This is a genomic window from Pseudomonas sp. ICMP22404 (assembly GCF_006227205.1).
Lineage (GTDB): Bacteria > Pseudomonadota > Gammaproteobacteria > Pseudomonadales > Pseudomonadaceae > Aquipseudomonas.
The window spans coordinates 168327-225182 of sequence record NZ_VCNG01000010.1 but is presented as its reverse complement, the minus strand read 5'-3'; the positions used below and the strand labels follow the sequence as shown (position 1 = coordinate 225182).

Genomic DNA, 56856 nt, shown 5'->3' with positions numbered 1-56856 from the left:
CGATCGATGAGAACGAGGCCGGCGCATTCCTGGATCTGCTCAGCGTACTACTGCCTGCGCAAAGCCAGGTGTTTTTCGAATACCGCACGACCGACGATGCCGAACAGGAAAAGATCTTTGGCACCGACCACTACCGGCGTTACGTGGATCATCGGGTCATGGTGGCGGACATCGAGCGCGCCGGCTTTCATGTGACGTACCAGATCGAAGGCCGCGGCCTGGCGAAGTTTCGTGACGAAGATGCCAAGGTCGGCCGCTGCGTCGCACTGAAAAAATAGCATCGTTGAGGCGCATGGGCGCATCCGGGGAAGGCATCATGGATCTGCAAGGTAAGAAACTCATTCTGTTCGGTGCGGGCAAGAGTGGCGGGCTGTTCATCGAACAGAACCGCGATCTGGATATTCTGGCAATCGTCGACAATGATCCACAGAAGCAGGGGCAGGCATTTTTCGGTTATCCGGTGATTGCGGCCGATCAGATTGCCGCCAGTGGTTGCGATGCGATCGTCATCACCAGTGTCTGGTCGCAAAGCATCCTGGGCCAGCTCGAAACCCTGGGGCTGGGTGACATACCCACGGTCATTCCCGGCAAGCGCGAGATGAAGGGCATGCGCGATGTGCATCCGTTTTCCCATCCGCCGACCAAATCCATCGCCGAAGAATTGGTGGTGACCCTCGGCGCACTGACTGACGCCGCCGGCATCGATTTGTATCTGGATTTCGGCACGCTGTTGGGGGCGTTGCGCGAGGGTGATTTCATCGCCTGGGACGACGACATCGACTTTTCGGTCAACGATGTTCAGTTCGAGGCGCTGGTGACACTGGTGCGTGGCAATAAGCAGCGTCTGCCGCAGCGTGATGGCGTGGTATGGAACATCGAATTGATCGCCACCCACGGTTTTGATTTCGCCATCCGGATTACCTGTGACAATGCCGAAGGGGCCGACGAGATTATCCCGTTCGAAACCGACATTGCCCGGCGCGTGCGCCGCGACGGTTCGGCGGTAGTGATCGGTGCCATGCCCGAATGGTTCTGCCCGCAAGTGCATTTCGACGGCTTCGATGCCATCCAACTGTTCGGTGCTTCGTTGAAGGCCCCCAACGATGCCTTCGGTTACCTGGACTTTGTCTATGGTGACTGGCGCGTGCCGAAAAAGGACATGTCGTTTGCCGATTACAACCATTCCGGTGAAGTGGTGTTCGAGCATTACGATAATTCGATCAGACAACTCTGATCGGAACCGCTTCGCGACCCATTGGTAATAACTCCCCTCGCCACAAAGGGGAAATCACCTATCCAGATAATGACTTGTGGTTTCCATGTGGCTTCAGAACGTCAGGAGTGTTTGATGCATCGTTCGTTATTTGCCGAAAGGCCGAGCCCCTATTACATCCTGGCGCCCGATTACCGGCGCAACTCGGCTGGTATTCGTGTGCTGCACATGCTCTGCGATGCGTTGGTTCGTTCCGGCTATGAGGCCTACATTTCTGCGGCGGTCGGCAACCCCCGCCTGATGACGCCACGCCTGACCAATGATGTCACCGCTTTGCACAAAGCGCAGAAAATCGAGCCGATCATCATCTATCCTGAAGTCGTGGACGGCAATCCCATGGGCGGTAACGTAGTCGTACGCTACCTGCTCAACCAGCCCGGTTTTCTTCGGGCCGTCAGCCCCTACGACGATAACGACATCCTGTTTTCCTACACGCGTGAGTTGCTGCAACCGGGTATGGCACAGGATCGTGTGTTGTACATGCCGGCTGTCAACATCAGCATCTTCTGTCCACCGACGGACCCGGCCCAGCGTATTCCAGGCAAGATCTGCTACTACCAGGGCCGGCAGGGCACGGCACTCATCGACCCAGCATTGCTGGGCCCGGATTCGATAGAAATCACTCCGGGAAGCCCGGCCTCCTGGGAGGCGTTGGCGGCGGTTTTCCAGCAATGCGAATTTTTCTATTGTTCGGAACCCTCGGGGTTGGCCGCTGAAGCGGCGTTGTGCGGCTGTGTGGCAGTGGTGATCCCTAGCCAATACGCCCCCCGGCCGCTGTCCAATCATGAAAACAACAGCTACGGCGTAGCCTGGGGCAATACACCGCAGGCCATCGAAACGGCGCGCCAAACCCTGCCGCTGTTGCGACAGAGTCTGTTGCGACACCAGGAAAACTTTTGGGCTTCGCTCGATCACTTCATCGAGGTCACCCAGGACGCCGTGGTGGCCTATGCGCAGCGTCCCGACAAGAACCAGGACGCTCATTGGCTGGCAGCCCGCCAGCCAAACGCCGTGCAGCGACTGTTGATCGATGAATACCTGAAACGTAGCCAGGTGCCTGTTCTCGGAGTGGTCATCCTGGATCCGGACGGTGAGCTCCAGCGTCTGAACGATACCCTCGAAAGCCTGGCGCAACATGAAGGCCTGCCCGCCATATTGCAGCCGGCAGTATTGACCGCTGCCGACATTCCCTGCGACGACAAGCGGGTTTTCCGGCTCGACTCGCTCGACACGGTCGCCACCTTGAACCGAGTGATCAACGAACAGGCCTTTGATGTGTTCATCATTGTCCGGGCCGGTGAAACCTTCACGGCCGGTGGCCTGCTCAGTGCGGTGCTGGAGTTGACCGCTACGCCCGATTGCCGGGCGATCTGCGCCGACGAGGTCATGCGCTTCGAGGATGGCAACCTGAAGCTGGCGCTGCGTCCGGATATCAACCTTGACCTGCTGCTCAGTTTCCCAGCCTGCATGGCGAGGCATTGGCTGTTGCGTCGCGATGTCTGGCAGGCAATGGGAGGCTTTGCGACCGAGTTTCCTGCGGCCTTCGAGCTCGAATACATTCTGCGCATGATCGAGACGGCCGGGTTTGAAGGCTTGGGGCACATGAGCGAGCCGCTGGTCGTCGGCGACGTGCTGTTGCTTGAGGACAATCCTCAGGAGCGGGCAGTCATCGAGCGCCATTTACGTACTCGTGGATTTACGGCGCCCCAGGTCAACTCCAGGCTACCAGGGCGCTATGAGGTGGATTACGGCCATGCGGTCGCACCTGCGGTCAGCATTCTGATCCTGGCGGACGGACAACTGACGTATGTGCAGCGTTGCGTGGATAGCCTGCTGGAGAACACCGGCTACGGCAATTATGAGTTGCTGTTGCTGGACCGTGGCAATGAAGACGCGGCGATGTGCAGCTGGTTGTCAGGCATCGAACAGTTGGGGGTCGGCCATCTGCGGGTGCTGCGATTCCCTGCCGGGCTTTCACCCGAAGTGATTCGGAACCAGGCCGTGGAGGAAGCGCGTGGTGAGTTCCTGCTGTTCCTGGATGCCGGCATCGGCGTGCTTACCGGTGGCTGGCTGGAGCAGTTGCTCAACCATGCCATGCGTCCTGAAGTGGGTAGCGTCGGCGCCAAGCTGATCGCTGGCGATGGCACCGTTCGCCATGCCGGGCTGGTGCTGGGCTCAGGCGGGACGGTGGCCAGTCCTTTTGCCCGGATGCCCGGTGACGGGGATGGCTACATGCAACGTTTGCAAGTCGACCAGAACTACTCGGCGCTAAGCGGACAATGCCTGATGGTGCGACAGGAATTGTTTGCCGCCGTGGGCGGTTTCGACGAGGAGCTGGCACCCTGGGCGGATGTGGACCTGTGTCTGAAGCTTCAGCAGGCGGGTTATCTGAACGTGTGGACGCCGCGGGTAAAACTGTTGATCGGCGAATCCCCGGCAGTGGAGGCGACCCCGGTGCAACTGGACCGTCTCTACCAGCGCTGGCTGCCGACGCTGGCCCTGGATCGTGCCTACAACCCGAATTTTTCATTGGCGCCCGAGCGAGCGTTCCATGTCGTCGAGTCGTCGTTGTCCTGGCGTCCGTTATCGAGCTTTGCCTCGCTGCCTACGGTTCTAGCCCATGCAGCAGGCGAACCGGACAGCGCCCGGCAGCGGATTGTCCAACCGTTCAATGCCTTGCGTGAGGCGGGGATGCTGGATGGGGCGCTGTCCAGCCAGGCGCTGTCAGTGGTGGATATCGCGCGGTACAACCCGGACGTGCTCTTGGTTCAACAGTATGTAAATACCGAGCAGTTGGAAACCCTGCGCCAGGTAAAGGCATTTGCTCGTTGCTTCAAAGTCTTTGACCTGGATCTGTACCTGCCCAACTTGTCGCCCAAGAGTCCGCATTATCGACTGCTGCCGACGGACGTACTCGGGGCTCTGCGCCAAGGCCTTTCCCACATGGATCGGTTAGTGGTTTCCACCGATTTCATGGCCCAGGTTTTTGACGGTTTCAATGCGGACATCAGGATTGTGCCGACCCGGCTCGATCCCCGCGACTGGGAAGGTCTGCAAGGAGGGCGTCGTTGCGCGGATAAGCCACGAGTCGGTTGGGTCGGCAGTCTGCACAATATCGGTGAGCTGGAAATGCTTGCCAATGTCATCAAGGAACTGGCCGACGAAGTCGACTGGGTGATACTGGGAACCTGTCCAGCCCATCTGCGTCCTTTCATTCGTGAGCACCACGATGCGGTCGCGGTGGATGCATACCCGTCCAAGCTGGCTTCGCTGAACCTCGATCTGGCCTTGGCGCCGCTTGAGGATACCTTGTTCAATCGTTGCAAGGGCAACGGTCGGTTGCTGGAGTTCGGGGCGTGTGGCGTGCCAGTCATCTGCTCCGATATCGAAGCCTATCGCGGTGACTTGCCCGCCAAACGCGTGGAGAACCGCTTCGATACATGGGTCGATGCTATCCGCGCCCACGTCCAGGACCTCGATGCCGCAGCGGCGCTTGGTGATGCGCTACAGACTTGTATACGCCAGGATTGGATGCTCAATGGCGTCGCACTGGCGGCGTGGCGCGACAGCTGGCTGGGCCATTGATCATGCGGGTGAGTCTCGAATCGTCCGTCGTCGCTGCGGATATCCAGCGAGTCGCCCGTTATCTTGAACCTCGGGAGCTGCTGGTTGGTCAGCGCATTTTACTTACCGGCTGCACGGGGTTCTTCGGTAAATGGTTGCTCGCCACGCTTGCCCATCTGAATCAGGGCGGCGCGAGCATTGAAGTAACAGCGGTGTCCCGCTCGCCGCAGGCGTTTCTGTCCGAATATCCCGAGTATGTCGGTTCGGGTTGGATCAAATGGTTGCAGCATGACGTCCAGGCACCCCTGGATATCGCGCCGGGGGCACGGTTCGATCTGGTGATACATGCCGCCACCGATACCTTGGCCGGTGCCCATGCCGACCTTCTACGCATTTACGACACCATCCTGGGCGGCGCCCGTCATATCCTCGATCTGGCGGTACGAACGGGGACCCGGCGCATTCTTTTTACCGGGACCGGGGCGCAATACGGGCCTCTTGAATTTGGTCATCCGGTGACAGAAAGCAGCCCGTCGTCCTGCCCCAGCCATCTGGCCGGCAGCGCCTATGCCGAGGCCAAGCGCGCCCAGGAGACTCTGGCCGCCATCTATGCCCAAAAGCACGGGCTGGAGATCGTCCTGGCCCGTTGTTTTGCTTTTTCCGGGCCGGGAATAGCGCTGGATGCGCATTTCGCCATCGGTAACTTCGTTAGAGATGCCCTGTGGAAGGACGAGCTGCTGCTTCACTCCAGTGGGCGCGCCGTGCGAAGTTACCTTCATGGTGCTGATCTGGCGGTCTGGTTGCTGACGTTGCTGGTCCGAGGCGCCGCCTCTAATGCTTATAACGTAGGCTCTGACAAAGGACTGACAATCGCCGAGTTGGCCTGCAAGGTCGTCGACCGTATCTCACCGGGCAAACAGGTGAAGGTTCTGGGTGTCGACGAGGCGACGCAGGCACGTTCCTACTACGTACCCGACATTGAAAAAGCCAGGGGACTGGGTCTTGATGACTGGACCTCGCTGGATCAGTCCATCGACAGCACGGCCAGATGGATTCGGGAAAATCACTGAAATTCGCAGGTTTGTCTCTCGTCGAAATCCGGGCTCATGAGGCCAGATAAATCATTTCATGAGTAAAACGGCGTGACGCATAGGTCACAAAGTGCATCTTCAATGTATTGTGTTCCTCGGACTGAAGGCGCGTTCAGCTCATCGAGTGTCGTGTTCAGCTCCGCGGTTCAATCGTTATGACGCACCCCCGCCGCGTTTTTGGGGTACATATTCAGTAGCTATTTATGATCGGGAAGCCATGATGATTGGCATAAAAAGCATAGCGAGTTACGTGCCGACCGCTGGTGTGGATAACTACGCTCAGGGTGCCAAGTTCGAGAAGGATGAAGAATTCATCCTCGGAAAGATCGGTTCGGCGTTCCTGCCGCGCAAAAGCGCCGAGCAGGAAACCTCGGACCTGTGTGTTGAAGCGGTGAATGCGTTGTTCGCCAGCAATCCCGAGCTCAAGCGCGAATCGATCGATGCGCTGATCGTCGTCACTCAGAACGGTGACGAGGAAGGGTTGCCTCATACCGCCGCCATCGTGCAGGACAAGCTGGGCCTGCCGACCCATGTCGCGGCGTTCGACATCTCCCTGGGTTGCTCGGGCTATGTGTACGGCATTTATGCCTTGAAAGGCTTCATGGAGGCGGCAGGGCTGAAGAATGGCCTGCTGGTGACGGCCGATCCCTATTCGAAGATCGTCGACCCGGAAGATCGCAACACCACCATGTTGTTCGGTGACGCTGCCACTGCGACCTGGATGGGTGAGGAGGCACTCTGGCAACTGGGCAAGGCCAAGTTTGGCACCGACGGTTCCGGTGCGCCGCACCTGAAGGTCAGTGACGGTGTGTTTTTCATGAACGGACGCCAGGTGTTCAACTTTGCCTTGTTGAAAGTGCCGGCCCACTTGCATGAGTTGTTGAGCGAATCGTCACTGCAGCCCGATGACATCGACGCGTTCTGCATTCACCAGGGCAGCGCGGCGATTGTCGATGCCGTGGCGCGACGTTTTGAAGACAAGCCCGAGAAATTCATCAAGGACATGGTGGAGACCGGAAATACCGTGTCCTCGAGCATTCCACTGCTGTTGGAAAAACACGCCCTGGATGCCAGCTGGAAACGTGTGGCAATCAGTGGTTTCGGTGTCGGCCTGTCATGGGGCTCTGCGATTCTCTATCGCGACTGAATCACCTGAGATGTGATGTGGGAGCGGGCTTGCCCGCGAAGGCGTTGGTACATTCAGCACAGATACAAGCTGATCCGCCGCTTTCGTGAGCAAACCCGCTCCCACTTTTTTTTGCCTGAAATTTGCCAATGCAGATTTCTGGCGCCATTTTTTGAGCCTTTTCCCTGCGTTAAGCCCTTGTTTTTCAAGGGGTGGCCACCTGCTAGTAAATTTTTTAAAAAAAGCCCTCAAGCAAGTTCCCAAGCCGACGATAACTATTACGAAGGTTCTCTAGGCCAACCCGGCGGTTGCCAAGGCCGGAAGCCGCAGTACCCAACCAACGAGGAATTCGTCATGGCTTTAACAGTAAACACCAACGTCACATCCTTGGGCGTACAGAAGAACCTGAACAAGGCTTCCGATGCTCTGTCCACCTCGATGACCCGTCTGTCTTCCGGCCTGAAAATCAACAGCGCCAAAGACGACGCCGCCGGCCTGCAGATCGCTACCCGCATCAACTCGCAGATCCGTGGTCAGACCATGGCGATCAAAAACGCCAACGACGGTATCTCCATCGCTCAGACCGCTGAAGGCGCGATGCAGGAACAAACCAACATTCTGCAACGTATGCGTGAACTGGCTGTTCAGTCCCGCAACGACAGCAACAGCTCGACTGACCGTGACGCTCTGAACAAAGAGTTCACCCAGATGAGCGCTGAGCTGACCCGTATCGCCAACAGCACCAACCTGAACGGCAAGAACCTGCTCGACGGCACCGCCAGCACCATGACCTTCCAGGTCGGCTCCAACACTGGCGCCTCGAACCAGATCACTCTGACCCTGAGCGCCAGCTTCGACGCCAACACCCTGGGTGTCGGTTCGGCAATCACCATCGCCGGTTCGACCAGCGCTGCTGCTGAAACCGCTTTCTCGGCTGCTGTTGTTGCAATCGACGCTGCACTGGCAACGATCAACTCCTCGCGTGCTGATCTCGGTGCTGCACAAAACCGTTTCACCAGCACCATCGCCAACTTGAACAACATCAACGAAAACGCCAGTGCTGCACTGGGTCGTGTACAAGACACCGACTTCGCTGCTGAAACTGCCCAGCTGACCAAGCAGCAGACTCTGCAACAGGCTTCCACTTCGGTTCTGGCCCAGGCCAACCAACTGCCATCCGCTGTACTGAAGCTGCTTCAGTAATAGCTGGATGAGTTTTAGCGGGGGAGTGCGCTTGCGTACTCTCTCGCTTTTTCCGTTCAAGAGGTGATGGACATGGATATGAGCGTGAAGCTGAACTTGTCTTATCCAGCGGCGAAGCCGGCACCCACTGTGGTCGACAAGCCAGTGGAGAAGCCTCGAGCCGACGCTTTGGTTGTGGCGCCGGTCAAGGAAACCCCTAAAGACGCTGCTGCCGAGCAGGAAAAGCTCAAGAAAGCTGTCCAGGAGATCGAGAAGTTCGTTCAATCGGTCAAGCGTAACCTGGAGTTTTCCATTGATGAGCCTTCAGGCAAAGTAGTGGTCAAAGTGATTGCCAGCGGTTCCGGTGAAGTGATTCGCCAGATCCCGAACGAAGAAGTTCTGAAACTGGCCAACAGTTTGAATGATGCAAACAGCCTGTTGTTCAGCGCAGAAGCCTGACAACTGGCACGAATTTTGTTGCGATGTTCTTTTGGGCGTTGTAGTGGTCAAAAGGCCGGCGACATACTGAAGGGAGTTTCACATGGCAAGTCCAATTCTACCTGGCTTGGGTCTCGGTTCCGGCCTGGATACAACAGCCATCGTCAAAGTCCTGGTGGACTCTGACAAGGCGGCCAAGCAAGGCCAGATTACTCGCGCGACGACGGCCAACACCAACAGCATTTCCGGGGTAGGCACCCTGAAGTCCCTGCTGGCATCCTTCAAGGCCGCCATGACGTCTCTGTCCAGCACAACCACGCCGCAATTTGCCGGTTTTGCTGCGACATCTTCCGCAACCAGTTATGTTACCGCCACGGCCAGCAATACGGCTGTCGCCGGCAACTACACCGTCAAAGTCGATAACATCGCCACGTCGTCCAAGGTCACCAGTGCGGCTTTCGCCGGCGGTACCACCAGTGCCATTCCCACCGGCACGTTGACCATCGCGCAGAACGGCGTTAACTACAATCTCGATGTGGCGAGCGGAGCGACCCTGCAATCGGTTCGCGACTCGATCAACGCCGATACATCACTGAAATCCGCCGGCATCAGCGCCAACATCGTCACTGACTCTTTCGGTTCGCGCCTGGTACTGGGTTCGAGCACGACCGGTGCAGGCTCCGATATCTCGGTCAGCGGCATTGCCGGGCTGGAGATTGATGGGACCAACGTCGTGGGGGCGGGCGGTGCTGCGTTGACGGCGACTTCGGCCGGTGCCATCGGTGCCATCGCGACCGATGCCAAGTTCTCCATTGATGGCATGGCATTGACCAGCAAGAGCAATACGGTCGACAAGGCGATCTCGGGGTTGACGTTGAACCTGGTTGCCGGTGGAACGAACGCCATTTCAACCGTGACCGTTGCGCCCAACAACGATGGTCTGAAAGCTTCGATCCAGAAATTCGTGGACGCCTATAACGCAATCGCGACCAACATCACTGCGCTGACCAAGCCGTCGCTCGACGCGGATGGCAACCCTACCGTTGCGGCAAAAATGACCGGCGACGCATTGCCTCGTTCGATCCTGGCGACGATTCGGGGTCCGTTGTCGGAAACCGGGGCGGGGGACAAGCTTACGGTACTGGCCCAGTTGGGTATCACCACCAACCAGACGACCGGTGCCCTGGACTTCAACACCACCAAGTTCAACACGGCGATGAACGACAAAAAGCTCAGTGGTGAAGTCCAGACGATGTTTACCGGCACCAATGGTTTGCTGGAACGCATGACCAATGCCATCGACCCTTATACGAAGACGGGTGGAATCCTTGATCAGCGGACCACGGCGCTGAACAAGACCCAGACTCGACTGACGAACGATCAGGCCGCGCTTGACCGCCGGGTAGAGACCCTGACCGCCGTATTGACCAAGAAATATAACGACATGGATGCCTTGGTGGGCAAGCTGAAAGCTACCGCCAGCAACATTACCTCCATGTTCGAAGCCATCTCGGCGCAGCAGAAGAACAGCTGATTCCGAGTGATACAAGAAAGCCCGGTTGCGTCAATTGACGCTCCGGGCTTTCGGCTTTTTCGATCTAAAGTTTTTTGACGCGGCGTCGATAAACTGTTTATACGAACCGAAGATTTTTTGATGAGGTAGAACATGAATCCGATGTTAGCCCTTCGCCAATACCAGAAAATTGGCGCCCAGGCGCAAACCTCCGAAGCAAGTCCCCATCGTCTGGTGCAAATGCTGATGGAGGGCGGTCTTGATCGTATCGCTCAGGCAAAGGGGGCGATGGAGCGCAAGGACATCGCCAACAAGGGCATCCTGATCAGCAAGGCCATCGGCATCATTGGCGGCCTGCGCGAGGGGCTGGACATGGAGAACCAGGCCGAGTCGGTGACCGAGTTGGATAACCTCTATGCCTACATGATCAAGCGTCTGACCGACGCCAATATCCAGACCGACCCGAAGATCCTCGACGAAGTCGCCGGTCTGCTGCGCACGGTCAAAGAAGGCTGGGACGGTATCGCCGCGCCTGGTCCGCAATTCTAAGGAGTGCTCCCCATGAGTCTTGTCTTGCAGCGAATAGAGCAAACCCGTGACGCCCTGGTCGATGCACTGGCCGAGCGTAACTGGGAGGCGATCGGTCAGTTGGACATGACGTGCCGTTCCTGCATGGAAGACGTTCTGAGCGAGTCAGAGCTGGACGAGGCGGCGTTGCGCAATAATCTTGAGGAGTTGCTGGGGGTCTACAAGCAGCTTCTTGAGGCGGCGACTGGGGAGCGTCAGGCGATAGTCGACGAGATGTCGCAAGTCCATCAAGCACAAAACGCTGCAAAGGTTTACCATCTGTTCGGTTAATGCTCAGTTAATCCGAACAAAGTGCGCCATAAATTTGACTGTGCACCGTTTTTTGACTTAACTAGTAGCTGTTTACAGATTTCAGGCGTCTACAGGCATGACAAGTCTGCAAGCGTCTAGCTTGCCCCCTAATTTCGGGCACTGAGTTGACTAGGGAAGTTGCTATTGCATGTGGCGTGAAACCAAAATTCTCCTGATCGATGACGACAGCGTCCGCCGCCGTGACCTGGCGGTGATTTTAAATTTTCTTGGCGAAGAAAATTTACCTTGCGGAAGCCATGACTGGCAGCAGGCCGTCGGCTCGCTGGCGTCCAGTCGTGAAGTCATTTGCGTCCTCATCGGGACCGTAAATGCCCCCGCAACGCTTTTGGGCTTGCTAAAGACACTCTCAACCTGGGATGAGTTCCTTCCGGTTTTGTTAATGGGCGAAAATTCTTCCCTTGACTTGCCTGAAGACCAGCGTCGCCGAGTGCTTTCCACGCTCGAAATGCCGCCCAGCTACAGCAAATTGCTCGATTCGCTGCATCGCGCCCAGGTTTACCGCGAGATGTACGATCAGGCCCGTGAGCGCGGCAGGCATCGCGAACCCAACCTTTTCCGCAGCCTCGTCGGCACCAGCCGGGCGATCCAGCACGTGCGCCAGATGATGCAGCAGGTTGCCGATACGGATGCCAGCGTGCTGATCCTGGGCGAATCGGGTACCGGCAAGGAAGTGGTTGCGCGCAATCTGCACTACCACTCCAAGCGTCGCGAAGCGCCGTTCGTGCCGGTGAACTGCGGTGCAATTCCGGCCGAGTTGCTGGAAAGCGAGCTGTTCGGGCACGAGAAGGGTGCCTTCACCGGCGCGATCACCAGCCGGGCCGGGCGTTTCGAACTGGCCAACGGCGGCACGCTGTTTCTCGACGAGATCGGCGACATGCCGTTGCCGATGCAGGTCAAGCTGCTGCGGGTCCTGCAGGAGCGCACATTCGAGCGCGTGGGCAGCAACAAGACCCAGAGCGTCGACGTGCGGATCATCGCTGCGACCCACAAGAACCTCGAGAGCATGATCGAGGTCGGCAGTTTCCGCGAAGACCTCTACTACCGCCTCAATGTATTTCCGATCGAAATGGCCCCGCTGCGTGAGCGCGTCGAGGACATTCCGCTGCTGATGAACGAGCTGATTTCGCGCATGGAGCACGAAAAGCGCGGTTCGATCCGCTTCAATTCGGCGGCGATCATGTCCCTGTGCCGTCATGGCTGGCCGGGCAACGTTCGCGAATTGGCCAACCTGGTGGAGCGCATGGCGATCATGCACCCCTATGGCGTGATCGGTGTGGCTGAGCTGCCGAAGAAATTCCGCTACGTCGACGACGAAGATGAACAAATGGTCGATACCCTGCGTAGCGACCTGGAAGAGCGCGTGGCGATCAACGGCCACACACCGGACTTCACCAGTAGTGCCTTGCTGCCGCCGGAAGGTCTGGACCTCAAGGATTACCTGGGTGGCCTGGAGCAGGGGCTTATCCAGCAGGCCCTGGACGACGCCAACGGTATCGTGGCCCGTGCAGCGGAGCGCCTGCGTATCCGTCGCACCACTCTGGTGGAGAAGATGCGCAAGTACGGCATGAGCCGTCGTGAGGGTGATGAGCAGGCGGATGATTGACGCCTGCATCATGACCGCCTGATTTTTTGTGGCGAGGGGATTTATCTCCGTCGGGGCGCAAAGCGGCCCTGTTTTTGGGGCCGCTACGACGTTTCGCTAAATCCCCTCACCACAAAATCCCCGCGACAGCTCGGCTCCTGTTTGCCACCTTCCGGCACGGCTATTGCTAAAGCTCTCTCAACAGGCCGTTTAACTGACGGTCAGCCAAGCGAGAGAGTTCGATGAGCCAAGCCGCCCACGTCCAGATGTCTCCTGTCCCTGAGTCGGGGCTCATGCCGTCCGCCGAGCAGGCAAGCCGCGCTGGACTTGAGCAGGCGTTTTCGCTGTTCAACCAGATGTCCAGCCAGTTGACCGATTCCTACAGCCTGCTCGAAGCTCGGGTCACCGAACTCAAGGGCGAATTGGCGGTGGTCAGCGCCCAGCGCATGCAGGAGCTGGCGGAAAAAGAGCGCCTGGCCAACCGGCTGCAGAACCTGCTCGACCTGTTGCCTGGCGGCGTCATCGTCATCGATGCCCATGGTTTCGTCCGCGAAGCCAACCCGGCGGCCTGCGAGCTGCTTGGGTTGCCGCTCGAAGGTGAGCTGTGGCGACACGTCATCGCGCGTTGTTTTGCTCCCCGCGAGGACGATGGTCACGAAGTATCCCTCAAGGACGGCAGGCGCCTGTCCATTTCGACGCGTTCTCTGGATGCCGAACCCGGTCAGTTGGTGCTGCTCAACGACCTGACTGAAACCCGTCACTTGCAGGACCAGTTGGCTCGCCACGAACGCCTGTCCTCCCTGGGGCGCATGGTGGCATCCCTGGCTCACCAGATTCGCACGCCGCTATCCGCCGCGCTGCTGTACGCCAGTCATCTGACCGAGCAGCAGTTGCCGATGGACACCCAGCAGCGCTTCGCCGGACGCCTGAAGGAGCGCCTGCACGAACTCGAGCATCAAGTGCGGGACATGCTGGTGTTCGCCCGTGGCGAGCTGCCATTGACTGACCGCGTCACCCCGAAAGCTCTTTTGCAGTCCCTGCAGGCCGCGGCATCGACCCATGTGCAGGGGCTGCCGATCCGCTGGCAGTGCGACAGCCATGCCGGGGAAATCCTCTGCAACCGCGACACCTTGGTGGGCGCGGTATTGAACCTTATCGAGAATGCCATCCAGGCCAGCGGCGAGGATGTGCGGTTGAAGGTCCATCTGTACAGCCGCGACAACAGCTTGCGCTTGTGTGTTAGCGACAATGGTGGCGGTATCGAGCCGGCAGTGCTGGTGCGTCTCGGCGAGCCGTTCTTCACGACCAAGACCACCGGGACCGGTCTCGGCCTGACCGTGGTCAAGGCTGTGGCCCGTGCCCATCAGGGAGAATTGCAACTACGTTCGCGGCTGGGGCGTGGCACTTGTGCGTTGGTGCTCTTGCCGCTGTTTTCCGGCGCGCCGGAGGTGGAGTGAAGTCGATGGCGATCAAGGTGTTGCTGGTTGAGGATGACCGCGCCCTGCGCGAAGCGTTGGCCGACACGCTGGTGCTGGCCGGGCACGATTACGCTGCGGTCGGCTCGGCGGAGGATGCGTTGCTGGCCGTGGGCCGGGAAACCTTCAGCCTGGTGGTCAGCGATGTGAATATGCCGGGCATGGACGGCCATCAACTGCTTGGACTGTTGCGTGCGCGTCAACCTCAGTTGCCGGTCTTGCTGATGACGGCCCACGGGGCGGTCGAGCGAGCGGTGGATGCCATGCGCCAGGGCGCTGCGGACTACCTGGTCAAACCGTTCGAGCCCAAGGCGTTGCTTGATCTGGTGGCCCGTCATGCGCTGGGCGTTCCTGCGGTCGAGGGGGAGGGGCCGGTGGCGCTCGAACCGGCTAGCGCACAGTTGCTCGAATTGGCCGCGCGGGTGGCACGCAGCGATTCCACGGTGTTGATTTCCGGTGAGTCAGGTACCGGCAAGGAAGTGCTGGCGCGCTACATCCACCAGCAATCCCGTCGCGCCAACCAACCGTTCATTGCAATCAACTGTGCGGCGATTCCCGACAACATGCTCGAGGCGACGCTGTTCGGTCACGAAAAAGGCTCGTTTACCGGCGCCATTGCGGCCCAGGCCGGCAAGTTCGAGCAGGCCGACGGCGGCACCATTCTGCTCGATGAGATTTCCGAAATGCCTCTGGGTCTGCAAGCCAAGCTGCTGAGGGTGTTGCAGGAGCGGGAAGTGGAACGGGTCGGGGGACGTAAGCCCATCAGCCTGGATATTCGCGTGGTGGCGACCACCAACCGGGATCTGGCCGGTGAGGTGGCGGCAGGACGTTTTCGGGAGGACCTTTACTACCGTCTGTCGGTATTCCCCCTCGCCTGGCGTCCATTACGCGAGCGCACTGCCGATATCCTGCCGCTGGCCGAGCGTCTGCTGGCCCGGCACGTCAATAAAATGAAGCATGCGGCGGCAAGACTTTCGCCCCAGGCACAAGCCTGTCTGATTGCCTATCCCTGGCCCGGAAACGTGCGGGAGTTGGACAACGCCATTCAGCGTGCGTTGATCCTGCAACAGGGTGGTTTGATTCAGCCGGAGGATTTCTGTCTCGCAGGGCCCGTGGCGTGCGCGCCATTGCCGACGCTGGCACCAGTCCCGCTGAGGGTGGAGGTGGAAAGCGAGTCGGCTGGAGCGCTGGAAGACGACCTGCGTCGGCGCGAATTCCAGATGATCATCGATACCCTGCGCGCCGAACGCGGCCGTCGCAAGGAGGCGGCCGAGCGGCTGGGGATCAGTCCACGCACCCTGCGCTACAAACTGGCGCAGATGCGTGACGCGGGGATGGATGTCGAGGCGTATCTGTTCGCCAGTTGAGTTGTGTAAATCAGGAATGCTCCTGTGGGAGCATTTGTTTCATGTCGCCATGGAGCTGGCACCCTTGTTGCTAACACCTATGTACCCATCGAGTCAGCGTCAAAAAAACGCGGGCCGCCAGAGAGAGTAGACCATGAGCCAAGGTATTGAATTTAATCGGTTGATGCTGGATATGCGGGCCATGCAGATGGACGCGATGTCGCAGCCTAAATCGGTCGCGGTCCCCCAGGTGGGCGGCAGCAGTTTTTCCGACATGCTTGGTCAGGCCGTCAATAAAGTGAACGATACCCAGCAGGCGTCGAACCAATTAGCCAGTGCTTTTGAAATTGGCAAAAGTGGCGTCGACCTGACCGACGTAATGATCTCTTCGCAGAAAGCCACTGTCTCGTTCCAGGCGCTGACCCAGGTTCGCAACAAACTGGTCCAGGCCTACCAAGACATCATGCAGATGCCGGTCTAAGGAAACTATTGAGTCATGGCAGAAGCAGCCGTAGATAACGTTCCAGCCAAGGCCACCCCACCAGACGGCAAACCGCCGCTGTTCGGGCTGTCTTTCCTGGAAAACCTCTCCGAGATGACCATGTTGCGTCAGGTGGGCCTGTTGGTCGGCCTGGCTGCCAGCGTGGCGATTGGTTTCGCCGTGGTGCTGTGGTCCCAGCAGCCAGACTACCGTCCCCTGTACGGCAGCCTGGCGGGCATGGACGCCAAGCAAGTCATGGAAACCCTGGCTTCCGCCGACATTCCCTATACCGTCGAGCCGAACTCCGGCGCGTTGCTGGTCAAGGCCGACGACGTGTCGCGTGCGCGCCTGAAGTTGGCCGCCGCCGGCGTGACGCCGACCGATGGCAACATCGGTTTCGAAATCCTCGACAAGGACCAGGGCCTGGGCACCAGCCAGTTCATGGAAGCGACCCGTTATCGTCGCGGCCTGGAAGGCGAGCTGGCACGTACGATCTCCAGCCTGAACAACGTCAAGGGCGCCCGTGTGCACCTGGCGATTCCGAAAAGCTCGGTGTTCGTGCGCGACGAGCGCAAGCCAAGCGCGTCGGTCCTGGTTGAACTGTACCCAGGCCGCTCCCTGGAGCCAGGCCAGGTCCTCGCCATCGTCAATCTGGTGGCGACCAGCGTTCCCGAGTTGAGCAAGTCCCAGATCACCGTGGTCGACCAGAAGGGCACCTTGCTGTCTGACCAGGCGGAAAACTCCGAACTGACGATGGCCGGCAAGCAGTTCGATTACAGCCGTCGCATGGAAGGCATGCTGACCCAACGGGTGCACAACATCCTGCAACCGATCCTGGGTAACGACCGCTACAAGGCTGAAGTTTCGGCAGACGTGGATTTCAGCGCGGTCGAGTCGACGTCCGAGCAGTTCAACCCCGATCAACCGGCGTTGCGCAGCGAGCAGTCGGTGAACGAGCAGCGCACCGCCAGCAACGGCCCGCAAGGCGTGCCCGGCGCCCTGAGCAACCAGCCGCCGTCGCCGGCCAGCGCGCCGCAAACCACCGGTGGTTCCACTGCTGCCGCCGGCATGATACAGCCAGGCCAGCCGCTGGTGGACGCCAACGGCCAGCAGATCATGGACCCGGCCACCGGCCAACCGATGCTGGCGCCGTACCCGGCCGACAAGCGTCAACAATCGACCAAGAACTTCGAGCTCGACCGCTCCATCAGCCACACCAAGCAACAGCAGGGCCGTTTGACACGCCTGTCGGTTGCGGTGGTGGTGGACGACCAGGTCAAGGTCAACCCGGCCAACGGCGAAACCAGTCGTGCGCCATGGAGCGCCGACGAATTGGCGCGCTTCACTCGCCTGGTCCAGGACGCCGTCGGTTTCGACGCCAGCCGTGGCGACAGCGTCAGTGTGATCAACGTGCCGTTCTCCTCGGAGCGTGGTGAAGTCATCGCCGATATTCCGTTTTATTCGCAACCCTGGTTCTGGGATGTGGTCAAGCAGGTATTGGGCGTAGTGTTCATCCTGGTGCTGGTATTCGGCGTGCTGCGTCCGGTGCTCAACAACATTACCAATGGCGGCAAGAACAGGCAGTTGGCCGGCTTGGGCGATGTTGAGTTGGGAGGCATGGGCGGCCTGGATGGCGAATTGGCTAACGATCGCGTCAGCCTCGGCGGGCCGCAGAGCATTCTGCTGCCAAGCCCGAGCGAAGGCTATGACGCTCAGTTGAACGCCATCAAGAGTCTGGTGGCAGAAGACCCGGGTCGTGTGGCCCAGGTCGTGAAAGAGTGGATCAACGCAGATGAGTGATAATCGAGCCGCTGTTGTCAAATTGTCCCGGGTCGACAAAGCCGCGATTCTGCTGCTGTCCCTGGGCTCGACCGACGCTGCCCAGGTGCTGCGCCACATGGGGCCCAAGGAGGTCCAGCGTGTGGGCGTGGCCATGGCCCAGATGGGGAACGTGCACCGCGAACAGGTCGAACAGGTGATGAGCGAGTTCGTCGACATCGTTGGCGATCAGACCAGCCTGGGCGTGGGTTCCGACGACTACGTGCGCAAGATGCTCACCCAGGCCCTGGGCGAGGACAAGGCCAACGGCCTGATCGACCGGATCCTGTTGGGTGGCAACACCAGCGGCCTGGACAGCCTCAAGTGGATGGAGCCGCGGGCGGTAGCCGACGTGATCCGTTACGAGCACCCGCAGATCCAGGCAATCGTGGTGGCTTACCTCGACCCGGACCAGGCCGGTGAAGTGCTGGGCAACTTCGACCACAAGGTGCGCTTGGACATCATCTTGCGGGTGTCTTCGCTCAACACCGTGCAGCCGGCGGCCCTGAAAGAATTGAACCAGATTCTCGAGAAGCAGTTCTCGGGCAACTCCAACGCCTCGCGTACCACCCTGGGTGGCATCAAGCGCGCGGCGGACATCATGAACTTCCTCGACAGTTCGATCGAAGGTCAATTGATGGACTCGATCCGCGAGTTCGACGAAGACCTGTCCGGTCAGATCGAAGACCTCATGTTCGTGTTCAACAACCTGGCCGATGTCGACGACCGTGGCATCCAGGCGCTGTTGCGCGAAGTGTCCTCCGACGTACTGGTCCTGGCACTCAAGGGATCGGACGAAGGCGTCAAGGAGAAGATCTTCAAGAACATGTCCAAACGGGCGGCCGAACTGTTGCGCGACGACCTCGAGGCCAAGGGCCCGGTGCGCGTCAGCGACGTGGAAACCGCGCAGAAGGAAATCCTCACCATCGCCCGCCGCATGGCCGAAGCCGGAGAGATCGTGCTCGGTGGCAAGGGCGGCGAAGAGATGATCTAAGGTCGTTATGTCTGCCAAGAGTGATGATTCACCCAGCGACCTGATCCGCGCCCGGGATGTCGGTGGCTTCGACGTCTGGTCGCTGCCCAGTTTCGATCCCCACGTGCCCGAGCCTGAGCCGGAGCCCGTGGAAGAACTGCCGGAGATGGAAGAGGTGCCGCTGGAGGAAGTCCAGCCACTGACCCTCGAGGAAGTCGAAGGTATTCGCCAGGAGGCCTACAACGAAGGCTTTGCCATCGGCGAAAAGGAAGGCTTCCATAGCACCATGCTCAAGGTCCGTCAGGAAGCTGACGTGGCCTTGACGGCCAAGTTGCGAGCATTGGAATCGCTGATGCTCAACCTGTTCGATCCCATCGCCGAACAGGACACCCAGATTGAAAAATCCCTGGTGGGGCTGGTGCAACACATCGCCAGGCAGGTCATCCAGCGTGAGCTGGCCATCGATTCGAGCCAGATCGAACACGTCATGCGTGAGGCCCTCAAGCTCTTGCCGTTGGGCGTGGGCAATGTGCGGCTGTACATCAATCCCCAGGATTTCGAGCTGGTCAAAGCCCTGCGCGAGCGCCATGAGGAAACCTGGCGCATCGTCGAAGACGAAGCCTTGTTGCCGGGCGGTTGCCGTGTGGAAACCGAGCACAGCCGCATCGATGCGACCGTCGAAACCCGCATCAGCCAGATCATGGCCAAGCTGTTCGACCAACTGCATGAGCAGGCCCTGCACCCGGCCGTTGCCGATATGAGCCTGGAGTTGCCGGACGAACCCCCAGCCGTTTCGCCCATCGACCCGGATGGTGCCGAGTTGATTGCTGCTGAGCCGGACGGCCGCGATGCGTCTTGAACGGACCAGCTTCGGCAAGCGCCTGGGCAGCTACGCCGAGGCCACCGAGCTGGCCGGCCAGCCGATTCTCGAAGGGCGCCTGTTGCGCATGGTCGGCCTGACCCTCGAAGCCGAGGGCCTGCGCGCCGCCATGGGCAGTCGCTGCCTGGTGATCAACGATGACAGTTACCACCCGGTGCAGGTCGAGGCCGAGGTCATGGGCTTCTCCGGTAGCAAGGTATTCCTGATGCCGGTGGGCAGTGTGGCTGGCATCGCCCCTGGCGCACGGGTGGTCCCACTGGCCGATACCGGTCGCTTGCCCATGGGCATGAGCATGCTCGGGCGGGTGCTGGACGGGGCCGGGCGGGCCCTGGATGGCAAGGGCGGGATGAAGGCCGAAGACTGGGTGCCGATGGATGGCCCGACCATCAACCCCCTCAAGCGCGACCCCATCAGCGTACCGCTGGATGTGGGCATTCGCTGCATCAACGGTTTGTTGACGGTCGGACGCGGCCAGCGCCTGGGCCTGTTCGCCGGTACTGGTGTGGGTAAGAGTGTGTTGTTGGGCATGATGACCCGCTTCACCGAAGCCGACATCATCGTGGTGGGGCTGATTGGCGAACGGGGTCGCGAGGTGAAGGAGTTCATCGAGCACATCCTCGGTGAAGAAGGCCTCAAGCGTTCCGTCGTGGTGGCATCGCCGGCGGATGATGCGCCATTGATGCGCTTGCGGGCCGCCATGTACTGCACCCGCATCGCTGAGTATTTCCGCGACAAGGGCAAGAATGTCCTGTTGTTGATGGACTCTCTGACCCGTTTTGCCCAGGCCCAGCGGGAGATCGCCCTGGCCATCGGTGAGCCGCCTGCGACCAAGGGCTATCCGCCTTCCGTGTTTGCCAAGCTGCCGAAGCTGGTGGAGCGCGCCGGCAACGCCGAGAAGGGCGGCGGATCGATCACGGCGTTCTACACCGTGCTGTCCGAAGGCGACGATCAGCAAGACCCCATCGCCGACTCGGCGCGGGGCGTGCTCGATGGCCATATCGTGCTATCGCGGCGGCTGGCCGAAGAAGGTCATTACCCGGCCATCGACATCGAAGCGTCCATCAGCCGGGTCATGCCATCGGTCATCAGTGCCGAGCACATGAAGCGTGCCCAGCAGTTCAAGCAATACTGGTCGCGCTACCAGCAAAGCCGCGATCTGATCAGCGTCGGCGCCTATGTTCCTGGCGGCGACCGTGAAACCGATACCGCGATCAATCTCTATCCGGCGATGGCCGTCTACCTGCGCCAGAGCCTGAACGACAATATCGGCATGGGCGCCAGCGAAGCGCACCTGCAAACCATCTTCGCCCCGGTCGCCGGCGGGTAATCGGCCGTGGCCACGAGTCGTGCGGCACGCCTGGCGCCGGTGGTGGACATGGCCGAAAAGGCCGAAAAAACCGCTGTCCAGCGCCTGGCCTATTTCCAGGGGCAGGTGGCCGTCGCTGAAAGCAAGCTGGCGGACCTCGAGAATTTCCGCCTCGAATACCAGGAACAATGGATCGCTCGCGGCAGCCATGGCGTTTCCGGCCAGTGGCTGTTGGGTTACCAGGGCTTCCTTGCGCAGTTGGGTACCGCCATCGACCAGCAGCGCCAGAGCCTGGTCTGGCACCAGAACAATCTGGAGAAGGCGCGTCAGAGCTGGCAAGAAGCCTTTGCCCGGGTAGAGGGACTGCGTAAACTGGTGCAGCGCTATATCGATGAGGCGAGGCAACTGGAGGATAAGCGCGAGCAAAAACTGCTGGATGAATTATCCCAGCGCCTGCCACGCCAGGATTCGTTCTGAGGTGAAGTCGGGATTTTGTCGGTTGGATGAGCCAAAACCTTGCTCAGTCCTTTACCAGATGCTAAACCTTGTACACGTATGTCCATGACAGGGAAGCCAACTATGTCAGTCGTTACCGAAGTATCCGATGATGGGAAGAAGCTGACGATTTCGATCAAGGGTCGATTCGATTTCGGACGGCATCAGGAATTTCGCGAGTCCTACGAAAAGCTCAACCGCAAGCCTGAAACCTACGTCGTGGACCTGAAGGACACCACCTACCTCGACAGCTCTGCGCTGGGCATGCTGCTCTTGCTCCGTGATCATGCCGGTGGCGAAGACGCCGACGTGAATGTCACCAACTGCGGCGCGGACGTGCGCAAGATTCTCGCGATATCCAATTTCGACAAGCTGTTCGATATCGACGGCCCGAAAGACGACAGGTCGGAGAAAGACAAGTCGCATGCAGGACACGCCCATCAAGACAAGTTCCATCCGGGCAAAGCCTGATCGACAGCCATGTTGTCCGATCTGGAATCGCTGACGATCCTGATTGCCGAAGACAGTGCCGCTGACCGACTGCTGTTGTCGACCATTGTCCGCCGTCAGGGCCATCACGTGCTCACCGCAGCCGATGGTGCCGAGGCGGTCGAAATCTATACGGAGCAACATCCGCACCTGGTGCTGATGGATGCAATGATGCCGATCATGGACGGATTCGAGGCAGCGCAAAAGATCAAGCAGTTGGCCGGCGACCAGCTGGTGCCGATCATTTTCCTCACGTCGTTGACTGAAAGCGAAGGCTTGGCCCGTTGCCTGGAGGCCGGCGGTGACGATTTCCTGGCCAAACCCTACAACCAGGTGATCCTGGCCGCCAAGATCAAGGCCATGGACCGCTTGCGTCGGTTGCAGGCCACGGTTGTGGAGCAACGCGACCAGATTTCCCGCCATCACGATTACCTGCTCAACGAGCAGCGGGTCGCCAAGGCCGTGTTCGACAAGATCGCCCATTCCGGCTGCCTGAGCGCGCCGAATATCCGTTACCTGCAATCGCCCTATGCCCTGTTCAACGGCGATCTGCTGCTCGCGGCGTTCAATCCGGCCGGTGACATGCACGTCCTGCTGGGGGATTTCACCGGACACGGTCTGCCGGCGGCGGTCGGTGCGATGCCGCTGGCGGAAGTGTTCTACGGGATGACCGCCAAAGGCTATGGCCTGGCGCAGATCCTGCGCGAAATGAACGCCAAGCTCAAACGTATCCTGCCGGTGGACATGTTCTGCTGCGCGACGCTGCTCTGCCTGGGCTTCCAGCGTTGCACGGTGGAAATCTGGAATGGCGGCATGCCCGACGGGTACTTGCATGACGGTCTCACGGGCGTGCGCACGCCGCTGCCAGCACGACACTTGCCCTTGGGTGTGCTCACGCCTCAACTATTCGATGATCGTACCGAAGTACATCCCATGGCGGTGGGTGACCGGGTGTTCCTGTTGTCCGACGGTGTGATCGACACCAGCGATGACGATGACCAGTTGTTCGGTGTGGAGCGCTTGCAACAGGTGTTTGCCGCCAACCGCGAGCCCGATTGTCTTTTCGAAGATATCCAGCAGGCCCTGCGGGACTTTCGCGGGGAGGCCCGCGACGATTTCAGCATGGTCGAAGTGCGGATGGTCGCGCCGACGCAACTCAACCCGCCGCCACCTGTCTATTCCGATAGCGGCCAGTCCAGCCCGCTGGACTGGTCGGTGAGTTTCGAGTTTCGGGCCCAGACGCTCAAGCGCTTCAACCCGATGCCGTACCTGCTGCAATTGCTGCTTGAAGTGCATGGGCTCAGGGCTCAGAGTGGCGCGCTTTACAGCGTACTTTCGGAGCTCTATTCCAATGCCCTGGAGCATGGGGTACTGGGGCTCGATTCGAGCATCAAGCGCGACGCGTCGGGCTTTGCGCGCTATTACATGGAGCGCAGTACCCGGCTGGATGAACTGGATGCCGGTCACATTCGGGTACACTTGCATGTCACGCCTCACGGCGATGGTGGTCGCCTGGTGATCGAGGTCGAAGACAGCGGTGAGGGCTTCGATGTCGCCCGTGTCATGGCTCGGCCGCTGGACCGTGATCGGTTGTCGGGACGTGGTGTTAGCCTGGTGCGTCAGTTGAGTCACCAGGCCTGTTGGTCAGACGATGGTCGTAGTGTCCGCGTGGAGTTTTTCTGGGAGGCTCTGGCATAATCCGCGCCACTCTTGATCAGGGAGCGAACAAGTGAACGAGATTCATCTGGACCGCGACGTGCTCAGCACGTTGAAAGAAGTCATGGAGGAGGGGTATCTGGAGCTGCTGGATACGTTTCTCAACGACTCCGAAGCGCGCCTGCGTGTGCTGCATGAGGCCCGCGACGCCGAAAAACTGAGCGCCACCGCCCACAGCTTCAAAGGCAGCAGCAGCAACATGGGGGCCATCCGCCTGGCCGAACTGTGCGGTGAGCTGGAACAGCGTGCCAAACAGCCCTCCCTGGGTGGCATCGAGAAACTGGTCAGCGAAATCGACAGCGAATTTGCCCATGTCCGAAATCTTTGCAGGGAAGAGCGCGAAGGCTTTCACTGCTGAGTGTTGACCTGCCAGGCATCGCCTCTTTTCAGACGTTGGCCCGCCCCTTGCATTGTCCAGTCTCGACTGTACCTATGATTTCAGTGCAGCGGAGACCTTTTTATGCCCGTTACGCCCAATACACTGCTTCAGGCCACTACCCAGGCCAAGCCGCAGACCGCCGTCAATCCGCCGGCAGCGGCTCCGGACCTTGGTAATAGAGCCTCCAGCTTCGCGCAGGTCTTCGCCCAGCAAGCCCCTGTCAAATCCTCGTCGGCCCCTGAGCCTGCGATGAAGCCGGTGCGCGACAAGACGCCCGACAGCAGCGTCAAAAAGGACGCCAGCGATGAAACGGCTGCCGCCCCGGAGCCGACCGTTGCCGATAGCGGCAAACCCTTGCCCGCCGACAAGCCGGTCAAGGCCGATGACACGGCGGACAATGACGCCGATGCCGACAGCGAAACCGAGACCCCGGTAGCGGACGCGACCCCTGCCGATCCTGTCGTCGACCCGATGGTGCCGCCGGACGCGGCTGTGCCTGCGGTTCAAGTCGATGTGGCGCCCACCCCTGTGGTGGACCCCGCGACTGTTCCGCAAGTAGTCGCTGCGGTGGCGACCCCGGTCGTGCCACTGGCACCGGTAGCCCAGGCCGCGCCGCCGGCGGATCCGAAGTTCGACCCCGAGGCCGATCCGCTCGACGCCATGCCGGCGTTGCGACTGGCGATGGAGCAGGGCGGCCACGTTTCCGCCACCAGCCAGGCCAAGACCACTGCCCCGGTTCCGCTCGACGGTGAGCCGACCTCGGCCCAGACGTTCGCCGCCGGCATGGCGAGCATGCTCACCGTGCAAGCCGACCAGAACAGTACCGGCCCTGGCAGCCAGGGTGGGGAAAAGGCATTCAGTGGTCTGATCGGCGAGGGGCTCAAGGATCTGGGCGCGGCTTCCAGTGACACCCGCGTGGATGATTTCGCCAACCGCCTGGCGGCCCTCACCCAGGCCGCTACGCCCAAGACCGCCAATGCGGTGCCGGTCAACCAACCCATCGCCATGAATCAGAGTGGCTGGACCGAAGAAGTGGTCAACCGGGTGATGTACCTGTCGAGCGCCAATCTCAAGGCGGCCGACATCCAGTTGCAGCCCGCCGAACTCGGGCGGCTGGACATCCGGGTAAACATGATGCCGGATCAACAGACCCAGGTGACCTTCATGAGTGCCCACTCCGGCGTTCGCGAAGCCCTCGAAGGCCAGTTGCATCGCCTGCGGGACAGTTTCGCCCAGCAGGGCATGGGGCAGGTCGATGTCAACGTGTCCGATCAGTCCCGTGGCTCACAGAACCAGAACCAGCAGGCGCAGCAGCAGGCCCAGACCGGACGGACGTCTTCTTCCGGCGGGCGAGTGGATTCGGCAGACGAGCATCTGCCGGCCAGTGTCGCTGAGGTGGCGGCCACCACCACCAGCGTCATCGGTACCAGCGCGGTCGATTACTACGCCTGACCGGGCGCATCACACACCTTGTGGGAGCGAGCCTGCTCGCGAAGGCGGTGGATCAGTTGAACATGAGTCGACTGACACACTGCCATCGCGAGCAGGCTCGCTCCCACAGTTGTTTTCGGGTGTCGCAAATTATTTCTGGCATAACACTTGCTCCTGCCTTGCCATGCAACCGTAAACCCCCCGATTAGTGACGGATTATTGGCATGGCGAAGAGCGAAGCAGCAGCTGTAAAAGACCCCGCAACCAAAGGCAAGCTCAAGATGATCATCCTGATCGTCGTGGGTTTGCTCCTGGCGATCGGTGTGTCCGTGGGGGCGACCTGGTATTTCATGCACAGCGCTCAAAGCAAGCCTGCGGCGGCGGTCGAAGCTACGCCGGTGGGCAAGCAGCCGGCGATTTTCGAGCCCATGGCACCGGCCTTCGTCGCCAACTACACCCAAAATGGCCGTCAACGCTACATGCAGGTCAGTATCACCTTGCTGGGGCGCAACCAGGCTGATCTGGAAGCGCTGCGGGTGCACATGCCGCTGATCCGCAACAATCTGGTGATGCTGTTCTCCGGACAGAATTTCGACACCCTCGCCACTCCCGTAGGCCAGGAAATGCTCCGTCAGAAAGCCACGGCCAGCGTGCAGGAAGTGGCGCAGAAGGAGCTCGGCAAAGTGGTGATCGAACAGTTGCTCTTCACTAACTTCGTATTGCAGTAGGAACCCGCCATGGCCGTGCAGGACCTGTTGTCCCAGGACGAAATCGACGCGTTGTTGCATGGTGTCGACGACGGCCTGGTGCAGACCGAAAACGCTGCTGAACCGGGCAGCGTCAAAAGCTACGACCTGACCAGCCAGGATCGCATCGTTCGCGGACGCATGCCGACCCTGGAAATGATCAACGAACGTTTCGCCCGTTACACCCGCATCAGCATGTTCAACATGCTGCGTCGTTCGGCCGATGTGGCGGTCGGTGGTGTGCAGGTGATGAAGTTCGGGGAATACGTGCACTCGCTGTATGTGCCCACCAGCCTCAACCTGGTGAAGATCAAGCCGTTGCGCGGCACCGCGTTGTTCATCCTCGATGCCAAGTTGGTATTCAAGCTGGTGGACAACTTCTTCGGCGGTGACGGTCGTCACGCCAAGATCGAGGGTCGAGAGTTCACCCCGACCGAGCTGCGGGTCGTGCGCATGGTGCTGGAGCAGGCTTTCGTCGACCTGAAGGAAGCCTGGCAGGCGATCATGGAAGTGAACTTCGAGTACATCAACTCGGAAGTGAACCCGGCCATGGCCAACATCGTCGGTCCGAGCGAAGCCATCGTGGTATCGACCTTCCACATCGAGCTCGATGGCGGCGGCGGGGACCTGCACGTGACCATGCCGTACTCGATGATCGAGCCGGTGCGCGAAATGCTCGACGCCGGTTTCCAATCCGATCTCGACGATCAGGACGAGCGCTGGATCAACGCCTTGCGCCAGGACGTGCTGGATGTCGACGTGCCGATCGGTGCGACGGTTGCCCGGCGCCAATTGCGCCTGCGGGACATCCTGCACATGCAGCCGGGGGACATCATTCCGGTCGAAATGCCGGAAGACATGATCATGCGTGCCAATGGCGTACCGGCCTTCAAGGTCAAGATGGGCTCTCACAAAGGCAACCTGGCGTTGCAGGTGATCGAGCCGATCGAACGACGTTGAGCAAGGTCGAACGCTGTAGTTTGTAGCTGAATTTACGTTTTCAACTGATTTTTGCCCGCCGAGGACAAATGATGGCTAATGATATGAACAACCAGGACGACCAGTCGCTGGCTGACGAATGGGCTGCCGCCCTGGAAGAAGCCGGTGAAACCGGACAGGACGACATCGACGCCTTGCTGGCTGCGGACACCGGTGCTCATGCGTCCAATCGCCTGCAAATGGAAGAGTTTGGCAGCGTGCCGAAAAGCAATGAGCAGGTAACGCTGGACGGGCCGAACCTGGACGTGATTCTCGACATCCCCGTGTCGATTTCCATGGAAGTGGGGAGCACCGACATCAACATCCGCAACCTGCTGCAACTCAACCAGGGTTCGGTGATCGAGCTGGATCGCCTGGCGGGTGAACCGCTGGACGTACTGGTCAACGGCACCCTGATCGCCCATGGCGAAGTGGTGGTGGTCAACGAGAAGTTCGGCATTCGCCTGACGGACGTGATCAGCCCGAGCGAACGCATCAAGAAGCTGCGCTGAGTGAAAGGTCTTTTCGCTACCGCCCTGATGTTGCCATTCAGTGTCATGGCGGCCGAGCCCGCGAGCACCGCGGCCGCTGTGTCGACGGCCGGCAGTGGCTTGGCCGGTCAATTGGCGCAGTTGGTGCTCGGCCTGTTGCTGGTGCTAGGGGTGATCTTCCTGCTGGCCTGGCTGCTGCGGCGCGTGCAGCAGGCGGGCCCTACTGGCAAGGGCCAGGTCATCGACATCGTTGGCTCCCGTGCGCTCGGCCCGCGGGATCGGCTGGTGCTGGTGCAGGTCGGTAACGAGCAGATCCTGCTGGGCCTGAGTCCGGGCACCATTACTGCCTTGCATGTCCTCAAGGAGCCGGTGCAGGTGCCTGCCACCGACCAGGCGACCCCCGAGTTTGCCCAGCGCCTCATGGAACTGCTGGGTAAAGACCAGAAGGATAAGAAGTAATGCCGTTGCGCATTCTGTTGGCGTTGGCCTTGATGGTGGCCGCGCCGTTGGCGTTCGCCGCCGATCCGCTGTCGATTCCGGCCATCACCCTCGGTACCAATGCCCAAGGGGCCCAGGAATATTCGGTCAGCCTGCAGATTCTGCTGATCATGACCGCGCTGAGTTTCATCCCGGCGTTCGTCATGTTGATGACCAGTTTCACCCGGATCATCATCGTCTTTTCGATCCTGCGCCAGGCCCTGGGCTTGCAGCAGACGCCGTCGAACCAGATCCTCACCGGCATGGCGCTGTTCCTGACCATGTTCATCATGGCACCGGTGTTCGACCGGGTGAACCAGGATGCGCTGCAACCTTACCTGGCGGAAAAGATCACCGCCCAGGACGCCGTGGCCAAGGCTGAAGTGCCGATCAAGGACTTCATGCTGGCCCAGACCCGCAGCAGCGACCTGGAGCTGTTCATGCGCCTGTCCAAGCGCACCGACATCCCCAGTGCCGATCAGGCACCGCTGACCATCCTGGTGCCGGCGTTCGTGACCTCCGAACTGAAAACTGCATTCCAGATCGGTTTCATGATTTTCATCCCGTTCCTGATCATCGACCTGGTGGTCGCCAGCGTGCTCATGGCGATGGGTATGATGATGCTGTCGCCGCTGATCATTTCGCTGCCGTTCAAGATCATGCTGTTCGTCCTGGTGGATGGCTGGGCGTTGATCATCGGCACCCTGGCGGGCAGTTTTGGCGGTGTTTAGACCATTTGCAGGTAGGGCGATATGACTCCTGAAGTAGCGGTAGACCTGTTCCGCGAGGCGCTCTGGCTGACGACCGTGATGGTCGCCATCCTGGTGATTCCCAGCCTGCTGGTGGGCCTGCTGGTGGCAATGTTCCAGGCCGCCACCCAGATCAACGAACAAACCCTGAGCTTCCTGCCGCGCCTGCTGGTCATGCTGGTCACGCTGATCGTCTCCGGGCCCTGGCTGGTGCAGACCTTCATGGAATACATTCTGCGGCTGTACGGCAGTATTCCGCAGTTGATCGGCTGACCCGATGTCGATGCTCGCGCTGACAGACACCCAGATCGGCTCCTGGGTAGCGGCTTTCGTCTTGCCGTTGTTTCGCGTCACTGCCGTGTTGATGAGCATGCCGGTCTTCGGTACGACCCTGGTGCCGAGGCGCGTGCGCCTGTATTTCGCACTGGCAATCACAGTGGTCATCGCGCCCGGGTTGCCGCCGATGCCGCCGGTTCATGCCCTGGACCTCAGTGCATTGATGCTGGTGGCCGAGCAGATCCTCATCGGCACCTTGATGGGATTTTCGCTGCAACTGTTCTTCCAGGCGTTCGTGGTGGCCGGGCAAATCATTTCGATCCAGATGGGCATGGCTTTCGCGTCCATGATCGACCCCACGAACGGCGTGAACACGGCGGTGATCGGTCAGTTCCTGACAATGCTGGTGACGCTGCTGTTTCTCGCCATGAACGGACACCTGGTGGTATTCGAGGTGCTGACCGAGAGTTTCACCACGATGCCGGTGGGCAGTGCGCTGCTGGTCAATCATTTCTGGGAGGTTGCCGGCAAGCTGGGCTGGGTCCTGGGGGCGGCGATGGTGTTGGTGCTGCCTGCGATCACGGCATTGCTGGTGGTCAACATTGCATTTGGCGTGATGACCCGGGCGGCGCCGCAGCTGAACATTTTTTCCATCGGCTTTCCGCTGACCCTTGTGCTGGGCATGGTGATTTTCTGGGTCAGCCTGGGAGATATCCTCAATCAGTACCAGCCGCTGGCTACCCAGGCCTTGCAGCTGCTACGCGACATGGCACAGGCGCGCTGAACCATGGCCGAGAGCGAGAGTGGCCAGGACAAGACAGAAGACCCCACGGACAAGCGCAGGCGCGAATCCCGGGAGAAGGGCGAGATCGCGCGCTCCAAGGAGCTCAATACCCTTGTGGTGATGCTGGCGGGCGCTGGCGGGCTGCTGATCTATGGCGGTGGATTGGCCCTGGACCTGCTGGAAATCATGCGCCTGAATTTCTCCCTGCCCCGTGAGGTGCTGCTCAGTCCGGGCGCCATGGCGCAGTACCTGTTGCACTCGGGCAAGATCGCGATCATGGCGGTACAGCCGGTCCTGATCTTTTTGCTGCTGGCGGCTTTCCTTGGCCCGATTTCCCTGGGGGGATGGTTGTTCGCAGCGGGCAGTCTGGCCCCCAAGTTCAGTCGGATGAATCCGTTAGCGGGCCTCAAGCGCATGTTTTCCCCTTCGGCCCTGATGGAGCTGCTCAAGGCCTTCGGGAAATTTTTGCTGGTCCTGTCCGTGGCTTTGGCGGTGTTGTATTCGGACATTGACGATGTGCTGCGCATCGCCCATGAACCGTTGGAGCAGGCCATCATGCACAGCGTGCAATTGGTGGGGTGGAGCACCTTGTGGATGGCTTGCGGGCTGATCCTGATCGCAGCCATCGATGTGCCGATCCAGCTCTATCAGAGCAAGCAGAAGCTGATGATGACCAAGCAGGAGGTTCGCGACGAGTACAAGGAGCAGGAGGGCAAGCCGGAGGTCAAGCAGCGGATTCGCCAGTTGCAACATGAGGTGTCCCAGCGGCGGATGATGGCGGCGATCCCGACGGCCGATGTGGTCATCACCAACCCGACCCACTACGCCGTGGCGCTCAAGTACGACCCGGACAAAGGCAACGCTCCGGTGTTGCTGGCCAAGGGCAGCGATTTCCTGGCGCTGAAGATCCGAGAGATTGCCGTGGCCAATGAAGTGATGCTGCTGGAGTCGCCCGCCCTGGCGCGGTCGATCTATTACTCCACCGAACTCGACCAGGAGATTCCTGGGGGGCTGTATCTGGCGGTGGCCCAGGTGCTTGCCTATGTCTACCAGATCCGCCAGCACCGCGCCGGAAAGGGCAAGCGTCCCGATCCGCTCAAGGACCTGCCGATCCCGCCGGATCTGCGCCGCGATCCAGAATAAGGTGTGCGCCAGGTCCTGCTGGTGACAGAACCTGTGGGAGCGAGCCTGCTCGCGATAGCGGTCTTTCAGTCAATTCCGTCATCGCTGAACTCCCGCTATCGCGAGCAGGCTCGCTCCCACAGGGTCCTTATTTCTGCTCCCGGGCTTGTATTTCCAGGTCTGGCAAAAGTTGGAAGGCTTCTTGCAATACCCCGTCTGCGCCTGTTTCGGGCGTCAAAAGTTTGCTTCACAGGAACGGGGAATTTTGGTGGATCGCTCTCAGTTACTCAGCACCGCGCGCAGCAACGTCGTAGACCTCAGCCGGGGCAATCTGGGCGTGCCGCTGTTGCTGCTGGTCATGCTCGCCATGATGATGCTGCCGGTGCCCCCGTTCCTGCTGGACGTGTTCTTCACGTTCAACATCGCCTTGTCGATCGTGGTGCTGCTGGTGTGCGTGTATGCCCTGCGCCCGCTGGATTTCGCCGTGTTCCCGACCATTCTGCTGGTGGCTACGCTCCTGCGTCTGGCGCTGAACGTGGCGTCCACCCGCGTGGTCATGCTCCACGGCCAGGAAGGCCACGCCGCCGCCGGTAAGGTGATCCAGGCCTTCGGTGAGGTGGTGATCGGCGGCAACTACGTGGTCGGTATCGTGGTCTTCGCCATTTTGATGATCATCAACTTCGTGGTGGTCACCAAGGGTGCCGGGCGTATTTCCGAGGTGAGCGCGCGTTTCACCCTCGACGCCATGCCCGGTAAGCAAATGGCAATCGACGCCGACCTCAACGCCGGCCTGATCGATCAGAGCCAGGCCAAGCTCCGTCGTCTGGAAGTGGCCCAGGAGGCCGAGTTCTACGGCTCCATGGACGGTGCGAGCAAGTTCGTGCGAGGTGACGCCATCGCCGGCCTGCTGATCCTGTTCATCAACCTGATCGGCGGCATTGCCGTCGGTATCCTCCAGCATCAGATGAGTTTCGGTGACGCAGGCAAGGTTTACGCCTTGCTGACCATCGGTGACGGTTTGGTGGCGCAATTGCCATCACTGTTGTTATCCACAGCTGCGGCAATCATGGTGACCCGTGCTTCGGGCTCCGAAGACATGGGCAAGCAGATCGGCCGGCAGATGTTCGCATCGCCCAAGGCCCTCGCCGTGGCTGCTGGGCTGATGGCGGTGATGGGCCTGGTCCCGGGGATGCCGCACATTTCCTTCCTGAGCATGGCGGCGGTAGCGGCAGGCGGCGCCTATCTGTTCTGGAAGAAGCAGAACGCGCAGAAGGTCCAGGCATTGCAAGAGGTCAAGCGCCAGCAGGAACTGCTGCCATCGCCGGCCCGTGCCCTGGAGACCAAAGAGCTGGGCTGGGACGACGTGACTCCTATCGACATGATTGGCCTGGAAGTCGGCTATCGTCTGATTCCGTTGGTGGATCGTAACCAGGGCGGCCAACTGTTGGCGCGGATCAAGGGCGTGCGCAAGAAGCTGTCCCAGGACCTGGGCTTCCTGATGCCCACCGTGCATATCCGCGACAACCTCGACCTGGCGCCTAGCGCCTATCGCCTGACGCTGATGGGGGTGATCCTGGCCGAAGCCGAGATCTATCCGGATCGCGAACTGGCGATCAACCCGGGTCAGGTCTATGGTTCGCTCAACGGCATTACCGCCAAGGATCCAGCTTTTGGCCTGGAAGCGGTGTGGATTGAAATCAGTCAGCGGGCCCAGGCCCAGTCCCTCGGTTACACCGTGGTGGACGCCAGTACGGTAGTTGCGACCCATTTGAACCAGATTTTGTACAAGCACTCCAGCGAGCTGATCGGCCACGAAGAAGTCCAGCAACTGCTGCAGGTGCTGGCCAAAGGCTCGCCGAAACTGGCCGAAGAGCTGGTGCCGGGCGTGGTTTCGTTGTCGCAGTTGCTCAAGATTTTGCAAGCGCTGCTGGCCGAACAGGTGCCGGTACGCGACATCCGCAGTATTGCCGAAGCCATCGCCAACAACGCTTCCAAGAGTCAAGATACCGCCGCCATGGTGGCCGCGGTGCGGGTCGGCGTATCCCGTGCAATCGTCCAAAGCATTGTAGGCACTGAGTCGGAGCTGCCTGTGATCACGCTGGAGCCAAGGTTGGAACAGATATTGCTCAATAGTCTTCAGAAGGCAGGACAAGGCTCGGAAGAGGGTGTTCTGCTGGAGCCGAGCATGGCCGAGAAGCTGCAACGTTCGTTGATCGAGGCAGCCCAGCGGCAAGAGATGCAAGGCCAACCGGTGATCTTGCTGGTGGCGGGTCCGATTCGTGCGATGCTTTCGCGATTCGGTCGCCTCGCGGTCCCGGGGCTGCATGTGCTGGCGTACCAGGAAATACCGGACAACAAGCAAGTGACCATTGTTGCGACAGTAGGGCCCAACGGCTGAGGTAGTGGGTTATGCAAGTGAAGCGTTTTTTCGCCGCCGATATGCGTCAGGCCATGAAACTGGTCCGTGACGAGCTGGGCGCCGAAGCAGCCATCATCGGCAACCGCCGGATCGCCGGTGGTGTCGAGCTGACGGCGGCCCTGGACTACAAGCTGTCTGCGCTGGCCCCGCGGGTTCCGAACATGGAGCTTGAGGATGAGCTGCGCAAGACCCAATCGCGCATCGCCAGCGCCCAGGCCGAATTGAGCCTGCGCAGCAGCGAAGGCGAGGCTGTCGCGGGCACTAATCGTCAATTGTTTGCCGGTCAGCCATTGACCGCAGGCCTGCCGCTGACCGCTGCCGAACCGCTGATCGAGCCGACCCCGGCCGAGCCGCGTCGTCCGGCGCCGGCTCCTGCCGCACCGGCTGCCGGTATCGACCCGCGTGCGCTGGACTCGATGCGTTTCGAACTCAACAGCCTGCGCGAACTGATGGAAGTCCAGCTCGGCTCCCTGGCCTGGAACCAACTGCAAGGCAGCCGTCCGGCCCAGGCCAATCTGTGGCGCCGCCTGCAACGCATTGGCCTGTCCGGCCCGCTGGCCCGCGATCTGCTGGCGCTGATCAACGATATCCACGAGCCTCGCCAGGCCTGGCGCATGTTGCTGGCGCATCTGGCGCGGATGATCGCCACGCCGGAAGTCGAGCCGTTGGAAGAGGGCGGGGTGATTGCCATGGTCGGCCCGGCCGGCATGGGCAAGACCACCACCCTGGCCAAGCTCGCCGCCCGCTATGTACTCAAGTACGGCGCCCAGAGCATTGCCCTGGTCAGCATGGACAGCTTCCGTATCGGCGCCCAGGAGCAACTCAAGACCCTGGGCCGGATTCTCAACGTGTCGGTGACCCATGTGGATCCGGGTCAATCCCTGGCCCAGGCGCTGGAGCCTCTGTTGCGCAAACGCGTCGTGCTGATCGATACCGCAGGCCTGCAAGCCAGCGATCCAGCCTTGCGCATGCAGCTTGAAAGCCTGGCCGGGCGTGGCATCAAGTCAAAAAATTATCTCGTGTTGGCAACCACCAGCCAGAAACAGGTTCTAACCGCCGCCTACCACAGCTACAAACGCTGCGGATTGGCCGGTTGCATCCTGACCAAGCTGGACGAAACGGCAAGCCTGGGCGAGGTCTTGAGCCTGGCGATCGGTCACGATCTGCCGGTGGCGTACCTGACGGATGGACCGCGGATCCCGGATGATTTGCATCTGCCGCGTCGCCACCAACTGGTCAGCCGTGCCGTAAGTGTGCAAATGCAGGACGAACCCAGCGAAGAAGCCATGGCTGATATGTTCGCTGATATCTACCACAGCCCGACCAAACAGGTTGGCTGAGGTAATCATGAATATTTTTTGTACCTACATCGATGGTCTGCCAGGCAATGTTCCGTATGTGAACGCGCAGCCAGTAATGTGGCCTCCGTCTAAGTAAGACAGGTAAAGAACGAACATGGGCAGCATGCATCCCGTACAGGTGATCGCGGTGACCGGCGGCAAAGGTGGCGTCGGCAAGACTAACGTGTCAGTGAACTTGTCCCTGGCTCTGGCAGAGCTTGGCCGACGGGTCATGCTGCTGGACGCCGACCTGGGCCTGGCGAACGTGGACGTGCTGCTGGGGCTCACACCCAAACGCACGCTGGCGGACGTGATCGAAGGCCGCTGCGAACTGCGTGATGTGTTGTTGCAGGGGCCGGGCGGGATTCGTATCGTGCCGGCCGCCTCCGGCACCCAGAGCATGGTTCATCTGACCCCGGCCCAGCACGCCGGTCTCATCCAGGCATTCAGCGACATTGGCGACAACCTCGATGTGCTGGTGATCGACACGGCGGCGGGTATCGGTGATTCGGTCGTCAGCTTCGTGCGTGCCGCCCAGGAAGTGCTGCTGGTGGTCTGCGACGAGCCCACCTCCATCACCGACGCCTATGCCCTGATCAAGCTCTTGAACCGTGACTACGGCATGAACCGCTTCCGCGTCCTGGCCAACATGGCCCAGAGCCCGCAGGAAGGGCGCAACCTGTTCGCCAAGTTGACCAAGGTCACCGATCGCTTCCTGGACGTTGCCCTGCAATACGTCGGCGCCGTGCCGTACGACGAGAGCGTGCGCAAGGCTGTCCAGAAGCAACGTGCCGTCTATGAAGCTTTTCCCCGTTCCAAATGCGCGCTGGCATTCAAGGCGATCGCCCAGAAGGTCGATACCTGGCCACTGCCGGCCAACCCTCGCGGGCATCTGGAGTTTTTCGTCGAGCGTCTCGTGCAACAAACAGCAGGGCCCGTGTTATGACAGCCAGCGGTTACAACCACCTCTACAAAAAATCGGCACGGGACGCCCAGTACGAGTTGATCGAGCGTTACGCGCCCCTGGTCAAGCGCATCGCCTATCACTTGCTGGCGCGGTTGCCGGCCAGTGTCCAGGTTGAAGACCTGATCCAGGCGGGCATGATCGGACTGCTCGAAGTGGCGAACAAATACGACGCGAGCAAGGGCGCCAGTTTCGAGACGTACGCCGGCATTCGCATTCGAGGCGCGATGCTCGACGAAGTCCGCAAGGGCGACTGGGCACCCCGTTCGGTGCACCGTAATACCCGCATGGTCAGTGACGCCATTCGCGCTATCGAAGCGAAAACCGGGCGAGACGCTAAAGATCATGAGGTTGCGGCCGAACTCCAGTTGAGTCTCGATGATTATTACGGGATTTTGAACGATACCTTGGGCAGCCGCCTGTTCAGTTTCGACGACCTGTTGCAGGACGGCGATCATGAAGGGCTGCACGAGGATGGCGCGAGTACTCACATGGAGCCTGCGCGTGATCTGGAAGACGAACGTTTCCAGAGCGCGCTGGCCGATGCGATTGCCAATTTGCCGGAGCGTGAGCGACTGGTCTTGGCGCTGTACTACGACGAAGAGCTGAACCTCAAGGAAATCGGTGAAGTCCTGGGGGTCAGCGAATCGCGGGTCAGTCAGTTACACAGCCAGTGCGCCGCCCGTTTGCGGGGGCGTTTGGGGGAGTGGCGAGCGCGCTGACAATCGGTGCGGGGAGGTTGCGAGCAGGGTTTGCGTGGCACGTGTTGCGCAGTCTCGATCCGTTGTGTCCCGGGCCGTTGTCGAATGCTGTACCGGATTGATTGAAATGGCGCGTTCAGGTGCTGCACGCGTTTAAGACTGCTTGGAGGTCGAATTGGACAAGAACATGAAAATCCTCATTGTTGATGACTTTTCAACGATGCGGCGGATCATAAAAAACCTGTTGCGTGACCTTGGGTTCACCAACACGGTCGAGGCCGACGATGGCACTACTGCCATCCCGGTTCTCAACAGCGGGAGCATCGACTTTCTGGTGACTGACTGGAACATGCCTGGCATGACCGGTATCGATTTGCTGCGCCATGTGCGCGCCGATGAAAAACTCAAGCACCTCCCGGTGCTGATGGTCACCGCCGAAGCCAAGCGCGAGCAGATCATCGAAGCGGCCCAAGCCGGCGTGAACGGCTATGTGGTCAAACCCTTCACGGCCCAGGCGTTGAAAGAAAAGATCGAAAAGATCTTCGAACGCATCGGTTAACGGCGCCACGGGGGAGCTATGGAGAATAACGAAGCTTCAATGGGCGATTTCGAATCGACCCTTAAAAAACATGCCCGCGAACTGGTCGAAAGCCTTGAAAAAGGTCGTTTCGGCGATGCAGTCCAGATGATCCACGAGCTCAATCAGACCCGGGATCGTGGTCTGTACCAGGAAGTCGGCAAGCTCACCCGTGAATTGCACAGCGCGATCGTCAATTTCCAGATCGATCCGAACATGCCTCAGGCCGAAGAGGTCTCGCAGATTACTGATGCGACCGAGCGGCTGTCTTACGTGGTCAAGCTGACCGAGGCCGCCGCCAACCGCACCATGGATCTGGTGGAAAGCGCGACGCCGCTGGTCAATGGCCTGGGCGACGAAGCCCAGGCCTTGAGCGCCGACTGGGGCCGTTTCATGCGTCGTGAGGTCGGGGCGGAAGAATTCCGGGACCTGGCTCGTCGGGTTGACGGTTTTCTGACACGCAGCAGCGCCGATAACCGCGCGGTCGCAAGCAACCTCAACGATATTCTGCTGGCTCAGGACTATCAGGACCTGACCGGGCAGGTGATCAAGCGCGTCACCCAATTGGTTACCGAAGTCGAAAGCAATCTGCTCAAACTGGTGTTGATGGCCAGCCAGGTCGACCGCTTTGCGGGCATCGAACACGACCGTGAGGCGATGCTTGCTGAAAAAGATCCACAAAAACATCTCTCTCAGGGTGAAGGTCCGCAAATTCATGCCGATAAAAGAGAAGACGTTATGTCCGGTCAGGACGATGTGGACGATTTGCTGTCCAGCCTTGGATTTTAGCCCTGTTTTAGGAGCACCCCATTAATGAGCTTCGGCGCCGATGAAGAGATCCTTCAGGATTTCCTGGTTGAGGCCGGCGAGATTCTAGAGCAACTCTCCGAGCAATTGGTCGAGCTGGAAAGCCGACCGGATGATGCGGATCTGCTCAATGCAATCTTTCGCGGTTTCCACACTGTAAAAGGAGGCGCCGGCTTCCTTCAGCTCAACGAGCTGGTGGAGTGCTGCCACATTGCCGAGAACGTGTTCGACATCCTGCGTAAGGGTGAGCGTCGCGTGGATTCGGAATTGATGGATGTGGTGCTTGAAGCGCTGGATGCGGTCAACAGCATGTTCAGCGAGGTGCGTGATCGTTCGCCGATTACCGCTGCTACTCCAGAGTTGCTCGCCGCGCTGTCGCGCCTGGCCGAGCCGCAATCGGCAGACGAAGCCGCTCCGGTCGAAACCGTGGTTGAAGAACCCGCTGTCGAGGAGCCAGTCGCCGAGGAATCGGGCGATATTACCGATAACGAATTCGAACAGTTGCTGGACTCCCTGAGTGCCGTCAAGGCCGAAGCTCAGGCCCAGGCTCCTGTAGCTGCCGCGCCCGCCGATGCGGGTGCGGCCAGCGATGAAATCACCGATGCGGAGTTCGAGTCGCTGCTCGATCAACTCCATGGCAAGGGCCAGTTCGCCGTCGATGCGGTCGTCCCGCCGACAGCTCCTGCCGCGCCGAAAGCCGCGGGCGACAGCTCAGACATTACCGACGATGAATTCGAAGCCTTGCTCGACCAGTTGCATGGCAAGGGTACTTTTGCCGTTGACGCCCTGGAGTCGGCCATTGCCTCTTCGCCGGCTCCGAGCAAGCCTGCTGCGGCCGCGGCCGGTAGCGACCTGATCACCGATCAGGAGTTCGAGTCCCTGCTCGACGATCTGCACGGTAAAGGCAAGTTCAGCGAAGTCGGCGCGGCCTCTGCTGCGCCAACTGCCGCGCCGGCCGCCAAGGCCGCGCCAAAACCCGCCGCCAAGGCGCCGGAGTCCAAGGCCGAGACACCTGCTCCCGCACCCAAGCCAGCAGCTGCCGCCGCGCCTGCACCTGCCCGTGCACCGGCCGCGTCGGCGTCTGCACCGGCGGAAAAACCGACCAGTGAAGCCGAGACCACCGTTCGGGTCGACACCGCGCGCCTGGACGAGATCATGAACATGGTCGGTGAACTGGTGCTGGTGCGTAACCGTCTGGTGCGCCTGGGCCTCAATAGCCAGGACGAAGCCATGTCCAAGGCCGTGTCGAACCTCGACGTGGTCACGGCCGATCTGCAGACCGCGGTCATGAAGACCCGGATGCAGCCGATCAAGAAAGTCTTCGGGCGCTTCCCGCGCCTGGTACGTGACCTGGCTCGCCAGCTCAAGAAAGAAATCAACCTGGAACTGGTGGGTGAAGAAACCGACCTCGACAAGAACCTTGTCGAGGCCCTGGCAGACCCGCTGGTCCACTTGGTGCGCAACGCGGTCGACCATGGTATCGAGTCGCCGGAAGAGCGCGAAGCCGCAGGCAAGGTTCGTAGCGGCAAGGTGATCCTGGCCGCCGAGCAGGAGGGCGACCACATCCTGCTGTCGATCTCCGACGACGGCAAAGGCATGGACCCCGAGGTGCTGCGCGCCATCGCCGTCAAACGCGGCGTGATGGACAAGGACGCCGCCGACCGCCTGAGCGACACCGAGTGCTACAACCTGATCTTCGCCCCCGGCTTCTCGACCAAGACCGAGATTTCCGACGTGTCGGGTCGTGGCGTGGGGATGGACGTGGTGAAAACCAAGATTTCCCAGCTCAACGGTTCCATCAACATCCACTCGGTCAAAGGCTCGGGCTCGAAGATCCTCATCAAGGTCCCGCTGACCCTGGCGATCATGCCGACCCTGATGGTGATGCTGGGCAACCAGGCGTTCGCTTTCCCGCTGGTCAACGTCAACGAGATCTTCCACCTCGACCTGTCGCGCACCAATGTGGTCGACGGCCAGGAAGTGGTGATCGTGCGGGACAAGGCACTGCCGTTGTTCTACCTCAAGCGCTGGCTGGTCAGCTCCGCGGCGCATGTGGAGCAGGGCGAGGGCCACGTGGTGATCCTTTCGGTGGGCACCCAGCGGATCGGCTTCGTTGTCGACCAGCTCGTGGGCCAGGAAGAAGTGGTCATCAAGCCGTTGGGCAAGATGCTCCAGGGCACCCCGGGCATGTCCGGCGCCACCATCACCGGCGACGGCCGCATCGCGCTGATCCTCGATGTACCGAGCATGCTCAAGCGTTACGCCGCGCGGCGTATTTGATTCTGGAGGGGCGTGGCCCAGCGCCACGCCTCGTCTAACGGAGTGTTTATGGTAGTTAAAGTCCTGGTGGTGGACGATTCGGGGTTCTTCCGCCGCCGCGTCTCGGAAATTCTCTCGGCGGACACGACGATTCAGGTCGTCGGTACCGCGACCAATGGCAAAGAGGCAATCGATCAGGCCCTGGCACTCAAGCCGGATGTGATCACCATGGACTATGAGATGCCAATGATGGATGGCATCACGGCTGTGCGGCATATCATGCAGCGCTGCCCGACTCCGGTATTGATGTTCTCGTCCCTGACCCACGAAGGCGCCCGTGTCACCCTCGACGCGCTGGACGCCGGCGCGGTGGATTTCCTGCCGAAGAACTTCGAAGACATCTCGCGCAACCCCGACAAGGTCCGGCAGTTGCTGTGCGAGAAGGTCCACAGCATTTCCCGCAGCAACCGCCGCGTGAGTGCCTACACGCCACCGGCCCCAGCGCCTGTGGCTGCGCCGAGTCCTGCGCCATCGTCCGCCAGTTTCAATCCGCCCCCGGTACGCAGTGCCCCGGCCCCTGCGCCTGCACGTTCGGCCCCGGCCAGTGCGTCGTCGCCGGCCCCCAAGCGCAAGGCCTACAAGCTGGTTGCCATCGGCACATCCACGGGTGGTCCGGTGGCGCTGCAACGGGTGCTGACCCAGTTGCCGGCCAACTTCCCGGCTCCAATCGTGTTGATCCAGCACATGCCGGCAGCCTTTACCAAGGCCTTCGCCGAACGCCTGGACAAGCTGTGCCGCATCAGCGTCAAGGAAGCCGAGGATGGCGATATCCTGCGTCCGGGTCTGGCGCTGCTCGCTCCGGGTGGCAAGCAGATGATGGTCGACGGTCGTGGCGCGGTGAAAATCCTGCCGGGCGACGAGCGCCTGAACTACAAGCCCTGTGTGGACATTACCTTCGGTTCCGCAGCCAAGTCCTACGGTGACAAAGTTCTGGCGGTGGTGTTGACCGGCATGGGCGCCGACGGTCGCGAAGGCGCCCGCCTGCTCAAGCAGGGCGGCAGTGCGATCTGGGCCCAGGACGAAGCCAGTTGCGTGATCTATGGCATGCCGATGGCGATTGTCAAAGCGGACCTGGCCGACGCGGTGTACGGGCTGGACGACATTGGTAAGTACCTGGTCGAGGCGTGCCTGTAATGGATGTCCTCAGCCTGATCGGTATCATCATGGCGTTCGTCGCCATCATTGGTGGCAACTACCTGGAAGGCGGTCATCTCGGGGCCTTGGCCAATGGCCCAGCGGCGCTGATCGTGCTCGGTGGCACCATCGGCGCCGCGCTGTTGCAATCGCCCATGAGTGCGTTCAAACGCGCCATACAGGTACTGGTCTGGATTCTGTTTCCACCGCGGGTCGACCTGGCCGGCGGTATCGATCGCGTGGTGAACTGGAGCCTGACCGCCCGCAAGGAAGGCTTGCTCGGTCTGGAAGGGGTGGCCGATGCCGAACCTGACAACTACTCGCGAAAAGGCCTGCAATTGCTGGTGGACGGCGCCGAGCCGGAAGCCATCCGCAGCATCCTGGAAGTGGATTTCTACACTCAGGAAAGCCGCGACATCGAAGCGGCCAAGGTCTTCGAAAGCATGGGTGGTTATGCACCTACCATCGGCATCATCGGTGCGGTAATGGGCCTGATCCACGTGATGGGCAACCTGGCCGACCCTTCGCAACTGGGGAGCGGCATCGCCGTGGCGTTCGTCGCCACCATCTATGGCGTGGCCAGTGCCAACCTGGTGTTGTTGCCGATTGCCGCCAAACTCAAGTCCATCGCCTTGCGCCAGTCGCGTTATCGCGAAATGTTGCTGGAAGGAATCCTGTCGATCGCCGAAGGTGAAAACCCGCGCTCCATTGAATTGAAGCTCCAGGGCTTCATGGACTAATGGGAGTAATGGACCATGGCGCGTCGCAGGCATCATGAAGAGCATGTCAACCATGAACGTTGGCTGGTGTCCTACGCCGACTTCATCACATTGCTGTTCGCTTTTTTCGTGGTCATGTATTCGATCTCCTCGGTCAACGAGGGCAAATACAAGGTTATCTCCGAGGCGTTGATCGGGGTCTTTACCGACTCGGATCGCGCCCTCAAGCCGATTCCCATCGGCGACGAGCGGCCCAAGACGACCACGCCGGCCAAGCCGCTGGTCCGGGACGCCGAGCAGGTCGATGCCGGCATTGCTGGCGGTAGCGACCCGTTGAAAAGCATCGCCGACGACATCAGCGCGGCCTTCGGCGACCTGATCAGCTCCAACCAGATGACCGTGCGCGGCAACGAGTTGTGGGTGGAGATCGAACTCAACTCCAGCCTGTTGTTCGGCAGCGGCGACGCCATGCCCAGCGACATGGCGTTCCACATCATCGATAAGGTGGCGACGATCCTGAAACCGTTCGACAACCCGATCCATGTGGAAGGTTTCACGGATGACCAGCCGATCCGCACCGCGCAGTATCCGACCAACTGGGAGCTGTCTTCGGCGCGTTCGGCGAGCATCGTCCGCATGCTTGCCATGCAAGGTGTGAACCCCGGTCGCCTGGCATCGGTGGGGTATGGCGAGTTCCAGCCGGTGGCCAACAACGCCACTGTCGAAGGCCGGGCGAAGAATCGTCGCGTGGTGCTGGTGGTGTCGCGCAACCTTGATGTACGCCGTAGCCTGACCGGTACCGGCACGGCCAATGCAACGCCGGATGCAGCATTGAAGCGGGCTGGCACACAAACTGCACCGACCCCGGTCAAGACACCGGGAAGACAGAGCGCCGTCAATTCTCCGTCACCCGCTTTATAACCGAGCTATTTCTCGGCCGTGCCTGTTTCGGCCGGGAGGAACGATCCGAATGAGAGTCTGGGCAGTTGCCAATCAAAAAGGTGGGGTGGGTAAAACCACTTCTTCCATCGCTTTAGCCGGATTACTGGCCGAGGCGGGCAAGCGTGTGGTCATTGTCGACCTGGACCCCCACGGCTCGATGACCAGCTATTTTGGCTACGATCCCGATAGCCTGGAGCACAGCAACTACGACTTGTTCCTGCACCGGGGCAGTGTGCCTGAGGGCTTGCCGGGACAACTGTTGCTGTCCACCAGTGACGAGCGGATTTCCCTGTTGCCGTCGAGCACCGCGCTGGCCACCCTGGAACGGCAGTCGCCGGGACAGGGCGGGTTGGGCCTGGTGATCGCCAAGAGTCTGGCGCAGCTGTGGCAGGATTTCGATTACGCGATCATTGACAGCCCACCCCTGCTGGGTCTGTTGATGGTCAATGCCTTGGCGGCCAGCCAGCAACTGGTGATCCCGGTGCAGACCGAGCATCTGGCGGTCAAGGGGCTGGAGCGAATGGTCAATACCCTGGCGATGGTCAATCGCTCACGCAAACAGTCGCTGGCATTCAATATCGTGCCGACCCTGTTCGATCGCCGTACCCAGGCGTCCATGGGAACCCTGCGGGTGTTGCGGGACATGTACCCGGATGACATCTGGCAAGGCTACATCCCGGTCGACACGCGCCTGCGCGATGCCAGCCGCGCCGGTGTGACCCCTTCCCAGTTCGATGGCAAAAGCCGTGGCGTGCTGGCCTACCGGGCCTTGCTCAAGCACCTGCTGGCCCAGCAGCTCGTTCCTCAGCAGGTGGCCTGATTGAACGCGTCTAAAAGCTCTGCAGGCTCAAGTCTGATGGCACTCATGCCGATAACGTTCATATGCGGTGCACTGCTTTCATGAACCGCCCGATCAAGATGACCTCGCGTCCGCAAATGGCCTTGCAGTCCTACCTGGACGGGCTGTTGCAGGAAGCGACCGAAGAATTACCACCGGAGCCGAGTGTGCCCGAGGCTTTGCCCGCGCCCGTCGAAGCCGAAGGTGTGCTGGATGAGTTTCAGGCGGCCGTGCTCGAGGAGCAGGCCCGTGATGCACGTAAACCCGTGGTTGTCGCACCGGTCGAGGCACCGGTCGCCAAGCCATCGGTGAGAGTCATGGAGGCGCCTGCGCCGGTGCTGGCGGCGGTTTCCACCGTTGCACCGTTGTTGCAGGGCCTGGTGACGCCGGTGGTGGAAGTCCATCTGCCACCACCGAGCAACACGCCGCCGCCGGTTGAGACTGACGACCGTCCGGCCTGGGCCGCCGAGCCGTTTGAGTGCCTGTTGTTCGATGTGGCCGGGTTGACCCTGGCGGTGCCGCTGGTGTGCCTGGGATCGATTTATTCCCTGGCCGGGCACGAATTGACGCCGTTGTTTGGCCAGCCGGATTGGTTCCTTGGGATCCTGCCGAGCCAGGCCGGCAACCTGAAAGTACTGGATACCGCGCGTTGGGTGATGCCGGACCGTTATCGCGATGATTTTCGCCAGGGCCTGCAATACGTGATTTCGGTACAGGGTTACGAGTGGGGGTTGGCGGTGCACCAGGTCAGCCGTTCGCTGCGCCTGGACCCGAACGAGATCAAGTGGCGTAGCCATCGAGGGCAACGGCCATGGCTGGCGGGTACGGTGATCGAGCACATGTGCGCCTTGCTGGACGTTTCCGAGCTGGCCGAACTGATCGCCAGCGGCGGGGCAAAACACCTGGGCGGCTCCAAGCCGGTCCAGAAACCGAAATAACACAGTCGGTGGCGCGCAGCGCCACGGCGCAGAACACACCGCCACAGGCGGTTTTTCGAGGGGTCAGGGTATGAATGATAAGGCGTCGTCTCTCAAGGGTTCCGAAGATCCGATCCTGCAATGGGTCACCTTCAAACTCGATAACGAAACCTACGGCATCAACGTGATGCGCGTGCAGGAAGTGCTGCGCTATACCGAGATCGCTCCGGTACCGGGTGCGCCAAGCTACGTGCTGGGGATCATCAACCTGCGTGGCAACGTGGTCACGGTGATCGACACCCGCCAGCGTTTTGGCCTGAATTCCACCGAGGTCAACGACAACACCCGTATCGTGATCATCGAGGCCGACAAGCAAGTGGTCGGTATCCTGGTCGACAGCGTTGCCGAAGTGGTTTACTTGCGTCAGTCGGAAATCGAAACCGCGCCTAACGTCGGTAACGAAGAATCGGCCAAGTTCATCCAGGGCGTCTGCAACAAGAACAACGAATTGCTGATCCTGGTCGAGCTGGAAAAAATGATGAGTGAAGAAGAGTGGTCGGAACTGGAGAGTATCTGATTGATTCTTGAGGTAGCAGTCATTGTCCTGTTCCTTTTCTGGGCAGGCACGTTGGCAATGTTCTTGGCGTACATACGCGGCCAGCGGCAGATCGCCGCTCAACAGGCCCAGGGCGATGCGTTGCGCGATCAGCGCATCAAGGACCTGGCCAAGCGTGTCGACGATTACCAGAACGGTACCGTGCGCATGGGTGAAGCCATCCATGAGCTGCGCGCCGTGGTCGGCCCGTTACCGGACAAACTGGCCCAATTGGAACAGCGCGACCCCTCGAGCTTGTCCTTTGCCCAAGCCGCGCGGCTGGTGGGTATGGGCGCCAGTGTCGACGAACTGACCCAGGCCTGTGGCTTGACCCAGGCCGAGGCGGAGTTGATGAGTAAATTGCACAGGGGCAGCTAAGAGCCTTGAGCGGCAAGCTGCAAGAGATTTCAGCCTTGCAGGTTGTCCTGCGCTTAGGCTTGTCCTTGCCTCGTGAAATAGCTGACAAGTTCCTTCGCACTTGGGCACCCTGGGTGCGAGGCGGCTTGGCGAATGCTGAAGCCATAGTGCTTGACCATCTTCTTTGCAAATGCGGTCTTGTTGCCCGGACCGCGTTTACCGAGGTCATTTGATATCTCTTGGAGGCGGTCCCAGGGCTTGTTCAGCGTTTGCTCGGGCTGAGGCTCATCGAAGTGATGTACGTCAAGCCATTTGCGTATTGCACTTGAGTCAGCCAGGAACCATCCTTCCAATGCTTTTACAGCGACAAATGTGATATCTATTCGAGCGTTTGAGATGCGCTTTCTGACGATATCAACTGATTCTTCGTCTTCGAGATCGGTAAGCACAACGATTCTGTCCACCGCTTGCTGATCCAGGCGCGCCAGATAGGCGTCGATGTTTTGCGGTAAAAGATTACCGCCCCCCTTGGCATTGACCACGGGATTGACCAGTTCAAAGTCGTTTTCCAGTAGAAGCGCCCTGAAATCAGCGGATTCGATAACTATTTTTTCGCTGTCACCTTCAACGATGAATCCAACTCTTACCATGGCAAGCCTCCATCGAAAAGATTGGCCAGCCAAGCTGTGTCCAGTGGGATATCTTTTTTATCGACCCTTGAGTCCGAAGCACATTTGACCTTGGTCTTGCCATCCTCTTTATTCACGAGCCACAGTTCTTCAAGATCAAGATTCCGGACAACGGATTCGCTATGGGTGGTGATGAGAACAGGGTGCTCCACGGACGCATTTTCACGCATCAACTGGACCAGCTCACCGATAGCTTTCGGATGAATGCCTCGTTCCGGCTCCTCTATGATTGTGATCCCTGATTTGTCTGTACGGCTTAATACAGCGGTCATGATGCACAGGGCATAAATCGTACCGTCAGAAATCAGCCGTGCCGGGAACCGGGCTTTTGTTCCTTCTTCCTTGAAGGTAATCACCGTTGAGCCATCCAACCTTTGCTTCTCGGTAGAGACATTCTCCATTCCCGGAACTATCAACTCGATCCATTCCAGTACCTGGTCACGAAATCGCTCGTTTTTCTCCAGGACTGACAACATGGTCGCCACGTTTCGACCGTGGCTATCGAGTGTCGTAGCGTCTGCTGTTGAGCTGTCGGGTTCCTTGGCTTCCAGCGGATCGATTCGGAATACCTGGATATTGGTAAGCATGCGATACAGTGGCGAATGGCTGAGCAACATGAGCGCAGTCATATCCTGTGCATATTCAGGCAGAAGCTGAAGACCCTGAGCGTCACTTAAAGCAATCTGCGTTTCATTGCTGTTCTTGCGGTCAATGACCTGTTTGCCGTTGACCTTTAAGCCTTCAAGTACCCGGGGTACCCGGTTTATCTCGGATATCTTCAAGTTGTAGTCGAAAGTCTCTTCTTTGAGCTTGATCTTGAGCGCAAAGGAGATCGTCGTACGGTTTTCCTTTCTATGCTTGAAGCAGTGAATCTGCTGGAACCCCCCAAAGTCGCGTATTGCTTGGGCGGCCCCTCGTTTCACTACCGCACCTAGAAAGGCCAGCGCGTCAGTAATGTTGCTCTTACCTGCGCCGTTCGAGCCGGCCAGCGCTGTAAAGGGTGGTACATCCCGCAGGACTATATTTACCGCGCTCTTGAAGCCTTTGATCTCGAGGTATTCAATTTTCATCGCAAACCCTCAGCTCTCCTCAGTCACCGTTTCAGTACAGAATTTCTTAAGATCAGCGCTTGGAGTCATTTTTCGTAACGTATTCTACTCAATGGACGCTGATTCTATAGACAAATTGGAAGGCTCGCTCCTGAGTAAAACTCGTCAGCGCTGTGACTACTTTACAACCGATACAGAGACCGAAAAGTGGCAGCCTTAATCTCCGGATTTCTTTCGAAGCTTTTTTCCACCGCCTCTAATACGAACCAGAAAAGCGACAACCCGCCGAAGCGGGTTGTATAGCTGGAAATCACTACTGCCCCTCACGCACCTCCAAGCCCCGCACCTCAATTACCCGAAACACATCGCTCACATCCTGAACCAGGATCCGAGCAATGTTGGTGACTGTATTGATGTCGTTTTCGGCATAGTCGGGCAGGGTGGTACAGGCCATGAGATTGAGGTACTTGAGGACGGCCTCGAGGCGTTCGTTAAGGCAGCTGTGGAGTTCAATCAGTGGGGCATTGGCATCAATGAGGAGGACGGGATGTTCGGTGGCGAAGTGAGACATGGGGGTGAAGTGGTTGAGCGGGTGTTGAGTTGTCATGGTGTTAATCCTGATAAAAATTGGATTGCCACCGTTCTGCTGCGAAACAGGATGGGTGGCAGTTATGCGTGGGTTCGCAGACCGGAGGATTAACACCAAGACCCGGCAGACCCGAAGGTCTCCCACGCACAACCGCCATGAAACGATGCGCAACCGAAAGCCGGCCGTACATGGCGAACAAGGTATCAATCTTAAGGGCTGCGAAACCCTTCGCCAACTGATGTCAGCGACAGGCCAACTTTAGGCAGCGATTTTGGTGGCTGCAACCAGGCTGTAGGAAGCTCAGGTGGATATCCTGGCGAGTGGTTCCCCCGCACTTTGTGATGCAAGCCCATTAAAACCGGCGTTGCACTATATCTGGGGATACGGGTTAGCAGGGTTTGGGTTGTTTCTCGGTCGAGCGAGCGCTGACTCCTTCAACATAGACAGTTCTTTCCCACAAGATTTACAGACTTCAAAATCGGTCGCGTCGTTAGCCGGCGATCAGTTCGAGACTCTCTACAGTGAGTAGATTGCTCGTATTCAGCGCCACCGGCGCCTTCAGTAGTCATCCCCGCGCTCCGTCACATCCTTCTCCACATTCGGTGCATGCGGGTCGAAGCCCTTGGGAAACTTGCCCTTGAGGTTCCAGGCAAACGCGATGATCTCGGCGATGGTGAGATACAACTCCTGCGGAATACTCTCCCCCAGTTCCAGTCGGGCCAGGAGCTTCACCAGCTCGGCATTTTCATAGATCGGCACTTCACTGTCCCGTGCGATCCGCAGGATTTCCTCGGCCAGGGCTTCGTCGCCCTTGGCGGTGAGGGTCGGGGCGTGGTGGCCGTCGTATTTGAGGGCGATGGCCTGGCGCGGTTCGGTGTGGGTTGTCATGCGGTTTCGTCCACCCAGCGTTGTTCGAGTCGGGTCTTGGGGCCTTGGGGCGGGGTGCCGACGTGGCAGTCCAGGTCTGCGACGTTCAGGCCGCAGGTCACCAGGCGCTCACGCAGTGCCGCCAGGTTGCGTTCGATCAGGTCCGCCGTGTAGGGCCGTTCAGCCCACAATTGGCTGGACAGGCTGCCGCTGAGCAATTGCGCCTGGACCTGCAACGGCCCCAGCGGCTCTACGTCGAACGCCAGCTCGACCCGCCAGAGCTGCTGCTTGGCCTCACGTTCTTCCCGACGCTCGCTGGGTTGTTCCCGAGGCGGGGTTTCTTCCCGTTGGAATTTGACCTGCAAGGGCACGATGTCCTGCAGGTTGCGCATCGGGATTTCCAGTTGCCAGGTGCTCATCAACCGGCCATCGTCGGTCAGGCCGGTCTGCTCCAGGCTCGACAGTTGATGGCTTTGCAGGCGTGACACGGCGGCAGCGGCGAGGCGCAGCAGGTGTTCGAGGTCGCCTTCGTCGTCCTGGCCCTTCAGCAACCGGGAGGGCAGGGGGAAACCGGTGGGTTGCGGCTTTGCGCTGACCTGGCCGAGCGTGCCCAAGGCGTTGCGTACAAAACTGGGCAACGCCTGGGCCAGGGTGTTGGCGGCAATGATCGCGCCGAGATTGGTGGAGGCGGGCAGCGTCGTGGTCAGTTGGGCGATCAGTTTCAGCAGATCGCCCTTGAAGTCCGTTGCCAGGCTCGGTGGTTGTCCGGCCAGCAGTTTGCTTTCCAGGAATACCCCGCTGGCGGCCAAGGCCTGGGCCAGTCCCTTGGGCGTGCTCAATTGCTGCACATCCGGTAGGCCGGCCAGCAGACGCGTCACCGCGGCACGCAGCTCGACGCCGGTCTCATCCGTGGCGGGCAGCTCCTGCAGGACGCTGATCAGACTGTCCAGCGAACCCTGACGACTCACCTGGGTCACCAGTTGCTGGCTCACCGCCAGTTGTTCCTGGCGGTTGCTCAGCGGAATGAATTTCAACGTCTGGGCATCCTGCACCTGGGCGCTCAACAGCGTGCCGATACGCAGCGGCTGGGGGCTGTCGATGTCCAGGGTGCTGCCGGCCTGGGCGGTATTGAGCAAGCTCACCAGTGACCGATACATCGCCGGTTGCCCTGGCACCTGAGGCAACGCCTGGCTGGTGACCACCTTACCCTGCAACAGGGTGCCGACCGGCAGCTGCGTGGTGTCGATACGGGTCAGGGTCGCAATGCTGGAGGCAACGACCTGTTGTACGGTGATCGCCAGGTTACTGGCGGACGGCTGGGTCACCGCCAGGCTGGTGCCCTGGGGCAACGGCTGGCTGCTGGTGGCCTGCACGGTAGTCTGGCGGCCGCTTTCCAGGGTGACCTTGAGCAATAGCTGGAAAGTCTGGTCCGCCTGCTTGAGCGACAACACCTCGGCACTGGCCGTCTGGCCGGCACCGATCAAGCCTTCGACCGGCGTCAGCAATTTGAGCAGCTCGCCGCTGACCGCCGGCGTACGCGTTGTTGCCGTGGGCTGGGGCAGCGGCTGGATGTTCATGTCGCCTGTCATCTGCGGTCTTACCCTGGAAACTAATTGAGAACGCCCCCTGGGGGCATGGCATGTATAATGCCGCCCGTCTTTCAGGGAGTGGCGAAAACCTTGCAATAGTTTGACGCAGCTCTGTGGAACGGGCCGTCAATGCATCTATGCTGCATCTCTTTAACGGCCGCTGCACCGCCGACTTAAACCGTATAAGGCTCGCGATCCCTTGACCAGTCCTCTCTTGCAAACCGTCGGCCTCGCCTGTGAGCGAGACCTGCGGCTGCTTTTCGAACACCTCGAATTGAGACTCTCGCCTGGCGATATGGTGCAAGTCAGTGGTCCCAATGGCAGTGGCAAGACCAGCCTCTTGCGCCTGCTGGCCGGGTTGATGCAACCGACGGCCGGGCAGGTGCTGCTCAACGGCCAACCCCTGCAGAGCCAACGCAGCGAACTGGCCCGCAACCTGCTCTGGATCGGCCACGCCGCAGGGATCAAGGATTTGCTGACCCCCGAAGAAAACCTCAGCTGGCTCTGTGCGCTGCATCGGCCCGCCGGCCATGAAGCGATCTGGCAGGCGTTGGCCATGGTGGGATTGCGCGGCTTCGAAGACGTGCCATGCCATACCTTGTCCGCCGGTCAGCAGCGCCGCGTGGCCCTGGCCCGGTTGTACCTTGACACCCCGCCGCTGTGGATTCTCGACGAACCGTTCACTGCCCTGGACAAGCAGGGCGTGGCGCAGCTCGAGGAACATCTGGCCCGGCATTGCGAGGGTGGTGGCATGGTGCTGTTGACCACTCACCATACACTGGCCCGGATGCCGTCCGGTTATCGCAACATTGATCTGGGGAACTGGGCCGTATGAGTGTGTTTGGCCTGTTGCTTGCCCGCGAAGCGCGCCTGTTGTTCCGCCGCCCGGCCGAACTGGCCAACCCGCTGGTGTTTTTCGCGATTGTCATTGCGCTGTTCCCGTTGGCGGTCGGGCCGGAGACTCAATTGTTGCAAACCTTGTCGCCAGGACTGGTCTGGGTGGCAGCGCTTTTGTCGGTCCTGCTCTCGCTGGACGGGCTTTTCCGCAGTGATTTCGAAGACGGTTCCTTGGAACAGTGGGTCCTTTCGTCGCACCCCCTGGCCCTTCTGGTTTTGGCCAAGGTACTGGCACACTGGGTTTTTTCCGGCCTGGCGCTGGTGTTGCTCTCGCCGCTGCTGGCGATGATGCTGGGGTTGCCCGCCGCGTGCATGCCGGTGCTGCTGGTTTCGTTGTTGCTGGGCACACCGGTGCTGAGCCTGCTCGGTGCGGTGGGGGCGGCATTGACGGTGGGCTTGAAGCGCGGCGGCCTATTGCTGGCATTGTTGATCCTGCCGCTGTATATCCCGGTGTTGATCCTTGGCAGTGGCGCCTTGCAAGCCGCCTTGCAAGGTATGCCGGCGACCGGTTATCTGCTCTGGCTTGGGAGCCTGACCGCCCTGGCGATAACCCTGACACCCTTTGCAATAGCCGCTGGCCTGAAGATCAGCGTCGGCGAATAATAATGAGGCCTGGTCAAAAAATGACCACTTCCTATGAAGTTAAGGCAGACCCGGCGGCGCGTGACAGCGCGCCGCAACCGTGATGGAAACAGCAATGAACTGGACCTGGTTTCATAAGCTCGGCTCACCCAAGTGGTTCTACGGCATCAGCGGCAAGTTGCTGCCCTGGCTGAGTATCGCCGCACTGCTGCTGATAGGGATCGGCGTGGTCTGGGGCCTGGCGTTCGCGCCGCCGGATTATCAACAGGGCAACAGCTTCCGCATCATCTACATCCATGTACCGACTGCGATGCTGGCCCAGTCGGTCTACGTCATGCTGGCGGTGTGCGGCGTGGTCGGGCTGGTCTGGAAGATGAAGCTGGCCGACGTTGCCTTGCAATGCGCCGCGCCTGTCGGGGCCTGGATGACCGCCGTGGCGCTGGTCACCGGAGCCATCTGGGGCAAACCGACCTGGGGGTCGTGGTGGGTCTGGGATGCCCGACTGACGTCGATGCTGATCCTGCTGTTCCTGTACTTCGGTCTTATTGCGCTGGGCAACGCCATCAGCAATCGTGAGAGTGCCGCCAAAGCCTGCGCGGTGCTGGCGATTGTCGGTGTGATCAATATCCCGATCATCAAGTATTCGGTGGAGTGGTGGAACACCTTGCATCAGGGCGCGACGTTCACCCTCACGGAAAAACCGGCGATGCCCGTGGAAATGTGGCTACCGTTGCTGCTGACCGTCCTGGGTTTCTACTGTTTCTTCGGCGCGGTGCTGTTGCTGCGCATGCGCCTGGAAGTGCTCAAGCGCGAAGCCCGGGCCAGTTGGGTGAAGGCCGAAGTACAGAACAGCCTGGAGGCCGCTCGATGAGTTTCGCTTCATTCGGCGATTTCCTCACCATGGGCCATCATGGCCTGTATGTCTGGTCCGCCTATGGCATCTGCCTGGCGGTACTGGCCCTCAACGTGGCGGTGCCGCTCCTGGCCCGCAAGCGGTATCTGCAACAAGAGGCGCGTCGTCTGCGCCGGGAGAACGGTCAGTGAATCCGCTGCGCAAAAAACGTCTTGTCATCATCCTGGCGATCCTGGTGGGTGTCGGTGCCGCGGTTGGCCTGGCCTTGAGCGCCCTGCAGCAGAACATCAATCTGTTCTACACCCCGACCCAGATCGCCAATGGCGAAGCGCCCAAGGACACGCGTATCCGGGCTGGCGGCATGGTGGAGAAGGGCTCGCTCGTACGTTCCGGGGATTCGCTGGACGTGAAATTCAACGTCACCGACTTCAACAAGACCGTGACCATCACTTATCGCGGCATCCTCCCGGACCTGTTCCGTGAAGGGCAGGGCATCGTCGCCCTGGGCAAGCTCAACGCCGATGGCGTGGTGGTGGCCGACGAAGTGCTGGCCAAGCACGACGAAAAATACATGCCGCCGGAAGTGACCAAGGCTCTTAAAGACAGTGGTCAGTCGGCACCTGCTCCCATGAAGGAGGGCTGATCGATGAGCACTGGCATTTTTATTCCCGAGTTGGGCCACCTGGCGATGATCCTGGCCCTGTGCCTGGCCCTGGTGCAGGCCGTGGTGCCGCTGCTCGGTGCCTGGCGCGGAGACCGCTTGTGGATGAGCCTGGCCCAACCGGCGGCTTGGGGCCAGTTCGCCTTCATGGTGTTCGCCTTCGGTTGCCTGACCTATGCCTTCATGACCGATGATTTTTCCGTGGCCTACGTCGCGAGCAACTCCAACAGTGCCTTGCCCTGGTATTACAAGTTCAGTGCGGTGTGGGGCGCCCATGAAGGGTCGCTGCTGCTCTGGGCCCTGATTCTCGCTGGCTGGACCTTCGCCGTCTCGGTGTTCTCCCGGCAATTGCCCCAGGTGATGCTGGCCCGGGTGCTAGCGGTGATGGGCATGATCAGCACCGGTTTCCTGCTGTTCCTGATCGTCACGTCCAATCCGTTCGCGCGGATCCTGCCGCAGATGCCGATGGATGGTCGCGACCTCAATCCGCTACTGCAGGACATCGGCCTGATCGTTCACCCGCCGATGCTCTACATGGGCTACGTCGGCTTTTCCGTGGCCTTCGCCTTCGCCATCGCCGCGTTGCTGGGCGGTCGCCTCGATGCCGCCTGGGCCCGTTGGTCGCGTCCATGGACCATCGTCGCCTGGGCCTTCCTCGGCATCGGCATCACCCTCGGCTCGTGGTGGGCCTACTACGAACTGGGCTGGGGCGGCTGGTGGTTCTGGGATCCGGTGGAAAACGCCTCGTTCATGCCTTGGCTGGTGGGCACGGCACTGATTCACTCACTGGCGGTCACGGAAAAGCGTGGCGTGTTCAAGAGCTGGACCGTGCTGCTGGCGATCGCCGCATTCTCCCTGAGCCTGTTGGGGACCTTCCTGGTGCGTTCCGGCGTCCTGACCTCGGTGCATGCCTTCGCCTCGGACCCCGAGCGCGGTGTGTTCATCCTGATGTTCCTGCTGTTCGTGGTCGGCGGCTCGCTGACGTTGTTCGCCCTGCGGGCGCCAGTGGTCAAGAGCCAGGTTGGCTTCAACCTCTGGTCCCGAGAGACGCTGCTGCTGGGCAACAACCTGGTGCTGGTGGTGGCCGCGTCGATGATCCTGTTGGGAACGTTGTACCCGCTGGTGCTCGATGCGCTGTCCGGGGCCAAGTTGTCGGTCGGGCCGCCGTACTTCAATGCCCTGTTCATTCCACTGATGGCGATCCTGATGGTGGTGATGGCGGTCGGTGTGCTGGTGCGCTGGAAAGACACACCGGTCAAATGGCTGCTGGGCATGTTGACGCCAGTGCTGCTGGGCACTGCTGCACTGGCCGTGGTGGCCGGGATCGCTTATGGCGATTGCAACTGGGCCGTGCTGGCGACCTTCATGCTGGCGGCCTGGGTATTGCTGGCCGGTGTACGGGACATCTTCGACAAAACCCGTCACAAGGGACTGGTCAAGGGCCTGCCGACCCTGACCCGCAGCTACTGGGGCATGCAGGTTGCTCACCTGGGCATCGCCGTCTGCGCCCTGGGCGTGGTGCTGTCCAGCCAGAACAGCGCCGAGCGCGACCTGCGCCTGGCACCGGGAGAGTCCATGGAACTGGCCGGTTACCAATTCATGTTCGAAGGCGCCAAACATTTCGAAGGCCCGAACTTCACGTCCGATAAAGGCACTGTGCGGGTCACTCGTGACGGCCAGGAAGTGGCGGTGCTGCATCCCGAGAAGCGCCTGTACACCGTACAGAACTCGGTGATGACCGAGGCCGGAATCGACGCTGGTTTCACTCGCGATCTTTATGTGGCACTGGGCGAGTCCCTGGGTGACGGCGCCTGGGCGGTGCGGGTGCACGTCAAGCCGTTCGTGCGTTGGATCTGGTTCGGCGGCCTGCTGACCGGCCTGGGCGGGGCACTGGCGGCGTTGGATCGGCGTTATCGAGTCAAGGTGAAAACCCGGGTGCGCGAAGCTCTGGGCGTGACGGGAGCCACTGCATGAAACGTTGGTTGATGGTATTGCCGCTGGCGTTGTTCCTGGTGGTGGCGGTCTTTCTGTACCGGGGGCTTTTCCTGGACCCGTCCGCATTGCCTTCGGCAATGATCGGCAAGCCGTTCCCGGAATTCACCCTGCCTTCGGTGCAGGGCGACAAGACGCTCACCCGCGCCGATCTGCTGGGCAAGCCGGCACTGGTCAACGTATGGGGCACCTGGTGCATTTCCTGCCGGGTCGAGCACCCGGTGCTGAACAAGCTGGCCCAGAATGGCGTGGTGATCTATGGCGTGAATTACAAGGACGTCAACGTCGATGCCTTGAAATGGCTCGCCGAGTTCCACAACCCGTATCAACTGGACATTCGGGATGAAGACGGCACCCTGGGCCTGAACCTTGGGGTCTATGGGGCCCCGGAAACCTTCTTCATCGACGCCAAGGGCGTCATCCGTGACAAGTTCGTCGGTGTGATCGACGAACAGGTTTGGCGCGAGAAACTGGCGACCAAGTACCAGGCACTGGTGGACGAGGCCAAGCCATGAAGCGTTGGCTAGCCGCTGTCGTCCTGGGGGTGAGTCTCGCTGGCGTGGCCCACGCCGCGATCGACACCTACGAATTCGCCAATGAAGGCGAGCGCGAGCGGTTTCGCGAACTGACCAAGGAGCTGCGCTGCCCCAAGTGCCAGAACCAGGACATCGCCGACTCCAACGCACCGATTGCCGCTGACCTGCGCAAGGAAATCTTCCGCATGCTCGGCGAGGGCAAGGACAACCAGCAGATCATCGACTTCATGGTGGACCGCTACGGTGAGTTCGTGCGTTACAACCCGGCCCTGTCCTCCAAGACCGCGCTGTTGTGGTTCGGCCCCGCCGGCTTGTTGCTCGGCGGCTTCGTCGTCATCGCGCTGATCGTGCGCCGCCGCCGGGTGCAGCGCAGCGCCGCCCCGGATACGCTTTCCGTCGAAGAGCGCCAGCGCCTCGACCAACTGTTGGATAACACCAAGCATGATTGATTTCTGGCTCGCCGCAGGTCTGCTTCTCCTGGTTGCCCTGAGTTTTCTGTTGATCCCCGTGCTAAGGGGCCGTCGCGCACAGCGGGAGGAGGACCGCACCGCGCTCAATGTGGCGCTGTATCAGGAGCGTGTCGCCGAGTTGCAGGCCGAGCAGGCGGAGGGCGTGCTCAATACCGCGCAGCTGGATACCGGGCGCGCTGAAGCCGCTCGGGAACTGCTCGCCGATACCGAGGGCGCCGAGGCACCGCGCGAATCGCGCATGGGCAAGCCGCTGCCGTTGCTCGCCGCCGTGCTGGTGCCGGTGCTGGGCCTGGGCTTGTACCTGCATTTCGGCGCGAGCGACAAGGTCGAGCTGACCCGCGAATTCGCCCAGGCGCCGCAGTCGATGGAAGA

58 protein-coding genes and 1 pseudogene (2 of these 59 running past the window's edge) are annotated in these 56856 nt (G+C 60.3%); 54 read left to right on the top strand and 5 right to left on the bottom strand.

Annotated elements, in window-relative coordinates; genetic code table 11:
* The 45 genes and pseudogenes from FGE05_RS18705 to FGE05_RS18485 all read left to right on the top strand — a co-directional run.
* Positions 1-278, top strand: the 3' end of a protein-coding gene (locus tag FGE05_RS18705) for a class I SAM-dependent methyltransferase (protein WP_139647251.1). It extends 355 nt beyond the left edge of the window; 278 of the gene's 633 nt are visible here — the last part of the coding sequence; the start codon falls outside the window, past its left edge; it ends in the stop codon at positions 276-278.
* Between the two features lie 38 nt (positions 279-316).
* Entirely contained in the window at positions 317-1234 is a 918-nt protein-coding gene (locus FGE05_RS18700) for a nucleoside-diphosphate sugar epimerase/dehydratase (RefSeq protein ID WP_175362452.1), read from the top strand.
* Positions 1235-1348: 114 nt separating this feature from the next.
* Complete coding sequence (locus FGE05_RS18695; protein ID WP_176563020.1) at positions 1349-4858, top strand: glycosyltransferase; 3510 nt, start codon at positions 1349-1351, stop codon at positions 4856-4858.
* A gap of 8 nt (positions 4859-4866) precedes the next feature.
* Entirely contained in the window at positions 4867-5907 is a 1041-nt protein-coding gene (locus FGE05_RS18690) for an NAD(P)-dependent oxidoreductase (RefSeq protein ID WP_257225677.1), read from the top strand.
* A 241-nt stretch (positions 5908-6148) separates the two neighbouring features.
* The gene (locus FGE05_RS18685; RefSeq protein ID WP_175386402.1) at positions 6149-7075 is read left to right on the top strand and encodes a ketoacyl-ACP synthase III; all 927 of its coding nucleotides are present in this window, start codon (positions 6149-6151) and stop codon (positions 7073-7075) included.
* Between the two features lie 333 nt (positions 7076-7408).
* Positions 7409-8257, top strand: a complete 849-nt coding sequence (locus FGE05_RS18680) for a flagellin domain-containing protein (RefSeq protein ID WP_139647239.1) — start codon at positions 7409-7411, stop codon at positions 8255-8257.
* A gap of 72 nt (positions 8258-8329) precedes the next feature.
* Positions 8330-8695, top strand: coding sequence for a flagellar protein FlaG (locus FGE05_RS18675; RefSeq protein ID WP_139647237.1), 366 nt, complete (start codon positions 8330-8332; stop codon positions 8693-8695).
* 82 nt (positions 8696-8777) lie between these two features.
* Positions 8778-10208 (top strand): flagellar filament capping protein FliD, encoded by a 1431-nt coding sequence (fliD, locus tag FGE05_RS18670; RefSeq protein ID WP_139647235.1) that lies wholly within the window; start codon positions 8778-8780, stop codon positions 10206-10208.
* 132 nt (positions 10209-10340) lie between these two features.
* Positions 10341-10736, top strand: coding sequence for a flagellar export chaperone FliS (gene fliS / locus FGE05_RS18665; protein WP_041020338.1), 396 nt, complete (start codon positions 10341-10343; stop codon positions 10734-10736).
* Positions 10737-10748: 12 nt separating this feature from the next.
* The gene (locus FGE05_RS18660; protein ID WP_041020339.1) at positions 10749-11045 is read left to right on the top strand and encodes a hypothetical protein; all 297 of its coding nucleotides are present in this window, start codon (positions 10749-10751) and stop codon (positions 11043-11045) included.
* Positions 11046-11214: 169 nt separating this feature from the next.
* Positions 11215-12690: a sigma-54 dependent transcriptional regulator gene (locus tag FGE05_RS18655; protein WP_047701651.1), complete on the top strand. Its 1476-nt coding sequence runs from the start codon at positions 11215-11217 to the stop codon at positions 12688-12690.
* Positions 12691-12935: 245 nt separating this feature from the next.
* The gene (locus tag FGE05_RS18650; RefSeq protein ID WP_175362516.1) at positions 12936-14126 is read left to right on the top strand and encodes a PAS domain-containing sensor histidine kinase; all 1191 of its coding nucleotides are present in this window, start codon (positions 12936-12938) and stop codon (positions 14124-14126) included.
* 5 nt (positions 14127-14131) lie between these two features.
* Complete coding sequence (locus FGE05_RS18645; protein ID WP_139647231.1) at positions 14132-15511, top strand: sigma-54 dependent transcriptional regulator; 1380 nt, start codon at positions 14132-14134, stop codon at positions 15509-15511.
* Positions 15512-15644: 133 nt separating this feature from the next.
* Entirely contained in the window at positions 15645-15971 is a 327-nt protein-coding gene (gene fliE, locus FGE05_RS18640; protein ID WP_041020343.1) for a flagellar hook-basal body complex protein FliE, read from the top strand.
* Positions 15972-15986: 15 nt separating this feature from the next.
* Positions 15987-17771 carry a flagellar basal-body MS-ring/collar protein FliF gene (fliF, locus tag FGE05_RS18635; protein ID WP_139647229.1) on the top strand — a complete coding sequence of 595 codons (1785 nt, stop codon included), beginning with the start codon at positions 15987-15989 and terminating at the stop codon, positions 17769-17771.
* Positions 17764-18783, top strand: a complete 1020-nt coding sequence (gene fliG, locus FGE05_RS18630; protein ID WP_139647228.1) for a flagellar motor switch protein FliG — start codon at positions 17764-17766, stop codon at positions 18781-18783. Before fliF ends, fliG begins: the two co-directional genes overlap by 8 nt.
* A gap of 7 nt (positions 18784-18790) precedes the next feature.
* Entirely contained in the window at positions 18791-19621 is an 831-nt protein-coding gene (fliH, locus tag FGE05_RS18625) for a flagellar assembly protein FliH (RefSeq protein WP_139647226.1), read from the top strand.
* Positions 19611-20969 carry a flagellar protein export ATPase FliI gene (gene fliI, locus FGE05_RS18620; protein WP_041020346.1) on the top strand — a complete coding sequence of 453 codons (1359 nt, stop codon included), beginning with the start codon at positions 19611-19613 and terminating at the stop codon, positions 20967-20969. The genes fliH and fliI overlap by 11 nt, the downstream gene beginning before the upstream one ends.
* A gap of 6 nt (positions 20970-20975) precedes the next feature.
* A complete protein-coding gene (gene fliJ, locus FGE05_RS18615) occupies positions 20976-21425 on the top strand; it encodes a flagellar export protein FliJ (RefSeq protein WP_041020347.1) in 450 nt (149 codons plus the stop codon).
* Between the two features lie 102 nt (positions 21426-21527).
* Positions 21528-21827 (top strand): annotated as a pseudogene (locus tag FGE05_RS18610) (STAS domain-containing protein); the annotation flags it as partial.
* Between the two features lie 96 nt (positions 21828-21923).
* Positions 21924-23630, top strand: coding sequence for a fused response regulator/phosphatase (locus tag FGE05_RS18605; RefSeq protein ID WP_139647222.1), 1707 nt, complete (start codon positions 21924-21926; stop codon positions 23628-23630).
* Positions 23631-23661: 31 nt separating this feature from the next.
* Positions 23662-24006 carry an Hpt domain-containing protein gene (locus tag FGE05_RS18600; RefSeq protein ID WP_139647220.1) on the top strand — a complete coding sequence of 115 codons (345 nt, stop codon included), beginning with the start codon at positions 23662-23664 and terminating at the stop codon, positions 24004-24006.
* 102 nt (positions 24007-24108) lie between these two features.
* Complete coding sequence (locus FGE05_RS18595; RefSeq protein WP_139647218.1) at positions 24109-25479, top strand: flagellar hook-length control protein FliK; 1371 nt, start codon at positions 24109-24111, stop codon at positions 25477-25479.
* Between the two features lie 203 nt (positions 25480-25682).
* Complete coding sequence (fliL, locus tag FGE05_RS18590) at positions 25683-26186, top strand: flagellar basal body-associated protein FliL (protein ID WP_139647216.1); 504 nt, start codon at positions 25683-25685, stop codon at positions 26184-26186.
* A 9-nt stretch (positions 26187-26195) separates the two neighbouring features.
* Positions 26196-27164 (top strand): flagellar motor switch protein FliM, encoded by a 969-nt coding sequence (fliM, locus tag FGE05_RS18585; protein ID WP_003184019.1) that lies wholly within the window; start codon positions 26196-26198, stop codon positions 27162-27164.
* Between the two features lie 71 nt (positions 27165-27235).
* On the top strand, positions 27236-27694 hold the full coding sequence (fliN, locus tag FGE05_RS18580; RefSeq protein WP_041020352.1) for a flagellar motor switch protein FliN: 459 nt from the start codon (positions 27236-27238) through the stop codon (positions 27692-27694).
* 27 nt (positions 27695-27721) lie between these two features.
* Positions 27722-28132: a flagellar biosynthetic protein FliO gene (fliO, locus tag FGE05_RS18575; protein ID WP_139647316.1), complete on the top strand. Its 411-nt coding sequence runs from the start codon at positions 27722-27724 to the stop codon at positions 28130-28132.
* Entirely contained in the window at positions 28132-28881 is a 750-nt protein-coding gene (gene fliP, locus FGE05_RS18570; RefSeq protein WP_139647214.1) for a flagellar type III secretion system pore protein FliP, read from the top strand. Before fliO ends, fliP begins: the two co-directional genes overlap by 1 nt.
* 21 nt (positions 28882-28902) lie before the next feature.
* Positions 28903-29172, top strand: a complete 270-nt coding sequence (gene fliQ, locus FGE05_RS18565) for a flagellar biosynthesis protein FliQ (protein WP_139647212.1) — start codon at positions 28903-28905, stop codon at positions 29170-29172.
* Positions 29173-29176: 4 nt separating this feature from the next.
* The gene (fliR, locus tag FGE05_RS18560; protein WP_139647210.1) at positions 29177-29959 is read left to right on the top strand and encodes a flagellar biosynthetic protein FliR; all 783 of its coding nucleotides are present in this window, start codon (positions 29177-29179) and stop codon (positions 29957-29959) included.
* A 3-nt stretch (positions 29960-29962) separates the two neighbouring features.
* Positions 29963-31102: a flagellar biosynthesis protein FlhB gene (gene flhB / locus FGE05_RS18555; RefSeq protein WP_139647208.1), complete on the top strand. Its 1140-nt coding sequence runs from the start codon at positions 29963-29965 to the stop codon at positions 31100-31102.
* 247 nt (positions 31103-31349) lie between these two features.
* Positions 31350-33479, top strand: a complete 2130-nt coding sequence (flhA, locus tag FGE05_RS18550) for a flagellar biosynthesis protein FlhA (RefSeq protein WP_139647206.1) — start codon at positions 31350-31352, stop codon at positions 33477-33479.
* Between the two features lie 11 nt (positions 33480-33490).
* Positions 33491-34840 (top strand): flagellar biosynthesis protein FlhF, encoded by a 1350-nt coding sequence (gene flhF / locus FGE05_RS18545; protein ID WP_139647204.1) that lies wholly within the window; start codon positions 33491-33493, stop codon positions 34838-34840.
* Positions 34841-34955: 115 nt separating this feature from the next.
* Entirely contained in the window at positions 34956-35786 is an 831-nt protein-coding gene (fleN, locus tag FGE05_RS18540; RefSeq protein WP_003184001.1) for a flagellar synthesis regulator FleN, read from the top strand.
* Positions 35783-36526 (top strand): RNA polymerase sigma factor FliA, encoded by a 744-nt coding sequence (gene fliA / locus FGE05_RS18535; protein WP_024778673.1) that lies wholly within the window; start codon positions 35783-35785, stop codon positions 36524-36526. The genes fleN and fliA overlap by 4 nt, the downstream gene beginning before the upstream one ends.
* Before the next feature lie 166 nt (positions 36527-36692).
* Positions 36693-37064: a chemotaxis response regulator CheY gene (locus FGE05_RS18530; protein ID WP_003183998.1), complete on the top strand. Its 372-nt coding sequence runs from the start codon at positions 36693-36695 to the stop codon at positions 37062-37064.
* A gap of 18 nt (positions 37065-37082) precedes the next feature.
* On the top strand, positions 37083-37871 hold the full coding sequence (locus FGE05_RS18525) for a protein phosphatase CheZ (protein ID WP_139647203.1): 789 nt from the start codon (positions 37083-37085) through the stop codon (positions 37869-37871).
* A gap of 24 nt (positions 37872-37895) precedes the next feature.
* On the top strand, positions 37896-40169 hold the full coding sequence (locus FGE05_RS18520; RefSeq protein WP_139647201.1) for a chemotaxis protein CheA: 2274 nt from the start codon (positions 37896-37898) through the stop codon (positions 40167-40169).
* A gap of 48 nt (positions 40170-40217) precedes the next feature.
* Complete coding sequence (locus FGE05_RS18515) at positions 40218-41342, top strand: chemotaxis response regulator protein-glutamate methylesterase (protein ID WP_139647199.1); 1125 nt, start codon at positions 40218-40220, stop codon at positions 41340-41342.
* Positions 41342-42082: a flagellar motor protein gene (locus tag FGE05_RS18510; protein WP_024778677.1), complete on the top strand. Its 741-nt coding sequence runs from the start codon at positions 41342-41344 to the stop codon at positions 42080-42082. Before FGE05_RS18515 ends, FGE05_RS18510 begins: the two co-directional genes overlap by 1 nt.
* Before the next feature lie 15 nt (positions 42083-42097).
* Positions 42098-42982 (top strand): flagellar motor protein MotD, encoded by an 885-nt coding sequence (motD, locus tag FGE05_RS18505; protein ID WP_139647197.1) that lies wholly within the window; start codon positions 42098-42100, stop codon positions 42980-42982.
* A 49-nt stretch (positions 42983-43031) separates the two neighbouring features.
* A complete protein-coding gene (locus FGE05_RS18500) occupies positions 43032-43823 on the top strand; it encodes a ParA family protein (protein WP_041022220.1) in 792 nt (263 codons plus the stop codon).
* An 80-nt stretch (positions 43824-43903) separates the two neighbouring features.
* On the top strand, positions 43904-44779 hold the full coding sequence (locus FGE05_RS18495; RefSeq protein ID WP_139647190.1) for a CheW domain-containing protein: 876 nt from the start codon (positions 43904-43906) through the stop codon (positions 44777-44779).
* A 70-nt stretch (positions 44780-44849) separates the two neighbouring features.
* Positions 44850-45335 carry a chemotaxis protein CheW gene (locus FGE05_RS18490; protein ID WP_024778681.1) on the top strand — a complete coding sequence of 162 codons (486 nt, stop codon included), beginning with the start codon at positions 44850-44852 and terminating at the stop codon, positions 45333-45335.
* On the top strand, positions 45336-45731 hold the full coding sequence (locus tag FGE05_RS18485; protein ID WP_139647187.1) for a DUF2802 domain-containing protein: 396 nt from the start codon (positions 45336-45338) through the stop codon (positions 45729-45731).
* Between the two features lie 53 nt (positions 45732-45784).
* Here the strand turns inward: FGE05_RS18485 and FGE05_RS18480 are convergent, their stop codons facing one another.
* The 5 genes from FGE05_RS18480 to FGE05_RS18460 form a co-directional block, all read right to left on the bottom strand.
* Positions 45785-46360 carry a DUF4276 family protein gene (locus tag FGE05_RS18480; protein WP_139647185.1) on the bottom strand — a complete coding sequence of 192 codons (576 nt, stop codon included), beginning with the start codon at positions 46358-46360 and terminating at the stop codon, positions 45785-45787.
* Complete coding sequence (locus tag FGE05_RS18475; RefSeq protein WP_139647183.1) at positions 46354-47469, bottom strand: AAA family ATPase; 1116 nt, start codon at positions 47467-47469, stop codon at positions 46354-46356. Before FGE05_RS18475 ends, FGE05_RS18480 begins: the two co-directional genes overlap by 7 nt.
* Before the next feature lie 292 nt (positions 47470-47761).
* Positions 47762-48055, bottom strand: a complete 294-nt coding sequence (locus FGE05_RS18470; RefSeq protein WP_139647181.1) for a fructose-bisphosphate aldolase — start codon at positions 48053-48055, stop codon at positions 47762-47764.
* Between the two features lie 540 nt (positions 48056-48595).
* Positions 48596-48925, bottom strand: coding sequence for an EscU/YscU/HrcU family type III secretion system export apparatus switch protein (locus FGE05_RS18465; protein ID WP_139647179.1), 330 nt, complete (start codon positions 48923-48925; stop codon positions 48596-48598).
* Positions 48922-50493, bottom strand: coding sequence for a flagellar hook-length control protein FliK (locus FGE05_RS18460; protein ID WP_139647177.1), 1572 nt, complete (start codon positions 50491-50493; stop codon positions 48922-48924). The genes FGE05_RS18465 and FGE05_RS18460 overlap by 4 nt, the downstream gene beginning before the upstream one ends.
* A gap of 199 nt (positions 50494-50692) precedes the next feature.
* On the opposite strand from FGE05_RS18460, the gene ccmA reads away from it, so the two are divergent.
* From ccmA to ccmI, 9 genes are all read left to right on the top strand, one after another.
* Positions 50693-51328 (top strand): cytochrome c biogenesis heme-transporting ATPase CcmA, encoded by a 636-nt coding sequence (gene ccmA / locus FGE05_RS18455; RefSeq protein ID WP_139647175.1) that lies wholly within the window; start codon positions 50693-50695, stop codon positions 51326-51328.
* Positions 51325-51993 carry a heme exporter protein CcmB gene (gene ccmB, locus FGE05_RS18450; protein WP_003183957.1) on the top strand — a complete coding sequence of 223 codons (669 nt, stop codon included), beginning with the start codon at positions 51325-51327 and terminating at the stop codon, positions 51991-51993. The genes ccmA and ccmB overlap by 4 nt, the downstream gene beginning before the upstream one ends.
* Positions 51994-52087: 94 nt before the next feature.
* A complete protein-coding gene (locus FGE05_RS18445; protein ID WP_139647172.1) occupies positions 52088-52843 on the top strand; it encodes a heme ABC transporter permease in 756 nt (251 codons plus the stop codon).
* Positions 52840-53016: a heme exporter protein CcmD gene (gene ccmD / locus FGE05_RS18440; RefSeq protein ID WP_139647170.1), complete on the top strand. Its 177-nt coding sequence runs from the start codon at positions 52840-52842 to the stop codon at positions 53014-53016. The genes FGE05_RS18445 and ccmD overlap by 4 nt, the downstream gene beginning before the upstream one ends.
* Complete coding sequence (gene ccmE / locus FGE05_RS18435) at positions 53013-53468, top strand: cytochrome c maturation protein CcmE (RefSeq protein ID WP_139647168.1); 456 nt, start codon at positions 53013-53015, stop codon at positions 53466-53468. Before ccmD ends, ccmE begins: the two co-directional genes overlap by 4 nt.
* Before the next feature lie 3 nt (positions 53469-53471).
* Positions 53472-55460: a heme lyase CcmF/NrfE family subunit gene (locus tag FGE05_RS18430; RefSeq protein ID WP_139647167.1), complete on the top strand. Its 1989-nt coding sequence runs from the start codon at positions 53472-53474 to the stop codon at positions 55458-55460.
* Positions 55457-55993, top strand: coding sequence for a DsbE family thiol:disulfide interchange protein (locus FGE05_RS18425; RefSeq protein WP_139647165.1), 537 nt, complete (start codon positions 55457-55459; stop codon positions 55991-55993). The genes FGE05_RS18430 and FGE05_RS18425 overlap by 4 nt, the downstream gene beginning before the upstream one ends.
* Entirely contained in the window at positions 55990-56463 is a 474-nt protein-coding gene (locus FGE05_RS18420; protein WP_139647163.1) for a cytochrome c-type biogenesis protein, read from the top strand. The genes FGE05_RS18425 and FGE05_RS18420 overlap by 4 nt, the downstream gene beginning before the upstream one ends.
* Positions 56456-56856: the start of a c-type cytochrome biogenesis protein CcmI gene (ccmI, locus tag FGE05_RS18415; protein ID WP_139647161.1), read on the top strand. The gene runs 802 nt beyond the window's last position; only the first 401 of its 1203 coding nucleotides appear in the window; its start codon is at positions 56456-56458; its stop codon lies off the right edge, out of view. Before FGE05_RS18420 ends, ccmI begins: the two co-directional genes overlap by 8 nt.

Bases quoted from the DNA above. Each gene is read 5' to 3' on its own strand.
- fliE (WP_041020343.1), top strand. From the start codon at position 15,645: ATGAGCCAAGGTATTGAATTTAATCGGTTGATGCTGGATATGCGGGCC.
- FGE05_RS18515 (WP_139647199.1), top strand. From the start codon at position 40,218: ATGGTAGTTAAAGTCCTGGTGGTGGACGATTCGGGGTTCTTCCGCCGC.
- motD (WP_139647197.1), top strand. From the start codon at position 42,098: ATGGCGCGTCGCAGGCATCATGAAGAGCATGTCAACCATGAACGTTGG.
- FGE05_RS18695 (WP_176563020.1), top strand. From the start codon at position 1,349: ATGCATCGTTCGTTATTTGCCGAAAGGCCGAGCCCCTATTACATCCTG.
- fleN (WP_003184001.1), top strand. From the start codon at position 34,956: ATGGGCAGCATGCATCCCGTACAGGTGATCGCGGTGACCGGCGGCAAA.
- FGE05_RS18655 (WP_047701651.1), top strand. From the start codon at position 11,215: ATGTGGCGTGAAACCAAAATTCTCCTGATCGATGACGACAGCGTCCGC.
- FGE05_RS18460 (WP_139647177.1), bottom strand. From the start codon at position 50,493: ATGACAGGCGACATGAACATCCAGCCGCTGCCCCAGCCCACGGCAACA.
- FGE05_RS18490 (WP_024778681.1), top strand. From the start codon at position 44,850: ATGAATGATAAGGCGTCGTCTCTCAAGGGTTCCGAAGATCCGATCCTG.
- fliQ (WP_139647212.1), top strand. From the start codon at position 28,903: ATGACTCCTGAAGTAGCGGTAGACCTGTTCCGCGAGGCGCTCTGGCTG.
- FGE05_RS18430 (WP_139647167.1), top strand. From the start codon at position 53,472: ATGAGCACTGGCATTTTTATTCCCGAGTTGGGCCACCTGGCGATGATC.
- fliN (WP_041020352.1), top strand. From the start codon at position 27,236: ATGGCTAATGATATGAACAACCAGGACGACCAGTCGCTGGCTGACGAA.
- FGE05_RS18520 (WP_139647201.1), top strand. From the start codon at position 37,896: ATGAGCTTCGGCGCCGATGAAGAGATCCTTCAGGATTTCCTGGTTGAG.
- FGE05_RS18685 (WP_175386402.1), top strand. From the start codon at position 6,149: ATGATTGGCATAAAAAGCATAGCGAGTTACGTGCCGACCGCTGGTGTG.
- ccmB (WP_003183957.1), top strand. From the start codon at position 51,325: ATGAGTGTGTTTGGCCTGTTGCTTGCCCGCGAAGCGCGCCTGTTGTTC.
- FGE05_RS18470 (WP_139647181.1), bottom strand. From the start codon at position 48,055: ATGACAACTCAACACCCGCTCAACCACTTCACCCCCATGTCTCACTTC.
- FGE05_RS18595 (WP_139647218.1), top strand. From the start codon at position 24,109: ATGCCCGTTACGCCCAATACACTGCTTCAGGCCACTACCCAGGCCAAG.
- FGE05_RS18480 (WP_139647185.1), bottom strand. From the start codon at position 46,360: ATGGTAAGAGTTGGATTCATCGTTGAAGGTGACAGCGAAAAAATAGTT.
- FGE05_RS18530 (WP_003183998.1), top strand. From the start codon at position 36,693: ATGAAAATCCTCATTGTTGATGACTTTTCAACGATGCGGCGGATCATA.
- FGE05_RS18465 (WP_139647179.1), bottom strand. From the start codon at position 48,925: ATGACAACCCACACCGAACCGCGCCAGGCCATCGCCCTCAAATACGAC.
- fliO (WP_139647316.1), top strand. From the start codon at position 27,722: ATGTTGCCATTCAGTGTCATGGCGGCCGAGCCCGCGAGCACCGCGGCC.
- flhB (WP_139647208.1), top strand. From the start codon at position 29,963: ATGGCCGAGAGCGAGAGTGGCCAGGACAAGACAGAAGACCCCACGGAC.
- FGE05_RS18660 (WP_041020339.1), top strand. From the start codon at position 10,749: ATGAGTCTTGTCTTGCAGCGAATAGAGCAAACCCGTGACGCCCTGGTC.
- ccmD (WP_139647170.1), top strand. From the start codon at position 52,840: ATGAGTTTCGCTTCATTCGGCGATTTCCTCACCATGGGCCATCATGGC.
- flhF (WP_139647204.1), top strand. From the start codon at position 33,491: ATGCAAGTGAAGCGTTTTTTCGCCGCCGATATGCGTCAGGCCATGAAA.
- fliA (WP_024778673.1), top strand. From the start codon at position 35,783: ATGACAGCCAGCGGTTACAACCACCTCTACAAAAAATCGGCACGGGAC.
- fliF (WP_139647229.1), top strand. From the start codon at position 15,987: ATGGCAGAAGCAGCCGTAGATAACGTTCCAGCCAAGGCCACCCCACCA.
- FGE05_RS18605 (WP_139647222.1), top strand. From the start codon at position 21,924: ATGTTGTCCGATCTGGAATCGCTGACGATCCTGATTGCCGAAGACAGT.
- fliL (WP_139647216.1), top strand. From the start codon at position 25,683: ATGGCGAAGAGCGAAGCAGCAGCTGTAAAAGACCCCGCAACCAAAGGC.
- fliR (WP_139647210.1), top strand. From the start codon at position 29,177: ATGTCGATGCTCGCGCTGACAGACACCCAGATCGGCTCCTGGGTAGCG.
- fliD (WP_139647235.1), top strand. From the start codon at position 8,778: ATGGCAAGTCCAATTCTACCTGGCTTGGGTCTCGGTTCCGGCCTGGAT.
- FGE05_RS18525 (WP_139647203.1), top strand. From the start codon at position 37,083: ATGGAGAATAACGAAGCTTCAATGGGCGATTTCGAATCGACCCTTAAA.
- fliG (WP_139647228.1), top strand. From the start codon at position 17,764: ATGAGTGATAATCGAGCCGCTGTTGTCAAATTGTCCCGGGTCGACAAA.
- FGE05_RS18680 (WP_139647239.1), top strand. From the start codon at position 7,409: ATGGCTTTAACAGTAAACACCAACGTCACATCCTTGGGCGTACAGAAG.
- FGE05_RS18425 (WP_139647165.1), top strand. From the start codon at position 55,457: ATGAAACGTTGGTTGATGGTATTGCCGCTGGCGTTGTTCCTGGTGGTG.
- FGE05_RS18495 (WP_139647190.1), top strand. From the start codon at position 43,904: ATGAACCGCCCGATCAAGATGACCTCGCGTCCGCAAATGGCCTTGCAG.
- FGE05_RS18510 (WP_024778677.1), top strand. From the start codon at position 41,342: ATGGATGTCCTCAGCCTGATCGGTATCATCATGGCGTTCGTCGCCATC.
- fliP (WP_139647214.1), top strand. From the start codon at position 28,132: ATGCCGTTGCGCATTCTGTTGGCGTTGGCCTTGATGGTGGCCGCGCCG.
- fliH (WP_139647226.1), top strand. From the start codon at position 18,791: ATGTCTGCCAAGAGTGATGATTCACCCAGCGACCTGATCCGCGCCCGG.
- FGE05_RS18420 (WP_139647163.1), top strand. From the start codon at position 55,990: ATGAAGCGTTGGCTAGCCGCTGTCGTCCTGGGGGTGAGTCTCGCTGGC.
- fliI (WP_041020346.1), top strand. From the start codon at position 19,611: ATGCGTCTTGAACGGACCAGCTTCGGCAAGCGCCTGGGCAGCTACGCC.
- FGE05_RS18500 (WP_041022220.1), top strand. From the start codon at position 43,032: ATGAGAGTCTGGGCAGTTGCCAATCAAAAAGGTGGGGTGGGTAAAACC.
- FGE05_RS18445 (WP_139647172.1), top strand. From the start codon at position 52,088: ATGAACTGGACCTGGTTTCATAAGCTCGGCTCACCCAAGTGGTTCTAC.
- FGE05_RS18650 (WP_175362516.1), top strand. From the start codon at position 12,936: ATGTCTCCTGTCCCTGAGTCGGGGCTCATGCCGTCCGCCGAGCAGGCA.
- fliS (WP_041020338.1), top strand. From the start codon at position 10,341: ATGAATCCGATGTTAGCCCTTCGCCAATACCAGAAAATTGGCGCCCAG.
- FGE05_RS18700 (WP_175362452.1), top strand. From the start codon at position 317: ATGGATCTGCAAGGTAAGAAACTCATTCTGTTCGGTGCGGGCAAGAGT.
- FGE05_RS18645 (WP_139647231.1), top strand. From the start codon at position 14,132: ATGGCGATCAAGGTGTTGCTGGTTGAGGATGACCGCGCCCTGCGCGAA.
- FGE05_RS18675 (WP_139647237.1), top strand. From the start codon at position 8,330: ATGGATATGAGCGTGAAGCTGAACTTGTCTTATCCAGCGGCGAAGCCG.
- fliM (WP_003184019.1), top strand. From the start codon at position 26,196: ATGGCCGTGCAGGACCTGTTGTCCCAGGACGAAATCGACGCGTTGTTG.
- FGE05_RS18475 (WP_139647183.1), bottom strand. From the start codon at position 47,469: ATGAAAATTGAATACCTCGAGATCAAAGGCTTCAAGAGCGCGGTAAAT.